Origin of the sequence: Nocardioides alkalitolerans, assembly GCA_038184435.1 — a bacterium.
Lineage (GTDB): Bacteria > Actinomycetota > Actinomycetes > Propionibacteriales > Nocardioidaceae > Nocardioides > Nocardioides alkalitolerans_A.
On record CP116227.1, the window covers coordinates 1371005 to 1428675 of the forward strand.

The window sequence follows — 57671 nt, forward strand, 5'->3', positions numbered from 1 at the left end:
GGGACGGCCGCCACGAGGTCGGCGACGGCGAGCAGGTCGAGAGAGGCCCCGGCGTCCGCCGCCGCGGCGCGCAGCGCCCGCACGGCGAGCTCGACCGGCTCGGCGGGCTCGGCTGCGGGGTCGTCTGCGGGCTCGCGCACGACGACCTGGCCGACGCCGACCAGCACCGGTGTGGTCGGGTCGAGCAGACGGCCGGTGGACTCGTGGCGCACGGGCTCGTCGGGCACCCGCAACCGTGGTGCGCCCGCCCCCTCGAGGAGCGCCGCCAGCTCGACCAGCGAGGCCGTGAGCGCGGTCTCGACGCTGCGCACGGCGGTCAGCCCGACCGGGCCGCGGACCGGGGACCCGTCGAGGGCGCCGTCCAGCCGGACCGCCGTGCCGCCCGGGGCGTCGACGAGCGTGCACCACAGGCCGACGGTGATCCCCATGGGTCCGGTGCCGCGCAGCGCGAACCCGTCGGCGTCGGCGCGGTCGACCTCCCACCGGGCCTGCGCCGGGATGTCCATGAGGCTGATCTGCTGGGCGAAGGCCGCGCCCTCGACCATCTCCGCCGGCCGGTCCCCGCGCCAGGCGACGTGCAGGGTGAGCCACTCGTGGGTCCGGTCGAGGTTGCGGACCAGACGCGCCACCTCGTCCTGCGGCGCCGCCACCAGGCGTCGCGCACTCACCTGGCGCGCATACGCCGCCACCCCCGCGGGTGCCGGGACCTCGATGTCGGCACCGACCGCCGCCGCATCGCGGACAGCGGCCGCGTCATCGCCGGGGGAGCGGCCCCGGGCACGTCGTCGCGCCTCGTCGAGCCCGAGACGGACGGTCTGCGCGACGACGGGAGCCAGCGTGCGGGCGGTGCGGGTGGCGCGGCGCAACGGACGGCGCATCGGCGGGGCCTCGATTCGATGGGGTCGGCGCGCGGGGGATCCCGGGCGGTGGCTCGTGCGGGAGGGCCACTGGACATCTGGTACCAGACCGTACCAGAATGCGGCGATCCCGGACCAGGCCCGTCGTCCACCCGCGCCGGCTGTGCCAGACTGCCGCGGTGGAGACGACGGGGAGGCCGGGGGACCCGCCACACCTGCCTCGGACGGCGCCGTCGGATGCGGAGGCACGGACCTACGCCGGTCGGTCGACGTCGGAGCGCGTGGACCGCCGTCGGCACCAACTGGTCGACGCGGCGATGACGGCCATGGCCGAGAACCGGTGGCGCTCGGCGACCGTGTCGTCGATCTGTGCGACCGCGGGACTGAACAAGCGCTACTTCTACGAGAGCTTCGAGAGCCTCGACACCCTGGCCGACGCGGTCGTCGACCAGGTGGCCGCCGAGGTCACCGGAGCGGCACTGGCCGCACAGGAGCGCACCACGGGACAGTCGGCACGGGAGCAGGCGCGCGCCGCCGTGGCCGCCGTCGTCACCACGCTCGGCTCGGACCGCCGTCGCGCGCTCGTGCTGCTCGCGGGGTCGGCCGGAGCGCCGTCGGCGCACCTGCGTCGCATGGACGCCCTGCGACGGATGACCGCGACCTTCGTCGACCACGCGCTCCTCTGGCACCGCGACCGGGGCATCGAGCCGCTGACGCCGACAGCGATCGCCTTCCTCATCGGCGGCACCGCGCAGGCGATCCTGTCGTGGACCGAGGGCGAGCTGCCCGTCGACGCGGAGCAGCTCGTCGACGAGGTGACCGCGTCGTGGCTCTCGCTCGGCCAGCCGTGCGGGTCCGACGACGCCTGAGCCGTTCGCTCCGGCCTCCCGAGGGGAGCCGGTCCGTACTACGTTCTTTCACCGTAATACGCAGTGGAGCGACGGGTCACGAGCAGGGAAGTGGCCGGGACCTGCCACAGTGTGCGTCGTGACGTTCACCGAGGTGTTGTTCCCGGGCCGCCACCACGCGGTCACCGCGTTCCAGGTCGATTACCTGCACCGGTTGCTCGCCGGCGAGGTCACCGACGCGTCCGACCAGCCGATCGCCGTGGCCGACGACGCCGTGGTGATCTGGCCGGTGACGTCGGCCAACCACGCCTGGACCCGCCGCAACCCGCTGCCGGGCCACCGCCGCGAGGCGCTCGTCGAGCGCGTCTCGGTCACCTCCGGGCTGCCCAGCCTCGTCGTGCCGGTGCCCGACGTGCCGCAGCACCCCCGGTTCGCCGAGCTCGTCGTGACGACCGTCGCCACGGCGCTCGGCCACCGACCGGCGCCGTCGCCCGAGCACACCCTGGTCGCCTGCTCGACGCCGGCGGTCGCCGCGTCCTACCGGGCCCTCGGCTTCGCCGTCGTCGGCGTCGAGGACGCGGTGGAGCGCGCCCCGGAGGACCAGCCCGCGCGACCGTGGGAGGTCGTGCAGCGTCTCGCCGAGGGCGACGACTCGTGGCGGCTGATCGCGCACCCGGAGACGGTGGCGTTCTACGAGCGGTACGACGTGCCGCGTCTCGTCGCCGACCTCTTCGCCGATCCGGTGGTCTCCAGCGAGGGCGACCTGACGACGACGCGCGACTACCGCACCTACGCGGCGTCGTTCGAGACGGCGTCCGACCGCAAGTTCGAGCAGGTCGGGCCGCTGCTCGAGCCCGGTCGCGTCGTCGACGTCGGCTGCGCCACGGGCGGCCTGCTGGAGCGCATCGCCGCGGACCCGCGGTTCGCCGAGTCGGACCTGTTCGGCGTCGACATCGCACGCCCGCTGCTCGACGAGGCCGAGCACAAGAAGGCCACCGGCGTCTTCGCGAACCCCAACATCTGGTTCGTGCGCGCCAACATCCTCTCCGGCCCGGTGATGCCGGCCGCCTCCATCGACTCCACCGTCACGGTGGCGCTCACCCACGAGGTGTTCTCGTACGGCGCGGGTCGCGCCGACGTCGAGGCGTTCGCCCGGCGCGTCCACGAGCACACGCGCGTCGGCGGGGTGTGGGTGAACTCCGACGTGCTCGGCCCGGACGAGCCGGACCGGCTGGTGCGGCTGACGCTGCGCACCGACGACGGCGTCACGCCCGTCGAGCCCCACCGCGAGCTCGACGACCTGGCGCAGGCCGAAGTCGCGGCGTACGTCGACGGCCTGTCGACCGCGGGACGGCTCGTGCAGTTCGCCCACGACTTCCCGCGGTTGTCGGGTACCGCGTTCAGCGCGGAACGCCTGCCGACGGACGACGGCTCCGCGACGTACCAGGTGCGGCTCGGCGACGCGATGGAGTTCCTGACGACGAAGGACTACGCCGACAACTGGCTCAGCGAGTGCCACGAGTCGTTCTGCGGGCTGAGCTTCGCCGACTGGCGGACGGTCCTGACGGAGGCGGGATTCACGCTCGATCCCACCTCCGCGGCCTGGCGCAACGAGTGGCTGGCCGAGCACCGCTTCTCCCCCGTGGCCGAGCTCGCCGACGCCGGCACCGGCGCTCCGCTGCCCTGGCCGGTGACCCACGTGCTGACCGTCGCCCGGCGGCCCCCGGGCTGAGCCCCTCTCCCCTGTCCCCGACCTCCGCGGAGGTCACGGCAGGGGGATGCCTGCCGTGCCCTTCGACCGCTGGTAGGTGGCGGAGAGCGCGTCGTACTCCGCCCGGAGGCGCCCCACCGTCGCTGCCGCCTCGGGATCCCCGGACGCCGTCACCGCCGCGGCGAGGTCCCCCGTCGTGAGGAACCGGCTGCTGCGGTTGTAGAGGTCGCGCCCCGGCGCGGGTGCGTCGCGGTCGGGGTCCGGAACGGCGTAGACGGCCTTCAGGATCGCGATGTCGTGCGGGATCGCGAAGGCGTCGGCGGAGTCGGCGTGGCTGAAGAGGTACGCCGCGTCCGCGAACCCCGACCACGCCAGGGCCGAGAGACAGAGCGAGCACGGCTCGTGGGTCGCGAGGAACAGGCAGTCGCCCGGATCCGGCCGGTCGGCGGCGGGCAGCTCGTGGAAGAGCTTGATGGCGTGCACCTCGCCGTGCCACAGCGGGTTCTCGGTCTCGGCGTTGGTGGCGGCGAGCACCAGCGACCGGTCCTCGCGGCGCAGGATCGCGGCCCCGAACAGCTTGTTGCCCTGCGCCACCCCCGACCGCGTCAGCGGTACGACGTCGTGCTCGACGACCTCCAGCAGGCGAGCGACCAGCGACGGGTCGGTCAGGTCCACGTGTCTCCCCTCCCGGACGCTCAGGCGAGCGCCCGGGAGCAAGAGGACCCGATCGAGGTCACGAGCACGTGACGACGGCGTGTCGTGGAGTCACCCGGAGGCGCGGCCCGACGACACCACCAGACCGTTGCTGCTCGTCAGGCGCCACGACTTCTCGACCGGGCCGGTGAGGGCGACGACCCCGGAGGAGACGACCGTGATCTCGTCACCGGTCGTCAGCTTCTCCTTGAGCGCCGCCACCTGCGGCGGCGTCAGGCGCGCGGTCGACATGCGCCAGCTCGACGTCTCAGCCGCACCGGGCGTCATGTGGTCCGGCGCGCCGGCCTCGTCGAGCACGATCGTCTGCACCTGCTCGCTCGCGAGGTGGACCACCAGGTGCCCCTGGCCCTCGGTGACCCGGGTGACGCGGCCGTGCTCGTGGTGTGTGACGAAGCGGCGCCCCAGGTCGGGCAGGTGCTGTAGCTCCGCCAGACGACGACGGGCCATCAGCGACAACGAGGTGACCGCGGCAGCAGCGCCCGCGAGGGTCAGCAGCGCGACCACGCCCGCGACCTCGGCCATGTGCTCCGGACCGGCCAGGAGGACGCCGACGCCGCCGGCGACGAGGACGGCGACCGCCGCAGCGGCGGGAGCGAGGCCGACCAGGCGGCGACGCGAACGGGAGACGAGTGACACCGACATGGGAACCTCCGGACAGGGACGTGGTGCGGGATGAACACCGCCAGCCTCGTCCTGCTTCCCGTGGGCAAGGTCGACGGACGCTGTGAAGTTGCTGGGGATGGAACGCCCCGCCGCGGGCGTGCAGCCCGCGGGCATGCTTCGCCGCCCGGCCCCGGGGTGGGGACGGGCGGCGGGGTGGTCGACGGCTGGTGTCAGCCGGGGTCTCGGCCGTCGGGCCAGGGGCGGGTGCCGTCGCGGTCGACGAGGTAGCGCAGGCCCATCGGGCTGGTCCAGATGAGGGCGTGGGGTGGTTCGTTCTGGGTGGGGTCGGTGGGCCGGTAGGTCCATCTGTTGCCGGTGGTCATCTCGCGGTGGGTCTTCATGCGGTGGTGGCGTCGGCAGAGCGGGAACAGGTTGCGGGTGGAGGTCTGCCCGGGTGGGCCGCTCTGCTGGTAGGGGTCGCAGTGGTCGAGGTCGGCGGTTCCCGATGAACGCGTGCAGTACGGGAAGACGCACCTCGGCCAGCGGGCACGGACGTGGTCGGCGATCCGATCGGGCGGGCTGTAGCCGTTCACGGCGTCGTCGCGGTTGAGGTCGATGATCGGCTTGACCGTGACGTGGGTGTCGGGCGATCCGCACCAGGCCAGGACCTGCTCGACCGTGACGACCCCGCGGGGCGCGCCGCGGGTGTCAAGGCGGGCCAGGTCGATGCCCGTCATGCCGGTGCAGGCGTCGATGCCCGGCCCGAACCCGTCCAGGTTGTTGGTGATCGCGGCCTGGTCGAGGTGGACGAACAGCACCACCTCGCGCCGGGCCCGCTGCACCGGTCGTGGCTCATCCCCCGGGGTCGCGTTCTCCGAGGCATAGTCCAGCGTGTTGATGCCGTCGCAGCGCCGCGCGATCTCACCGAGGGCCATGGACCGGCGGACGTCGAGATCCGTGCCGCAGCCCAGGTCGCCCAGCTGCCGGGCCACGTGGGCGACGGTCCGTTCGAGGTCGAGCGCATCGGCCAGGTCGAGGGAGCCGTGGACGTTCACGGTGCCCCGAAGGGTCCCGGTGAGCGGGTCCGCAAAGGCGACGTCGCCCAGGTCGATCGACAGGTAGCGGTCGCCGTCGGCCGCGTGCCGTTCGGCCTCGGTGGTCTCGGGGTCGAACCGCGCCGCCGCCTCGGCCACCAGCCGGTCCACCTCGGGACCGGTGGCCTTGCCCGCGACGTACGCGACGTGCCGGTCCACGACCCCGGCCGCCTCGAACGTCAGCGTCCGTGCGGCCTGGGCGATGCGCCGGCCCCGCCACACGTCGACCTCACCCGCAGCAACACGCGCGTGGACGCGCGGGAGGCGGTAGCGCAGCTCCACTGCGTCCCCCACCAGCCGACGTGCAGCGTCGAACGAACATCCCCGGGCGGCGGCGACCTCCCCGATGCAGAACTCCGCCACCACCGGCGCCCCCGGCCCACCCAGCTCGAGGAACTGATCCCCGGCCAACGCCTCGGCGCGCTCAATCTCGTGCCACTCACCCAGCACCGTGATCGGATCACCCACCACAGCGTCCGACGTGTGGAAAGCGGCCCAGTCGCCCACGGCGACGAAGGCAGCCGCCTCCGCCACACGAGCCGCTCGCGTGCGCTCGCGGACCGCGTCGATCAACGCGGTCGCTGTGGTGTGGGTCCCCCGATCCATGCCGCCCTCCCTAGTCGAACAGGCATGCGATCGCCACCTCTCGGTGGTGATCTGTGGATGACCGCCCTCGCGTCGAGTTTGGCGAAACGATCCGACCAAACTCGACGCGCCTGCCGCGCCGTTCGACCAAACTCGACGTGCCTGCCGCGCCGTACTCCCCAACTCGACGCACCTGCCGCGCGCATTCGACCAAACTCGGCGCGCCCGCCGCGCCGTACACCCCAACTCGACGCGCCCGCCGCGCCATACAACCCAACTCGACGCCCCTGCCGCGCCATACACCCCAACTCGACGCACGCGCCGCGCCGTACAACCCAACTCGACGGAGGCCCTACTCCCCCAGCGCCGCGGCGACGGCGGCCTCGACGTGCAGGCGCGTCGTCGGGAAGACCGGCACAGAGGTGTCCTCGGCCCCCACGAGCAGCTCGATCTCGGTGCAGCCGAGCACGATCCCCTCCGCGCCGCGCTCGACGAGCCCGGCCATCACCGCGACGTACGCCTCCCGGGACTCGGGGCGCACCACACCGTGCACGAGCTCGTCGTAGATGACCCGGTGCACGACCTCGCGGCCGGCCTCGTCCGGCACGAGCACGTCGAGGCCGTGCTCGGCGAGCCGGTCGCGGTAGAACGGCTGCTCCATCGTGAACCGCGTGCCGAGCAGGCCGACGCGGCGGACGCTGGCCGCCCGCACCGCGTCGGCGGTCGTGTCGGCCAGGTGGAGGAAGGGCATGTCGATCGCGCCGACGACGGCGTCGGCGACCTTGTGCATCGTGTTGGTGCACAGCACCACCAGGTCCGCGCCGGCCGCCTGGAGACGTCGGGCCTCGGCCGCGAGCAGCTCGCCCGCCACCTCCCACTCCCCCGCGACCTGGAGGCGTTCGACGTCGGCGAAGTCGACCGAGGTCAGCACGATCCGCGCGGAGTGGTAGCCACCCCGGCGCTCGCGCACCAACTCGTTGGCGAGGCGGTAGTACTCCGCCGTCGACTCCCAGCTCATCCCGCCGATCATGCCGATGACTCGCATGCCGGCCAGTAGATCAGCCCATCGTCTTCGCGCCGTCGATCGACTCCCGGATGATGTCGGCGTGGCCGGCGTGCTGCGCCGTCTCGGCGAGCACGTGCAGGAAGGTGCGCCGGGCGCTCCACCACTCCCCCGGCGCGAACCACGGGGCCTCCGGCAGCGGCTGGGTGGCGTCGAGGTCGACGGACGTCACCAGCGCCTCCGTCGCGGCCGCCACGTCGGCGTAGGCGCCCAGCACCCCCTCCAGCGTCTCGCCCGCCACCAGCACGAACTGCTCGTGGTAGGCCTGCACCTCCGCCGGCGGGTCGGACCAGTCGATGTGCTCCCAGTCGATGGCGGCCTGCTCCTCGGGGCCGTGCTCGATGAAGCGGTTCCACTCGCCCACCGTTGCGGTCACGTGCTTCACGAGGCCGCCGAGGTTGAGGGAGCTCACCGTGGGGGTCAGTCGGGCCTGCTCGTCGGAGATGCCGTCGAGGGCACGGAGGAAGAGGGCGCGGTGCGTGCGGAGGGCCTGGAGCAGGTCCGCGCGCTCACCGGTGGCGGTGGTGGGTTCGGTCTCCATGGACGGCACGCTAGGCCGGAGCACCGACACTCCTGGCGTGTCGCGGGAACCTTCGTGCCCGGGCCGACGTTGAACGTCCCGAGCCGACATCCGTCGGCACCAGATCGACACGAGGACAGGACTTGACCGGGCCGACAGACGAACCCTGTAGACCCCACACCCGGCGCGCGGACGCACGCCGCTCTCCCGCTCGAGGGGAGGTGCGCGCCAGGTGACCATCTTGCTCTCGCTCCTGCTCGGAGTGGTCGTCGTGCTGGTGATCACGGCGGCGACCGGCTACTTCGTGGCGCAGGAGTTCGCCTACATGGCGGTCGACCGCTCGACCTTGCGCGCCAAGGCCGAGGCCGGGGACACGACCGCCGCCCGCACCCTCAAGGTGACGGGCCGCACCTCCTTCATGCTCTCCGGAGCGCAGCTCGGCATCACCGTCACCGGCCTGCTGGTCGGCTACGTCGCCGAGCCCCTCATCGGATCCGCCTTCGGCGACCTGCTCGCGCTGGGCGGTGTGCCGACCGCCCTCGGCGTCACGATCGGCACCCTGATCGCGCTCGCCTTCGCGACCGTCGTGCAGATGCTGTTCGGTGAGCTGTTCCCGAAGAACCTCGCGATCGCGCGCCCCGAGCCCGTCGCGCGGTGGCTCTCGCGCTCCACCCTGGGCTACCTCGCGATCACCGGATGGCTCATCTGGTTCTTCGACCAGTCGTCGAACCTGCTGCTGCGGTCCCTCAAGATCGAGCCGGTCCACGACGTGGAGAGCTCGGCGACGGCCCGCGACCTCGAGCACATCGTCGCGGAGTCCCGCGCCTCCGGTGAGCTCACCGCCGAGATGTCGGTGCTGCTCGACCGCGTGCTGGACTTCCCCCAGCACGACGTGGAGCACGCCATGGTCCCCCGCAGCCGCGTCGACTCGGTGGAGCACGACGCGACGCTCGGCGAGGTCCGCGAGCTCATGCGCACCGGCCACTCGCGCTACCCCGTGCTCGGCCAGGACGACGAGATCCTCGGCATCGTCCACCTGGTCGACCTCCTCGACCTCGGTGCGCTCGGCGGGGAGGAGCCGTGGTCGAAGCCGGTCACGACCGCCCTGCGTCCGCCGATCGTGCTGCCCGAGCTGATGGCCATGCCCGACGCGCTGCGCACCATCGCGGAGGCGAAGGAGCAGATGGCCTGCGTCGTCGACGAGTACGGCGGTCTCGCCGGCATCGTGACGATCGAGGACCTCGTCGAGGAGATCGTCGGCGAGATCCGCGACGAGCACGACGAGCCGGCCGAGCCCGAGTTCAGCGTCGACGCCGTCCGCGGTGGTTGGGAGATGCGTGGCGACCTGCCCGTCGACGAGGTCGAGCGCGTGATCGAGCACGACCTGCCGACCGGCGACTTCGAGACCCTCGCCGGGCTCGTCATCGCCGAGCACGGCGCCCTCCCCGAGCCGGGTACGTCCCTGCTCGTCCGCCTGCCCGACGACCCCGGCGACCTGGCCGAGAGCGACGAGCCCGTCGTCCGTCACCTGGCGGTCGAGGTGCTCGAGGTCGAGCAGTACGTCCCGTCGTCCCTGCACGTGCAGGTGGTCGACGCGACCCAGGACGACGACGCCCACGCCGAGCCGGACGGCCCCGCTGTCGCCGGCACGGGCGGCAGCGGCACGGAGGTGGAGGCATGATGGAGAACCCTGTCGTCGTCCTGGTGGCGACGGTCGTGATCATCGCGGCCAGCGCGTTCTTCGTGGCGATCGAGTTCGCCCTGATCGGCGCCAAGAAGCACCGGCTCGAGGACGCCGCGGCCACGAGCCGCGCCGGCCGCGCCGCGCTCCGCAGCGCCTCGGAGCTCTCCGTGCTCCTCGCCGGCTCCCAGCTCGGCATCACGCTGTGCGTGCTGGCGCTGGGCGCCATCACCAAGCCGGCCGTGCACCACTGGCTGACCCCGCTGTTCGAGTCGTGGGGCATCGCGCTCTGGCTCGCCGACGTCGCGGGCTTCGTGCTGGCGCTCATCGTCGTCACCTTCATCCACCTCGTGGTGGGCGAGATGGCGCCGAAGTCGTGGGCCATCGCGCACCCCGAGCGCTCGGCCACGCTCCTCGCCCTGCCGATGCGGGGCTTCATGTGGCTGACGCGCCCGATCATCCACGCGCTCAACAACGGCGCCAACTGGTGCTTGCGGCGGGTCGGCGTGGACCCGGTGGACCAGCTGGCCTCGGGTGCCGATCCCGACACCCTGCGCCAGCTCGTGCAGCACTCGGCGAACGTCGGCGCCCTGGACGCCAGCTACTCCGCCCAGCTCTCCGGCGCGCTCGACCTCGGTCACGTGCAGGTGCGCGAGCTGGTGCGGCCGCGCCGACCCGTCGCCGTGCCGGAGCACGCCACCGTCGGTGACGTGCAGGACGCGAGCCGCACGACGGGCCACCTGCGGATCCTCGTGGGTTCGCCCGACGCCCCCACGGGTCTCGTGCACGTCCGCGACACGCTGACCGAGGACCGCACGGCCCCACTGGCTCCGATGGTCCGCCCGGTGCACGTGCTGGCACCGGAGGTCACGGTGCTCGCGGCGCTCGCCGAGATGCGGCAGGCGAGCGCGCAGCTCGCCGTCGTGCAGGACACGGACGGCCTCGTCGGCGTCGTGTCGTTCGCCGACATGCTCCGCGGCCTGTTCCCGGAGCGCATCCCGGCGTGACGGGCCGACCGCGGCGTACCTCCTCGGGGGGTACGCCGCGGTCCGGCCTCAGGCGTCGCGGACGCCCGAACGGTCGGTGATCGGGGGCAGCGTCGACCAGGGGAAGTTGATCCACCGGTCGGTGTGCTTCCACACGAAGTCGCCCTTCACGACCGAGCGCGGCTTCTCGTAGATCACCGCCGTGCGGGCCTCCGCCACGTGGCCGCGCACGAAGGCGTCGACCATCTCCAGCGTGCGCCCCGAGTCGGCCACGTCGTCGACGATGAGCACGCGCGTGTCGTCGAGCTCGGAGGCGTCGAGGTAGGGCGGCAGCATGGTGGGCACGTCGAGGGTCGTGCCCACGCCGGTGTAGAACTCCACGTTCATCGTGAAGAGGTTCTTGCAGTCCAGGGCGTAGGCGATCGAGCCGGCCGGGATGAGCCCCCCGCGGGCGATGCCGAGGACGACGTCGGGCACGAAGCCCGCATCGGCCACCTGCTGCGCGAGCTCCCGCACCGCGGTGCCGTAGGTCTCCCAGGTCAAGGTCTCGCGGTCGTCCATCCGCCCGATGCTACGGGCCCCGCGACCGCACCGCGTGACGGAATCGACAGGTAAGACGATTGTTCCGGTGGTGTTAACGACTCATAGCGTTCGTGGTCCACGGCGCGGCCGCCCCGATCGAGCGGCCGCGTCCGTCGTCCTGCACCACCGTGCGAAAGGTTCCCCATGTCCGACCAGCTCCTCGAGGCGCCGAAGTCGCGCACCGGTCTCTACGCGGTCATCGCCGCCGTGGTGGCCGTCGCGCTCGTCGTCGGCGGCTACTTCCTCTTCATCCGCGACAGCGGCGACGCCATCCGCATCGGCGTCGTCGACTCGAGCGACCCCTACTGGCGCGACTTCACCCAGGCAGCCGACGAGGCCGGTCTCGACGTCGAGATCGTGAACTTCGCCGACTACAACCAGCCGAACCGCGCGCTGGACGAGGGCGAGCTCGACCTCAACCAGTTCCAGCACCTCGCATTCCTCGCCGAGCACCTCGAGGCCAACCCGGACTCCGACATCGTGCCGATCGGCGCGACCGCGATCTACCCGCTGGCGCTCTACTCGGAGAACTACGGCAGCATCGACGAGATCCCGGACGGCGCCGAGGTGGTCGTGCCCAACGACCCGAGCAACCAGGCGCGTGCCCTCGTCATCCTCCAGGACGCGGGGCTCATCGAGCTCGCCGACGGCGGCACGCTGACCTCCGACCTCTCCCAGGTCGACGAGGCCGGCTCCCGCGTGCAGGTGACCGAGGCCGCGGCCAACTTCACGGCCGCGTCGCTGCAGGACGTCGCCGCCGCCGTCATCAACAACGACTTCATCAAGGACGCCGGTCTCGACCCCGAGGCCGCCCTCGCGCAGGACGACCCCGAGGACGAGCGCGCGCAGCCCTACATCAACATCTTCGCTGCCAACGCCGAGGACGCCGACAACGAGGACTACCTCGAGCTCGTGCGGATCTACCACGACACGCAGAAGGTGCAGGACGGCGTGCTCGAGGCGTCCGAGGGCACCGCGGTGCTCCTCGACACCCCGACCGCGGAGCTCGACGCGGCGCTCGACGAGGCCCGCGAGGCCGTCCGCAACGGCTGACCCCCACCCGGGGCACGTGCCGCAGCTGCGGCGCGTGCCCCGACGTGCGACCCCCCGCGCCGTACGCCGGCGCTCCCCCTCGTTCCCAGGAGGACGACATGGCACTCGTGGAGTTCCGCGACGTGCGCAAGGTGTTCCCCGCCACCCAGCGGGGAGGCAAGGACGTCGTCGCCATCGACGGCGTCGACCTCGACATCGAGCGTGGCGACATCTTCGGCATCGTCGGCTACTCGGGGGCGGGCAAGTCGACCCTCGTGCGCCTCATCAACGCCCTCGAGCCCGCGACGTCGGGCTCGATCACCGTCGACGGCCGCGAGGTGACCGGCATGGGCGAGCGCGAGCTGCGCGCCCTGCGCCGGGACATCGGCATGATCTTCCAGCAGTTCAACCTGTTCACCTCCCGCACGGTGTACGCCAACGTGGCCTACCCGCTGCAGGTCGCGGGTGTCCCGAAGGCCGAGCGCCACGAGCGGATCGCGGAGCTGCTGTCGTTCGTCGGGCTCATCGACAAGGCGGGGCACTACCCCGACCAGCTCTCCGGCGGGCAGAAGCAGCGTGTGGGCATCGCCCGCGCGCTCGCCACCTCCCCCACGCTCCTGCTCGCCGACGAGTCGACCAGCGCGCTCGACCCGGAGACGACGCAGGAGGTGCTGGGCCTCCTCAAGCGCGTCAACGAGGAGCGCGGGATCACGATCGTCCTCATCACGCACGAGATGGACGTCATCCGCACGATCGCCGACAAGGTCGCCGTCATGGAGGCCGGTCGCGTGATCGAGCAGGGCCCCGTCTACGACCTGTTCTCCGACCCGCAGCACCCGGCGACGCGACGCTTCGTCTCCACCCTCGTGGACGACCGTCCCGACGACCGGGCGCTCGCGGTGCTGCGCGAGCGCCACGCCGGCCGCTTCGTGACCCTCGCGGTGCGCGACGCATCGGTGCGGCAGTCCGACCTGTTCGCCGAGCTCATCGCCCGGGACGTGCGGTTCGAGCTCGTCTACGGCGGGATCGAGGAGATCCAGGGCCGCACGTTCGGCAACCTGACCCTGGCGCTGTCCGGCGACGACGCGGCGATCGACGCCGCCCTCGACGCCATCCGCGCCCACGTCGAGATCTCGGAGGTGGCGTGATGGGTGACACCCGGCTCTTCGAGCTCGGCCCCGACCTGTGGGAGGCCTTCGGCCAGACCCTGACGACCGTCGCGATCGCACTGTTCTTCGGCGTCCTCGGGGGCACGGTCATCGGGCTGGCGCTCTACACGACGCGCTCGGGCAACCTGTTCGCGAACCGTCCGGCGTTCGTCGTGCTCAACTTCGCGGTCAACTTCTTCCGCCCCATCCCGTTCATCATCTTCATCGCCGCGGTGCAGCCGCTCGCACGGGTCGTGGTGGGCACCGGCTTCGGCATCAAGGCCGCGATCTTCGCGCTCTCGCTGGCCGCGGCGTTCTTCATCAGCCGCGTCGTGGAGCAGAACCTCTTCGCCGTCGATCCCGGCGTGATCGAGGCGGCGCGGGCGATGGGGGCGAGCCGGCCACGGGTGCTCTTCACCGTCCTCATCCCGGAGGCGCTCGGACCGCTCATCCTCGGCTACACCTTCGCCTTCGTCGCGATCGTCGACGCCTCCGCGGTCGCCGGGTTCGTCGGCGGCGGCGGTCTGGGCTACTTCGCGCAGAGCTACGGGTTCGGGTCGTTCGACACCGTCGTGACCTGGGCGACCGTGCTCATCATCGTGGCGATCGTGCAGCTCGGGCAGCTCCTCGGCAACGTGCTCGCGCGCAAGGTGCTGCGGCGCTGACGGGAGGGTCGTCGGGGGCCCGGGACACGCCGTACCCGGAGCGAATTGCCTTATCTCATATCTGAGATACCTTGGTGCGCATGACTGTCACCCCGACGACCGAACTCGCCGACCCGGCGGACTACAAGCGTCGCATCGGCAAGCTCATCCGTGACGCCCGCATCCACCGCGGGCTCACCCAGGCGCAGCTCGCCGACCTCCTCGCCACCTCGCAGAGCGCGATCAACCGCATCGAGCGGGGCCACCAGAACCTCTCCCTCGAGATGGTGGCGCGCATCGGCGCCGCGCTCGACTCCGAGATCGTCGCGATCGGCTCCGGCCCCACCCACCTGCGGGTGACCGGGCCGACGACCCTCTCGGGCAGCATCGACGTCAAGACCTCGAAGAACGCCGGCGTCGCGCTGCTCTGCGCGAGCCTCCTCAACCGGGGCCGCACGACGCTGCGCAAGGTCGCGCGCATCGAGGAGGTCAACCGCCTGCTCGAGGTGCTGGAGAGCCTCGGCGTGCGCACGCGCTGGCTCAACGCGGACAACGACCTCGAGATCGTGCCGCCGGAGCACCTGGACCTCTCGAACATCGACGCCGCGGCGGCACGCCGCACCCGGTCGATCATCATGTTCCTCGGCCCGCTGCTGCACCGTCTGGAGGAGTTCGAGCTGCCGTACGCCGGCGGCTGCAACCTCGGCGAGCGCACCGTGGAGCCCCACATGACGGCGCTTCACCACTTCGGCCTCGAGGTGAAGGCGACCGACGGCGCCTACCACGCGGCCGTGGGCCGCGGCATCGGTCCGGCCAAGCCGATCGTGCTCACGGAGCGCGGCGACACCGTCACCGAGAACGCCCTGATGGCAGCGGCCCTCCACCCGGGCACGACGGTCATCCGCAACGCGTCGTCCAACTACATGGTCCAGGACCTGTGCTTCTACCTGCAGAAGCTCGGGGTCGACGTCGAGGGCATCGGCACGACGACGCTCACGGTCACCGGCCGGGAGCGCATCGACGTCGACGTCGACTACGCGCCGAGCGAGGACCCCATCGAGGCCATGTCGCTGCTCGCGGCCGCCATCGTCACGGAGTCCGAGATCACCATCCGCCGCGTGCCGATCGAGTTCCTCGAGGTCGAGCTCGCCACGCTCGAGGGCATGGGCCTGCGCTACGACCGCTCGGAGGAGTACGTCGCGCTCAACGGCCACACGCGGCTGGTGGACCTCACGACCCACCCCTCGGAGCTGCAGGCCCCGCGGGACAAGGTCCACCCCATGCCCTTCCCAGGCCTCAACATCGACAACCTGCCCTTCTTCGCCGTGATCGGTGCGGTGGCGAACGGCCAGACGATGCTCCACGACTGGGTCTACGAGAACCGCGCGATCTACCTGACCGAGCTCACCAAGCTCGGCGGCAACGTGAAGCTGCTCGACCCGCACCGCGTGCTGGTCGAGGGCCCGACGCACTTCTCGGGCGCCGAGCTGATCTGCCCGCCGGCGCTGCGCCCGGCGGTCGTGATCCTGCTGGCGATGCTCGCGTCCAAGGGCACCTCGGTGCTGCGCTCGACCTACGTGATCCACCGCGGCTACGAGGACCTCGCCGAGCGGCTCAACCAGCTCGGCGCGAACATCGAGACGTTCCGCGACATCTGATCCCCCACGGATCGGGCGAAGACCGCCGGTGTCCCCCACCGCGCGGTCCGCCCGGTCTAGGGTGACGCCGTGAGCCCCTCAGCGTCGCGGCCGGCCACGGGGTTCGCCTATCTCGACGGACCTCACGACGAGCACCGCACCCGCCCCCTGGCGTTCGCCCACCGCGGCGGCGCCGAGCACCCCGACCTCCACGGTCTGGAGAACACGGTGCGGGCGTTCGAGCACGCGGTGGAGCTCGGCTACGGCTACCTCGAGACCGATGTGCAGGTGACGGCGGACGGCGAGCTCGTGGCGTTCCACGACACGATGCTCGACCGCGTCACCGGCTCGTCGGGGTCGATCGGCGACCTGACCGCCGCCGAGGTGGCCGCGCTCCGGGTCGGCCACGGTGGTCGCGTCCCGCTGCTCACCGAGCTCGTCGAGCGCTTCCCCACGGTGCGGTTCAACATCGACCTCAAGTGCGACCGCTCCCCCGCGGCGCTCGCCGCGTTCGTGGCCGAGCACGACCTGTGGGACCGCGTGCTCGTCGGCTCCTTCGCCCGCCGCCGCATCGCCGAGTTCCGCCGCCTCACGCGCCGCCGGGTGCCGACCGCCGCCCACCGCGGCGAGATCGTGGCCTACCTGTTGCTCCCGGCGCGGCTCGCCGCCCGGGTGACGCCGGGCCGTCCCGCCGCGCTGCAGGTACCGGTACGCCGCGTGCTCCCCATCGTCACCCCGCGTCTGCTGCGTCGGGCCCACGCCGCCGGCCTCCACGTGCACGTGTGGACCGTCGACGAGCCCGCGGAGATGCACCAGCTGCTCGACCTGGGGGTCGACGGCCTGATGACGGACCGCACCGACCTGCTGCGCGCCGTGCTCGAGGAGCGCGGCGCCTGGCCCCACGAGGAGGACCGATGAGCACCGTCGAGGCACCCGCGGCCACCAACCCCTATGCGGGGCGTCGCTGGCCCGTCGCCGCCTGGGGTCTGTGGGACTGGGGGTCGGCAGCGTTCAACGCCGTCATCACGACCTTCGTCTTCACCGTCTACCTGACCGCGGAGGACGACGCGGGCGAGCCCCTGTTCGGCTCCGGCGTCGACACCAAGCTGGGGTGGGCGCTGGCGGCCGCCGGCGTCCTCATCGCGCTGCTGGCTCCCCTCACGGGCCAGCGCGCCGACCGCTCGGGACGGCGCACCTTCTGGCTCGCGGTCCACACGGGCGTCGTCATCGTCGCGTCGGCGCTCATGTTCTTCGTGACGCCCGAGCCCAGCATGCTCCTGCTCGGCCTCTTCCTGCTCGCAGCGGGCAACGTCTTCTTCGAGCTCGCCTCGGTCAACTACAACGCGATGCTCAACGAGATCTCGACGCCGGCGACCGTCGGCCGCATCTCGGGGCTCGGCTGGGGCCTGGGCTACCTCGGCGGCATCGTGCTGCTGCTGTTCGTCTACTTCGGCTTCATCAACCCCGAGGTCGGGCTGTTCGGCGTGACCGGCGAGAACGGCCTCGACGTCCGCGTGACGATGCTGGCCTGCGCCATCTGGACCGCCGTCTTCTCCCTGCCCGTGATCCTGACGATCCGCGACGCCCCGCGGGGCGCCTCCGAGAGAGTCGCGGGTCCGCGGACGGGCATCGTCGCGTCGTACCGGCACCTCTTCGCGACCGTCGCCGACCTGTGGCGCACCGATCGCAACACGGTCTACTTCCTCGGCGCCTCCGCCGTGTTCCGGGACGGCCTCGCCGGCGTCTTCACGTTCGGCGCCGTGCTGGCGGCCGGCAGCTTCGGGTTCTCCGCCGGCGGCGTCATCATCTTCGGTGTCGCCGCCAACGTGGTCGCGGGCATCGCCACCATCCTGTTCGGACTGCTCGACGACCGCATCGGCCCGAAGCGGGTCATCGTCGGGTCCCTCTCCGCGATGTGCGTCGCGGGCCTCGTGCTGTTCGTGCTCCACGACGGCGGCAGCACGGTGTTCTGGATCTTCGGCCTCGTGCTCTGCATCTTCGTCGGCCCTGCCCAGTCGGCGTCCCGGTCGCTCCTCGCCCGTCTCATCCCCGAGGGCCGCGAGGGCCAGGTCTTCGGCCTGTACGCGACCACGGGCCGTGCGGCCAGCTTCCTCGCGCCCACCGCGTGGGCGGTGGCGCTCACGGTCGCGGCCGGGGTCACGGGCCGGTCCTCCGACGACGTCCAGTACGCCGGGATCCTCGGCATCCTGCTCGTGCTGCTCGCCGGGCTCCTCCTGCTGCTGCCGGTCAAGGCGCCTCGGCCGGGGCAGCCCCGCCCGACGGCGTGACCCGTCCGGGGCGAGTTTCGGGAATCGTCGCGCGGCCAGTACCGTTGACAACTTGGCGCAGCAATGCGCCACCCCGAACGACGACCGGAGAGGTGGAGGTGCCGCATGGCTGAGCGCACGCTGCGAGGGGCACGACTGGGGGGTCAGAGCTTCGAGGACGAGCGCGGCATCGAGTTCGCTGCTCGCCAGCAGGTCGGGTACCGCTGCAAGCAGGGCCACGAGTTCGAGATCACGATGTCGGTCGAGGCCGACATCCCCGCCGTGTGGGAGTGCCCACGCTGTGGGTCCGAGGGTCTGAGCACCGCCGGGATCCTGCCCGAGGAGAAGGCCGAGAAGCCGGCCCGCACGCACTGGGACATGCTGCTGGAGCGCCGCTCCGAGGCCGAGCTGGAGGAGATCCTCACCGAGCGTCTCGACCTGCTGCGCGGCGGCGAGATCGGCCCGGCGCACCTGCACCGCACCCGCAAGGGCTGATCCCTCCGGGCGGGTGCCGAGGCTCAGTCCTCGACGACCTCGCCCTGCACGACATCCCCGCCACCGGCCGGCTTCCGGCCGGGTCCGGTGGTGGGCCACGAGCCCGTCGGTACGCCGTACCGACGGGCTCGTCGCATGAGCAGGGCCCGCACCGGTGTGCGCACGAGGCGCCGTCCGAGCACGAGCAGGATCCCGACGAGCCCGTTGACGAGACCCGGCAGGATCATCAGCACGGCGCCGACGAACACGAGGACGCCGTCGAGCAGCTCGTCCGCCGGCGGGCGACCCTCGCGGGTGGCCGCCATGGCGGCCTGCCAGGAGCGGCGCCCCGCGCGTGCGAGCACCACGAAGCCCAGCACCGTCGAGCCGAGCACGAGCAGCACGGCGAGGGGCACCCCGACGAAGTCGGCGACCAGCACGAACGCGCCGACCTCGACCACGACGCCGACCAGGAGCGGCAACGTGAGCCGCAGGGCGCGCAGGCGCGCGCGGCGCACCGCACCCGGGGGCAGGTCGTGACCCACCGTCGGGTCGGGCCCGTGCCGCGGATCGGGGCCGGCCCCCAGGGGCTGGCTCACGACGCGCGGCGGCGGTCGCGGAAGCGGCGCAGCTGGCTGCGACGTTCGCGCAGGCCCCAGCGGGTGATGCGGGACAGCGACTCGGACGCCACGGAACCCGTCATCTTGGAGTCGCCGCGCTCACGCTCGACGAACTCGATGGGCACCTCGACGACCCGCAGGCCGTTCTTCACGGTGCGCCAGGTCAGGTCGGTCTGGAAGACGTAGCCCGTCGACTCCACGGAGGCGAGGTCGATCTTCTCGAGCGTCGTGCGCCGGAAGAGACGGAAGCCGGCGGTCGCGTCGCGCACCTTCATGCCGAGCAGGAGCCGCACGTAGAGGTTGCCACCCCGGGAGAGCAGCATCCGCGACCGCGGCCAGTTCACGACCGAGCCGCCCGGCACCCACCGGGACCCGATGACCAGGTCCGCGCCCTGCAGCGCGTCGAGGAGGCGGCCGAGCTGCTCCGGCTGGTGGGAGCCGTCGGCGTCCATCTCCCCGATCACGTCGTAGCCGCGCTCGAGCGCGACGGCGAAGCCGTGCAGGTACGCCGCGCCCAGACCCTCCTTGGCCGTGCGGTGCACGACGGAGACGGACGGGTCGGCCGCGGCCAGCTCGTCGGCCAGGCGTCCCGTGCCGTCCGGTGAGCCGTCGTCCACGACGAGCACGTCGAGGTCCGGCTGCGCGGCACGCAGCCGACCGACGATCCGCTCGATGTTGAGCGCCTCGTTGTAGGTGGGGACGACGATGACTCCTCGCCCGAGACCGCCGTTGGTCATCCGACTCTCTCCCTCGTGGTCGTCGCGGGACCCTCCCCCGCGGCGTCGTGCGCCTCGGCCCGCTCGTCCGGGGCCGCGCCGGCGGACTCCTGCCCGCCGGAAGGCGTCATGCTACGTCGCGGGAACCGGCCCCGGAGCAGCCCACCCAGGGCGGCGAGGAGCGTGGTGGCACCGAGCACGACCGCGATGCCCGCGCCGTACCGCATCGCCGGCGAGACGGCGTCGTTCAGCACCACCTCGCCGGACACGACGCCCTGGGTGCGGGTGTCGATGGTCCGAGCGACCGAGCCGTCGGGGCGGATGATGCCACTGACGCCGTTGATGGCGGCGACGACGAGGTACTTGCCCGACTCCAGCGCCCGCATCCGCGTCATCTCGAACTGCTGGTCGATCTGGTGGGTCCGGATGAACATGGCGTTGCTGGTCTGCACGGTGAGCATCTCGGCGCCGGCGCCGACCTGCGCGCGGAACCCGTCGTCGTACGCGACGTCGAAGCAGATCGCGTTGCCCACCTGCACGCCGGCGACGTCGAGCGGGGAGGTGCGCTGGCCCGAGAGCATGTCGCGCGGGATGAGGTCGAAGTCCTCCACCACGGAGGTGAACCAGGCGTTGCGGAAGGGGATGTACTCGCCGAAGGGCACGGGGTGCCGCTTGGCGTAGCGGTCCCCCGGTCCGGTCGTCGGGTCCCACACGATGCCCTGGTTGAGCACCTGGTCGTCGTCGACGGCGTCGACCATGCCGCCGACCACCACCGGCACGCCCACCGCGGACACCGCGGCGTCGATCTCGGTGCGGGTGCGACGGTCGAGGAACGGGTCGACGGCGGTGGAGTTCTCGGGCCAGACGACGAACCGCGGCTCCGGCTCCTCCCCGGCCTCGACGGCGGCGCCGAGCTCGATGGTGGTGTCGACGTGGTTCTGCGTCACCTCGCGGTGCACGGGGACGACGTCGTCGCCGGCTCCCGGGACGTCCCCCTGCACGGCGGCGACCTCGACGACCTCGCCGCCCCGGGGCACCTCGTACGGCCGCACCGCAGCGAGCAGCACGACGGCGCCGACGGCGACGTACGGCGCGACCATGCCCCCGAGGACCCGCCGGTCCCGGAGGGCGGCGTTCCCGCCCGTACGGCGCAGCTCCGCCACCCGCACGACGACCCAGGCGGTCACGGTCCCGAGCAGGGCCACCACGAACCCGACCCCGGCGGTGCCGACGTAGGGCAGGAGCGGCGCGAAGCCGGTGTCCATCACGCCGAACGCCAGCCGGCCCCACGGGAAGCCGCCGAACGGCCACCCGGCGCGGAGCTCCTCGTAGGAGACCCACGCGGCGGCCACCCAGAGCGGCCAGCCGGGCAGGCGCTGCACGAGGGCCACGACGGGCCCGAGCAGCAGGAAGTAGGCCGTCTCGATCAGCGACAGGGCGATCCAGGCGTCCGTGCCGACCGCCCGCATCCACCACAGCAGGGAGAAGGAGAACACCCCGCCGAAGATCACCCCGAGCGCCGCGGCGGCCGGCAGGCGGGCGCCGCGGAGGGCGAGCGTGAGGCCGAGGAGGGCGAGGGGCCCGGCCAGCACGAGGCCGACCGGGGCGAACATGCAGGTCGTGACGCCGCCCGCGACTGCGGCGAGAACCGCGCGACGGCGGAAGGTGACGACCACGAGGAGACGGTAGCCCAGGAGCCGGCGTCCAGCAGGGCGGAGGGGGTCGCCACGGCCTTCGGACCGACGTGGTCCCGACCGGATGCCAGGCTCACGAAGTTGTCTACGGACCGCGGACCCCCTCCGCATCCACCACCACGGTGCAGCTCCCTGGTGACCGTGCGGACCGACCGGGAAGTGGTGCGCGACCCGTCGGCCCACCCGCTCGCGCTCCAGGACCCCACGCGCGTGCTGCTCAGGTGAACGCGGGCCAGCCTTCCGGTGACCGGCCGGTGGTGTCAACCTGGGGCTGACCTGCGACGACGGGGTGTCATCGCAGGTCAGCGCCCCCGTCGCGGACCGCAGGTTCCCGCCGCGATTTTGCGACCTCCCGGCGTGTCGTACGACGACACGCCGGGGCGGTGCGCTAATCCGCAGCGGGGCCGGGGACGACGACGGTTCCCCGCGCGCTCGTCGCCACGAGCGGTGGGTCCAGCAGCCGGCTGGCGCCCGGCTGCGCGGCCGTGGGCTCGCCGCGGGCGACCACGGTCAGCACGAGGTCGAGCTCCCGGGACCGGCGACCGACGCGCACCAGCTCGGCCCGCACCTCGACGACGTCACCGGCGCGCACGGGCGCGTGGAAGCGCACGTCGGCGTAGCCCGCGAACAGCCCCTCGTCCCCGTCGGTGCGGATGCACATCTCCGTGGCCACGTCGCCGAACAGGGCGAGGCCGAAGGCGCCGTCGACGAGGCCGCCGGCGTAGTGGGCGTGGCCGTGGTCGACGTAGCGCCGGTGGACGACGACCGTGCCGACCCGGGGGCCTTCCGGGCCCGGGCCGCTCACGCCGCGCTCCGCACGTGGTGGACGAGGTAGCTGGCCACCTCCGCCGGGGTCGTGCCGCGGGCGAAGATGCGGTCGACACCGAGCTCGCCCGCCATGCGCTCGTCGAAGCGGGGGCCGCCGACGACGAGGAGGGGACGCCGCTCGGGCGCGCAGGCCTCGCGGAACGCCGCCGACATCTCGCGGGTGTTGAGCAGGTGGGCGTCGCGCTGGGTGACCACCTGGGAGACCAGCACGGCGTCGGCCTGCTCCGCGAGGGCGACCTCGACGAGACGGGGCACCGCGACCTGGGCGCCGAGGTTTACCACCTTGATCTCGCGGTGGTACTCCAGGCCCTTCTCCCCCGCGAACCCCTTGATGTTGAGGATCGCGTCGATGCCCACGGTGTGGGCGTCGGTGCCGATGCACGCCCCGACGACGACGAGACGGCGACGCAGCCGCTCCCGGATCGCCAGGTCGATCTCCTTCGAGCCGAGCAGGGGGTAGTCGCGCTCGACCACCTCGACCTTCGCCGTGTCGACGAGGTGGCGCACCTTGCCGTAGACGACGAAGAACGTGAAGTCCGGACCCATGGGCTTGGCGTGCACGACCATCGCGGGGTCCATGCCCATCTGGTGGGCCAGCTGCTCGGCGGCGCCCTCCGCGACCTTGTCGTGGGGCAGCGGCAGGGTGAAGGACACCTGCACCATGCCGTCGCCGGTGGTGTCGCCGTAGGGGCGCACGAGGCGCCCCGCGCGTGCGGGCGGCGGGTCGGTCGGCTGCGTCATGCGGGCTCCTCCTCGAGCAGCTCGGTGGCGGGGTTGTGGTAGCCGGCGGCGCGCTCGGCGACGCCGTCGAGACCCCGGCCACCGTCGGCCGGGCGCCGCATCAGGCCGAAGGTGCCGTTGGCGATGGCGTCGAGCAACCCGTGCTCGTGGTCGCAGATGCGCTCCATGAGGTCGATGGACTCGTCCAGCACCTGGTGGGCGCGCTGGACGATCACGCCATCCGGAGCCGGGTGGAAGTCCTCGTGCAACCGCCCCGCGGCGTCGAGCACGTAGCGGACGTTCTGCAGCGCGAGGTCGCGGTCGGAGAGGAACGGGGTCACGACGGCCTCGGTCATCATGCCGACGAGGAGGATCCCCTGGCCGGTGAGCGCACCCGCGAGGTTGAAGAACCCGTCGAGGAGGTAGCCCCGGAACACGTCGCCGGTCATGTGCCGCGTCGGCGGCATCCACTTGAGCGGGGCGTCGGGGAAGAGCTCCCGCGCCAGGAGCGCGTGCGCGAGCTCGAGGCGGAACGAGTCCGGGACGGCGGGATCGATCTCGAACGCGTGCCCCAGGCCGAGCAGGTCGTCGGAGAGGCCTGCCTCGCGGGCGAAGTACTCGTTGAGCAGCTGGCTCGTCGTGACCGTGTGGGCGGCCTCGATCGCGTCGGCCGTCGTCAGGTAGTTGTCCTCGCCGGTGTTGATCACGATGCCGGCGCGGGCGTGGACCTGGCGGCTGAACCGCTGGTCGACGAACGTGCGCACCGGGTTGATGTCGCGGAAGAGGATCCCGTACATCGAGTCGTTGAGCATCATGTCGAGCCGCTCGAGGCCCGCCAGCACGGCGATCTCCGGCATGCACAACCCGCTCGCGTAGTTGGTGAGCCGCACGTACCGGCCCAGCTCGCGGCTGGTCTCGTCGAGCGCCGCCCGCATGAGCCGGAAGTTCTCCTGCGTCGCGTAGGTGCCCGCGAACCCCTCCCGCGTCGCCCCCTCGGGCACGTAGTCGAGGAGGCTCTGCCCGGTGCTCCGGATGACCGCGATGACGTCGGCCCCCTCGCGGGCCGCGGCCTGCGCCTGGGGGATGTCCTCGTGGATGTCGCCCGTGGCGACGATGAGGTAGATCCACGGCTGGCGCGGCGCGTCGCCGATCGTCGCCAACAGGTGGTCGCGCTCCGCCCTCCGGGCGTCGACGCGGGCCAGCCCGTCGCCGACCTGCCGCCGCGCCGCCGTGCGCGCCCGCTCCGCGTCGGGGCCGGCCGGCAGCCGGAAGCGCACGGAGCCCGCGGCCGCCTTCTGCGCCAGCACGCCCAGGTCGTCCGCCTCCCCGCGCACGAGCGCGTCCCAGACGGGCAGCGCGACGCCGTGCGGGAGCGCGTCGTCCCCGAGGTCGGCCTGCACCGCGTCGAGGAGCAGGTTCGCCCACGGCGTCCCGTCGGGGTCCGCGCCGGCCAGTCCGGCCAGCCGGAGGGTCGCCCGCTCGACCGCGACCGTCGTGTGCGCCCTCGCGAGCTCGACCACGGGCGCGCCGACGCGGGCAGCGAGGGCCCGGGCGCGCCGTACGGTCTCCTCGGGGAGGCCCAGCTTGCCGCTCATCGGTGGCCCCCGCGGGCCTCGACCAGGGCGCGCGCCGCCGGCTGGCGGCGCACGAGGTCGAGGGCGTACGCCGCGTGCCCCGGCACGTAGCCGTTGCCGACGAGCATCGTGACGTCCGCCGCCAGCCCCTCCGCCCCCAGCGCGGCGGCGGTGAAGGACGTGGCCATCGAGAAGAAGACGACGGTGCCGCCGTCGGCGGTCGCCAGCACGGCGCCGCCCTCGCAGCCAGGCACGTCGACACAGACGACGGTGACGTCGGCCGGTCCCCCGCCGGCGGCGACCGCGTCGCGGAGGGCGAGGGGGTCGCGCGCGTCGGCCACGACCACCGCGTCGGCGAGCCCGCTGGCCTCCAGGGCCTGCTGCTCCGCGGCGTGGGGCACGACACCGACGGTGCGGGCCGCCCCGGACTCGCGGGCGGCGGCCAGCGAGAGCGAGCCGGACTTGCCGGCCCCGCCCACGACGGCGACGACGGGAGCGCTGCCGCGCTGCGCCCGGTGCTGCTCGACGACCCGCCGGGTGAGGGCCGGAGCCCCGCACACGTCGAGCACCGACAGCGCCAGACCCGCCGGCAGGTCCTCGGGCAGACGGGCGACGACCGAGCGGCCGAAGAGGATCGCGTGACCCTCGGTCGGCACCTGCTCGCCGGCGCCGTCCCAGCGCTCCAGCCCGTCGGTGAGGGCCAGCGGGGTGAGGCTGAGCGAGACCAGCGTGGCGACGCGGTCGCCCACGGCCAGACCGAGCGGGGAGTCGGGACCGACCTCCTCGACCGTGCCGAGGAGCATGCCGCCCGAGCCCGTCACCGGGTTCTGCATCTTCCCGCGCTCCGCCACGATGCCGAGCACCGTGGCGCGGAGCGCGGCGACGTCCAGCTCGTCGCGCGCACCGGCGTGCTGCTCGCGCAGCTGGCGGTACGACGCCGCGTCGAGGTTGAGGCGCTCGACCTGCACGCGCACCTCGTCGGGCCACAGGTCGGCGCGGGCGTCGAGCCGGTGCGCGGCCTGCGGCAGCACCAGCGGACGGTCGAGCACACGGTGGACGCCGACCGGATCGGCGGTCGCGGCGCTCGTCGCTCGCGCGACCGGAGCGTGCACGGCGGGGACGGTCATTCCTTCTCCTCTGGACGGCCTCGAACCGAAGGATTTGCGGTCACGGTGTCGACATGACACAGAAACTCCGCCTACTGTGGCATGGTTCACGCCACGCGGGCAATCGTCCGCGCCGACGCGACGCCGCGAGATCCGCGCTCACGTCGCCCACCACCGAAGGAGTGCCATGAGCGTCGACACCTCGATCACCCTGGCGACCGGGCAGCCGTACCCCTACCGGCGCGCCGAGCTGGTCGAGCCCGACTGGCGGCGGTTCCCCGGCTGGCGGGACGTGACCGAGGCCGAGTGGCGCTCCGCGCAGTGGCAGCGGGTGCACTGCGTCAAGAACGTGAAGCAGCTCCGCGAGCTCGTCGGCGACCTGCTCGACGAGTCGTTCTTCGCCGACCTCGAGCGCGACCAGGCCGAGCGGGCCACGATGTCGATGCTCCTGCCGCCGCAGATGGTGAACACGATCGCGCCGGACCTCGCGCCCGCCGGTCCGGGCTCGCTGACGGAGGCGTGGCTGCGCGACCCGGTCCGGCACTACATGCTGCCCGTGTTCTCCGACCGTCGCGCCGACTGGCCCTCCCACCCGCACGCGAGCCGCGACTCCCTCCACGAGCACGACATGTGGGCGACGGAGGGGCTGACGCACCGTTACCCCACGAAGGTGCTGGCCGAGGTCGTGCCGACCTGCCCGCAGTACTGCGGGCACTGCACCCGCATGGACCTGGTCGGCAACTCCACCCCGACCGTCACCAAGCTGAAGTTCGCGACCAAGCCCGCGGACCGGCTCGAGGACATGCTGGACTACCTGCGCCGTACGCCGTCGGTGCGCGACGTCGTGGTCTCCGGCGGCGACGTGGCGAACCTCCCCTGGCCCCGCCTCGAGGCGTTCCTGTCGGCCCTCCTGGAGATCGAGAACGTGCGGGACATCCGGCTCGCGACGAAGGCGCTCGTCGGCATGCCGCAGCACTGGCTGGGCGACGACGTGCGCGCGGGCGTCGAGCGCGTGGCCCGTACGGCGCGGGACCGGGGCGTCGCGCTGGCGATGCACACCCACGCCAACCACGCGGCCTCCGTGACGCCGCTGGTCGCCGAGGCCACCCGGGCGATGCTGGACGCGGGACTGCGCGACGTGCGCAACCAGGGCGTGCTCCTCGACGGCGTGAACGCCGACCCGCACGCGCTGCTCGACCTCTGCTTCCGGCTGCTCGACGGCGCCGGCATCACGCCCTACTACTTCTACATGTGCGACATGATCCCGTTCGCCGAGCACTGGCGGGTCTCCGTCGCCGACGCGCAGCGGCTCCAGTCGGCGATCATGGGCTACCTGCCGGGCTTCGCCACGCCGCGCATCGTCTGCGACGTGCCCTTCGTGGGCAAGCGCTGGGTGCACCAGGTCGCGTCGTACGACGAGGTGCGGGGCATCAGCGGCTGGACGAAGAACTACCGCACGACGCTCGAGCAGGACGACCCCGAGGCGCTGGAGCGCCACTACTCCTACTACGACCCGATCCACACGCTGCCCGCCGAGGGCCAGGAGTGGTGGCGGGCCCAGGTGGCGGCGTCGGTCTGATCGCCTCGCTCACGACCGCGTCAGGAGACGGTGCGGTTCTCGTAGAACGTCGTCAGCACGATGGTGGTGCGGGTCGAGACGTTCGCCGCGGCGCGCACGCGGGCGAGGAGGTTCTCGAGCTCCGCGGGCGTCGCCGTGCGCACCTTGAGGATGTAGGACTCCTCCCCCGCCACCGACCAGCACGACTCGATCTCGGCGATGCCGCGCAGGCGCTCCGGGGAGTCGTCGGGCTGCGAGGGATCGATCGGACGGATCGAGATGAAGGCCGTCAGGGGCTGGCCGAGCTGGTCGTAGTCGACCGTCGCGCCGTACCCCTTGATCACCCGCCGCTGCTCGAGCCGCTTGACCCGCTGGTGCACCGCGGACGTCGACAGCCCCGTGGCGCGACCGAGGTCGGTGAAGGACATCCGGCCGTCCTGGGCCAGGAGGGCGAGGATCTTCCGGTCCGTCTCTTCCACGGCCGACACGTTAGGGCATCACGGCCCGCGCGGGCCGTTGGACCGTGGCAGGATCGCGGCGTGCCGACCCGAACCCCGCGCCTGCTCCTGCTCGACACCGCCTCGCTGTACTTCCGGGCGTTCTTCGGGGTGCCCGACTCCATGCGCGCCCCGGACGGCACGCCGGTCAACGCGGTGCGGGGACTGATGGACTTCATCTCGCGGCTGACGGACGAGTACCGGCCGACCCACCTCGCCTGCTGCTGGGACGACGACTGGCGCCCGCAGTGGCGCGTCGACCTGCTGCCGAGCTACAAGGCGCACCGCGTGGTCGAGGAGCGGACCGCCGACCCGGACGTCGAGGAGGTGCCCGACCCGCTGCAGCTGCAGGTGCCGATCATCCGCGACGTGCTCGCCGCGTGGGGGCTGCCCGTCGTCGGCGCCCCGGAGCACGAGGCGGACGACGTGATCGGCACCCTGGCCACCGACGCGGGGATGCCCGTCGACGTCGTGACGGGCGACCGCGACCTGTTCCAGCTCGTCGACGACGTGGCCGAGGTGCGGGTGCTCTACACGGCCCGCGGGGTCGGTCGCCACGAGCGGGTCACCGAGGACGTGGTGCTGGAGAAGTACGGCGTGCGCGCCGACCAGTACGCCGACTTCGCGACCCTGCGCGGCGACACCTCCGACGGGCTGCCCGGCGTGAAGGGCGTCGGGGAGAAGACGGCGGCCACCCTGCTCGGCCGGTTCGGCGACATCCCCGGCATCCGCGCCGCCGCCGAGGACCCGGCGGCCGACATGGCGCCCGGGGTGCGGGCGAAGGTGAAGGAGGCCGCGCCGTACCTCGACGTGGCGCCGACCGTCGTCGCCGTCGTGCGGGACCTCCCGGTGCGCGACGTGGACCTGACGCTCCCGTCGGCGCCGGCGGACCCTGACGCCGCCGCGGCGCTCACCGAGCGCTGGGACCTCGGCTCCAGCGCCACCCGCCTCACCGAGGTGCTCGGGGCGCTCGACGCCTGACCCTGGGTTCGCCGAGTTGTCACGTACGCCGCGGTTCTGGCGTCGAGTTGGGTCGTACGCCGCGGCTCAGGCATCGAGATGGGTCGTACGCACGGATCGATCCAGCCGGAAAGCCCAACTCGACGATCCTGCCGCGTCGTTCGTCCCAACTCGACGACCCAACCGCGGCGTACGTGACAACTCGGCGCGGAGTTACAGGGCGTCCGTACGGTGGAGCGCATGGCACGCATCGCAATCGTCGGAGGAAATGGTCAGATCGCGCGGCTCCTGCACCCCCTGCTGGTGCAGGCGGGGCACACGCCGGTGGCACTCGTGCGCACGGCGTCCTACGCCCCCGACCTCGAGGCACTCGGTGCCGAGGTCGGCATCCTGGACATCGAGAACAGCCGCCCCGAGGACTACGCGGCCGCGTTCAAGGGTGCCGACGCCGTCGTCTTCGCCGCGGGCGGCGGGCCCGACGGCAACGCCGAGCGCAAGCGCACCGTCGACCTCGGCGGCTCCCTCGGCTCCATCGCCGGCGCCCGTCAGGCCGGCGTCGAGCGCTTTGTGCAGATCTCCGCGATCGGCGTGGACCAGCCGGTCCCCGACGACACCGAGCCGGTGTGGAAGGAGTACGTCGCGGCCAAGCGCGACGCCGACAAGGCGCTCCGCGCCTCGGGCCTGCACTGGACGATCATCCGGCCGGGCCGTCTGACGGACGACCCGCCGACCGGCACCGTCACCCTCGCGCCCGAGGTCGAGCGCGGCGACGTCACCCGCGGCGACGTCGCGGCCGTCGTCGCCACCGTGCTCGACGAGCCGACGTCCGTCGGCCACCAGTGGGAGCTCGTCGGCGGCACGACGGCGATCGTCGACGCCGTCAGGTCCGCGACCGCCTGAGACCCGTCTCCAGCGACACCCGACCCTCGCCCGGCCGGCCCGCCGGGCGGGGGTCCGTCGCGAGGAGGGCCATGGTGCGCACGTCGAACCGCTCGTCGCCGTACCGCAGCTTCGCCCGCTCGACGCCCTCCGGCACGAAGCCGACCGCCTCCGCAACCGCGCCCGACGCCGGGTTGTTCGTGCGGTGCCCGAGCTCGAGCCGGAACAGGTCGAGGTCGGCGAAGGCCCACTCCACGACCGCCGCCAGCGACCGCCGGACGTGACCCCGGCCCCGCACCGCGCCCGAGCTGAAGTAGGACACCCACGCCGTGCCGTGCCGCCGCGACACCGACGTCAACGCCACGTTCGCGACCGGCACCCCGTCGGCGACCACGGCGAGCGGGTACTGCTCCCCCGCCGCGGGGTCCGGCTGCCACGCCAGCATCCGCTCGAGGCAGGCCGCCGCGTCGGCGAGCGTCCGCACCGGCCACGGGTACTGCGTGTCCAGGTCCGTCGACGCCGTGAAGATCTCCAGCACCGCCGGCGCGTCCTCGCGGCGCCAGGGCCGCAAGAGGAGCTCCTCCACCTCAGATCTCGGCCGCGACCGTCGTGTAGGCCACGATCCCGCGGTTGAGCAGGTCGCCCGCCTCCCGCGCCGTACGACGCAGCGCCGTGCTCGTCGTCGCCGCGGCGATCTGGTCGGTGACGTCGAGGAGCTGCTTGACGACGCGCACGAAGTCGCCGGCCGGCATCCCGGTCGCGCGCAGGATGTCGTCGAGGTCGTCGCCCCGCGCCCACGCGTGGGCCGCCCACGCGAAGCCGGCGTCGGGCTCGCGCAGCTGGTCGAGCTTGTGGTGCTTCTCGAGCGCGGACAGGTCGGCCCACAGCCGCCGGGTCAGGCTGACGGCCTCCGAGACCTTCGCGGACGGCAGCCGCGGTCCCCGGCCGTCCTCCGTGCGGCGTGCCTCGAACACCAGCACCGACAGGGCGGCGGCGAGGTCCGGCGCGTCGAGCCCCTCCCACACGTCGAGGCGCAGCGCCTCGGCGGCGACGAGGTCCAGCTCGGAGTAGATGCGCATGAGCGCCCGCCCGCGGTCGGTGACCGTCTCGCCCTCGAGGTAGTCGAGGGCCTTGAGCACGTCGCTCACCCGGTCGAACTGCCGCGCGATCGTGTTGGTGCGCGCCTCGATGCGGCGGCGCAGCGTCGTGGCCTCCCGGTCGAGCTTGAACCAGCGCTCCGCCCAGCGCGCGTGGGTCTCGCGGTCGGGGCAGGAGTGGCAGGGGTGCGCCTTCATCTCGGCGCGCAGGCGCTCGACCTCGGCGGCCACCCGCTCCGGTCCGCTGCCGTGGCCGTCGGCCCCGGCACGGCCCGACCGGGCCTCGCGCGCCGGCTCGACCGGCGGGGGCGGCGGCAGGTCGCGCACGTGGTTGGTGAGGTACGCCGCCAGGTCGCGCCGCTGCTGGGGGTTGCGGCCGTCGAAGTTCTTGGGCACCCGGATGCGGCTGGCCGCGCGCACCGGCTCCGGGAAGTCGATGAGGCCGAGGCGCCGCGACTGGCGACCGACCGTCACCACCGAGGGCCGGGGCTCGTCACGCCCCAGGCCCGGGTCCGTCACGACGGCCCAGCCGGCGAACTTGCCCCCGGGCACCTTGATGACGTCGCCGACCTTGAGCCGGGTCAGGGAGCTCACGACGTCCTCGCGGCGGTCGGTGCGGCGCGCCCGTGACCCCTCCTTCTCGGCCTCGGACACGCGGCGGCGGAGCGCGGCGTACTCCATGAAGTCCCCACGGTCGCAGGTCGCGGACGCGGCGTAGCCCGCGAGCGCCTCGTCGCTCTTGTGGAGCTGGCGGGCGAGCCCGACGACCGCCTTGTCGGCCTGGAACTGCGCGAACGAGCTCTCCAGCAGCTGCCGGGAGCGGTCGCGACCGAAGCGGTGCACCAGGTTGACCGCCATGTTGTAGGACGGCCGGAACGAGGAGCGCAGCGGGTAGGTGCGGGTCGACGCGAGCCCGGCGACGTCCGTCGGGTTCATGCCCTGCTGCCAGACCACGACCGCGTGGCCCTCGACGTCGAGCCCGCGACGCCCGGCGCGGCCGGTCAGCTGGGTGTACTCCCCCGGCGTGATGTCGGCGTGCGCCTCGCCGTTCCACTTCACCAGCTTCTCGAGCACCACGGTGCGGGCGGGCATGTTGATGCCCAGCGCCAGGGTCTCGGTGGCGAAGACCGCCCGCACGAGGCCCCGGACGAACAGCTCCTCGACGCACTCCTTGAAGGTCGGGAGCATGCCGGCGTGGTGGGCGGCGACGCCGCGGGTCAGGCCCTCGAGGAAGGTCGCGTATCCCAGCACCTGCCGGTCGGCCCGGGGCAGGTCGGCGCACCGCTCCTCGACGTAGGCGCGGATCTCCTTCTGCTCCTCGGTGTCGGTGAGCCAGAGGTCGGCGTCGAGGCACTGCGACACCGCGGCGTCGCAGCCGGCCCGGCTGAAGATGAAGGTGATGGCGGGCAGCAGGCCCTCGCGGTCGAGGCGCTGGACGACCTCGGCGCGGCTCGGGATCCACATGCGCCGCCCGTTGCCCACGTCGCGGCCGCGCCCGGCGCCGCCGCGGCCCTGGCTGCCGCCGTGGCGCTGGCCCTTCGGCGTGCGGCGGTCGCGGATGCGGCTGCTCGCCCAGTCGTCCCGGGCGATCTTGAGCAGGTGGGGGTTGACCTTCGCGCCGTCACCGGCGAACCCGGCGCTGGCCGCCTCGTCGCTGCGGGCGAACAGGTCGTGGAGCTGCCGCCCCACGATGACGTGCTGGAACAGCGGGACGGGACGGCGCTCCTCGACGATCGTCGTCGTGTCGCCGCGCACGGTGGCGAGCCACTCGCCGAACTCCTCGGCGTTGGACACCGTGGCCGACAGCGAGACCACCACCACCGACTCCGGGAGGTGGATGATGACCTCCTCCCAGACGGCACCGCGGTTGCGGTCGGCCAGGTAGTGCACCTCGTCCATCACCACGTAGCCGAGCTCGGACAGCGTCCGGGACCCGGCGTAGATCATGTTGCGCAGCACCTCGGTCGTCATGACGACGATCGACGCCTCGCCGTTGACCGCGTTGTCGCCGGTGAGCAGACCGACGCGGTCCGCGCCGTACCGGTCGACGAGGTCGTTGTACTTCTGGTTCGACAGCGCCTTGATGGGGGTCGTGTAGAAGCACTTGCGGCCCTCGGCCAGGGCCAGGTGAACGGCGAACTCGCCCACGACCGTCTTGCCGGAGCCGGTCGGGGCCGCCACCAGCACCCCGCGACCGTCCTCCAGCTCGCGGCAGGCGCGCAGCTGGAAGTCGTCGAGGCCGAAGGAGAAGCCCGCGGCGAAGTCGTGGAGCAGCGGGTGCGCCTGGGACTTGCGGAACGCGGCGTACCGCTCGGCGGCGCTCGGCTCGGCGGTGTCGGACCGGTCGGTCATGGGCAGCCCCTTCAGGCGATCACCGTGAGCGCCGCGGGAACGGCGGTCACGGTCAGCGGGAGGGAGCCGAGAGGCTCCCCGTCCGCGTAGGCGGTGATGTCGGCGGCGGCGATCGTCGCCGACCGGACCCGGTGGTGCTCGTAGGCCGGGTGGGTGGTGTGCGTGCCGCGGTAGAGCCGGGGGAACGCGCGCACGAGGCCGCGGCGGTCGAGCGACCGCACGACCACGACGTCGAGCAGCCCGTCGTCGAGCTCCGCGCCCTCGGTGATGCGCAGGCCCCCGCCGAACGACGAGGTGTTGCCGACGGCCGCGAGCACGCCCTCCACCGTACGCACGCGACCGTCGAGCTCGAGCGTGTAGCGCCGCGGGGCGAGGCTCCGGAGCTCGACGGCGGTCGCCGCGACGTACCGCAGCGGCCCCCGCGGCCAGGTCATCGCGTCGGCCCGCTCGGCGACGAGGGCGTCGAAGCCGCACGCGACCACGGTCGCGACGTAGCGGTCGCCGACGCGGGCGACGTCGAGCGTACGGCGCGCGCCGGCGATGATCCGATCCGCGGCCGCCAGCGGGGCGGCGGGCAGCCCGAGCTCGCGCGCGAGGTCGTTGCCCGTGCCCGCCGGCACGACGCCGAGCGGAAGGCCTGCCCGCACCACGTGCTGCAGCGCGAGGTGGACCGTCCCGTCGCCGCCGCACGCGACGAGGGCCTCCACCCCGTCGGCGACGGCCGCGCCAGCGAGGTACCGCGCCTCGTCGACGTCGCGGCCGACCAGGTCCACGACGTCGAACCCGGCGTCGCGCAGGCGGGGCAGGACCACGGAGCGCGCGCGGGCGCCCCGGCCGCGACCCGCGCCGGGGTGGGTCAGGAGGGCGATCCGCCGCACCGCCGCCTCAGATCGGCGACGGCTCGTCGGGCGACAGCCCGGAGTACGGCGACCGCGCGGCCTTGCGCTTGTCCAGGACCCGCGCGATGACCTCCGAGACGCCGACGAGGGCACACATGGGGAGCGCGAGGAAGAGCATCGTGAACGGGTCGGTCGACGGCGTGGCGATGGCCGCGAAGACGAAGATGCCGATGATGAACCACGGTCGGTACTGCCCGATGACCCGACCCGGGAGCAGGCCGGTCAGGTTGAGGAGGATGAGGAAGACCGGGATCTCGAAGGAGATGCCGAACACCAGCAGCGTGCGCACCAGGAACGAGAAGTAGTCACCGAACTCCACCAGGTTGGTGAGGTCGGCCTGGGTGAACCCGATGAGGATCTCGAGACCCTTGGGCAGCGTCAGGTAGCCCACCAGCACGCCGATCATGAAGAGCGGCCCGGCGAAGGCCGCGAACACGCGGCTCCACTTGCGCTCGTGGGCGTGCAGGCCCGGGAGGATGAACGACCAGATCTGGTGCAGCCAGTACGGGCTGGTCACCACGAGGGCAGCCATGCCGCAGAGCTTGAGGTAGAGCACGAGCGGACCACCGACGCCCGCGATGGTCGCCTGGGTGTCGGTGCCACCGCCGAGCCGCTCCGCCGCCTGCTTGTAGGGGTCGAAGACGAGCGCGAAGATCTGGTCGAAGAAGAAGAGCGCGACGACCAGTGCCACGACCCACGCAGTGACGGCGCGCATCACGCGGCCGCGCAGCTCCCGCAGGTGGTCGGAGAGCGCCATCCGGCCGTCGTCGCCGACGGAGTGGACCGGGCGGACCGAGTAGAAGCGCAGGAGTCCCTTGATAGCCACGGAGGACGGTGCGGAGGTCAGCCGTTGGTGGTGTCGCGACGCTCCTGGCGCACGGCCTCGGCGTCCTCCACCTGGCGGGCCTCGAGCGGGCGCGTGGCGGGGTCGGCGGCGGCGTTGGGGGCCGGGGCGTCCTTGGCGTCCTTGTCGTCGTCGTCGATCAGACCCTTGGTCTCCGACTTGAAGATGCGGAGAGCCTGGCCGGTGCCGCGGGCGAGCTCGGGGAGCTTCTTGGCGCCGAACAGCAGCACGATCACCAGGACGATCAGGACGAGCTCCCACCCACCGGGCGGGGCGAGAAGTGGCTGGACCACGGTGTTCCTCACAGACTGTCGGAGACGGCTCGTCCACTGTACGCGACGTCAGGCGTACAGGCTGAGGGTCTCCTGTGCACGCGCGGTGAACGATGCGGCGAGCTCCGCCGGCGCCAGGACGGTGACGTGCGGTGCGTGCCGCGAGACGAGGCGCACGAGCCACCGCGGGTCGACGACGTGGAGGTCGACCTCCGACCGGCCGTCAGCGCGGTCACGCTGCGCGACGACGGGGAGGTAGTCCGGCAGCCACCGCACCTCGGCGTCGAGGAGCAGCGTCGCGAGCGGGCTGTCCGCGGGCGGCACGAACGGCTCGAACGTCGCCTGCGCCGCCTCGGACTCGGTCGCCTCCGCCGGGGAGGCGTCGGCGCGGACGACCACGGGCGTGTCCAGGGTGCGGGCCTCCACGATGCGGTCGACGCGGAAGGTGCGGGGCGCGTCGGCGGCGTGGCACCAGGCGTCGAGGTAGGCCACGTTCCCGTGCTCGGTGACGAGGTGCGGGTCGACCGTGCGCTCGACCACCTCGTCCCGCGAGGGCACGTGGTAGCGCAGCAGCACCTGCCGCTCCGCGGCCACCGCCTCCTCCAGCTGCGCCCGCACGTCGGCGGCCGGGTCCACGCCCGAGCCGTCCTCCCCCGCGTCGATGGCCGCCTCGTCACCGAGGGCGGCCTCCAGCTTGTGCAGCACCCGGTCCACGACGTCCCGGGCGTCCGCCTCCGCCGACCCGCGTACGACGCGGAGCGCCACCACGAGGGCAGAGGCCTCGGTGGGCGAGAGCCGCAGCGGGCGGTCGAGGTAGTCGGCGTTCGACATGCGGATCAGGCGGTCGCCGTCCGGCTGCACCAGCGCCGAGATGTCGACGTCGATGAGGTCGTCGGGATAGCCGCCGGGCAGCCCGCACATGAAGAGCACGTGCAGGTCCTTCACGATCTGCTGCGGCGTCAGCCCCAGGTCCCGCGCGGCCTCCTCGACGTGCACGGTGCCCCGCGCGTTGAGGTAGGGCACGAGGGCGAGCATCCGCCCGACCTGCTCGCGGGCGCCGGTGCCGGCCGTGCTCATGCGGGCTCCTCCTCGGGACGGGTCGTCGGCTCGAGCGCCGAGCGCAGGGCGGCGACGACGTCGCTCCGGAGCGCGGGGGGCGCCTCGACGACGACGTCGGGGCCGTGCTCGAGCACGAGGCGCAGCGCCACCGGTCCCGACCACGGCAGGGTGACGCGGTCCCAGGCGTCGGTGCCGTCCGGTCCCCGCACCTCGGGCTCCGTGCTCGTGGCGTCGCGCCGCAGCGCGAAGCCGGCCCCGCGACGTACCAGGAGGACCGCGGGATCGCCCGTCGGCGGCGCGGGCCGCAGGCGGCGGGCCACCTCGGAGACGTCCACGTCGGGCGGCGGCACGAAGGCGTCGCGGCGTCCCACGGCCCGTGCGGTGCCGACGATGCGCGACAACCGGAACACGCGCTCGGCGTCCCGGTCGGTGTCGAGCCCGACGGCGTACCAGCGGCTGCCGTAGCGGACGAGGCCCCACGGCTGGAGGTGCCGACGGGCAGGCGCCGCGTCGCGGCGCCCCCGGTAGTCGAACTCCACCGCCGTGCGGGAGTGCACGGCCTCGACCATCACCTCGAACGAGGGCTCCTCCGCGCCGACCCGCGGCACGGCGACGCCGAGGTCGGCGGCGTCGATCGTCTCGGCCGCCTCGCTCTCCGGGTCGCCGTCCGTCCCGCGACGGGCCGCGGTGAGCTTGCGCAGGCCGGTGCGCGCGGCGTCGGAGAGGCGAGCGCTCTGCCAGACCTGCGTCGCGACACCCAGCACCGCCGCCTCGTCCGGCTCCAGCGCGATCTCCGGCAGCGCGAACTCCGCCGCCGGTACGCGGTAGCCCAGCTCGTCCTCGAAGAGCGGGTCGAACGACCCGACCTCGACCGGTACGCCGAGCCCGCGGAGCTCGTCCTTGTCGCGCTCGAAGGCGCGGTCGAACGCGGCGTCGCCGAGGTCGGCGTAGAGCTCCGCCCGGATCCGCGCCTTGGAGACGAAGCCCCGCTGCACGAGCAGCATGATGAGCAGCTTCATGAGCCGCTCGCTGCGCCGTCCGCTCATGGTCGGGTCATCGGATCGCGGGTCGGGTCACTCGGTGGCCGGCGCGGTCGGGTCCGCAGGCGCCTCGGTCGACCCGGTCGCCGCCGGGTCGGTCGCGGGGTCGGTCGCCGCCGGGTCCGTCGGGTCCGTCGCGGCCGGGTCCGTGGCCCCGGCGTCGGGCGACTCGGTCTCCGCGGGCTGCTCGGGGAGCACGACCGAGGCGAGCACGTCGACGACGAAGTAGAGCGTGTCGGTCGGGCCGATGCCGGCCTGCTCGTTGCCCGTCTCGCCGTAGCCCAGCGCCGGCGGGATGCCCAGCACGACCCGCGTGCCGGCCTTGAGGCCGACGAGCGCCTCGTTCCAACCCTCGATCACGCCGGCGTTCGGACCGCCGACCACGAAGGCGCGGGGCAGCCCGCCCGAGTAGGACTCGTCGAACGGCGCCTCGCCGCCGTAGGTCTGGCCGAGGTAGTTGGCGACCAGCAGGGCACCCTCCTCGACGACCGGGCCGTCGCCCTCGACGAGCGTGGTGACCTGCAGCTCGTCGGTCGGCTCGGCCGCGCCCTCGAAGTCGAAGCCCGTCACCTCGTCGCCGCTCTCCACGAGCGTCGGCAGACCCTCGGGGGCAGCCTCCTCGGTGCCCTCCGGCCCGTCGAGCGCCACGGCGAGCACGTCGATGACGTAGACCACCGGGTCGCGGTTGCCGATGCCGATGTTGGCCTGCCCGTCGCCGCCGAAGGCGTTCTCGTAGTCGGAGACGATGAGGACGCGCGACCCGGCCTTGACGCCCTCGAGGCTGTCGGCGACCGCCGCGGGCATGGCGTTGGTGAGCGGGTCGAGCAGCAGGGAGGCCGCCGTCTGCTGGAGGGCGGCGGCCACCGTGGTGGACGGCGCCTCCGACGAGACCGGCACGATGCCCGGGTCGCCGAACTCGTAGGTGGAGAAGGCCTCCTGGCCGGTGATGCCGTTGCCGATCCACGCCTGGAGGACCACGTCGGAGCCCTCCTCGACGGTCTGCCCGTCGCCCTCGATGACGGTCGTCGAGTCGAAGCCCTCCGGAGACAGCTCCCCGTCGACCTCCACCTCGGGGGCGAGCCCGAGCTCCCCGCTGACGGTGACCTGGTCGAGCCCCGCGTCCTGGTCGTCGGAGTCACCGCACGCGGCGAGCGCGGTCAGCGGCAGGACGGCGGCGAGGAACGCGCCGGACACACGGCGGACGGACCGGGAAGTGCGCACGAGGTCACCCTTCGTCTCGAATCGGCAAGGAACCGCGGTCACCTTACCGACCCGGGTGGCGTCGCTCGGGCGGCGTACCCCCTCCGGTCACATCCCGTCGATGAGGCGCTGCACGCGCTCGTCCCCCGAGCGGAACGGGTCCTTGCACAGCACGGTGCGCTGCGCCTGGTCGTTGAGCTTGAGGTGCACCCAGTCGACCGTGAAGTCGCGGCGGCGCTCCTGGGCCCTCTTGATGAACTCGCCACGCAGGCGGGCCCGCGTCGTCTGCGGCGGCACCGACTTGGCCCGGAGGATCTCGATGTCGCTGGTGACCCGCGCCGCCCTGCCGCGGTTCTGCAGCAGGTAGAACAGCCCGCGGTCACGCCGGATGTCGTGGTAGGCCAGGTCGAGCTGGGCGATGCGGGGGTGGCTCATCGGCAGCCCGTGCTTCGCGCGGTAGGCCTCGATGAGCTTCCACTTGATGACCCAGTCGATCTCCGTGTCGACGAGCCCGAGGTCGTCGGACTCGACGGCCTTCAGGCCCCGCTCCCAGAGGTCGAGCACCCGCTCGATGAGCGGCGTGGAGATGCCGCGGCGGTCGACGAAGTCGCGCGCCTTCGACAGGTACTCCGACTGGATCTCCAGCGCGCTGGCCTCCCGACCGTTCGCGAGGCGCACGCGACGCTGCCCGGACAGGTCGTGGGAGATCTCCCGGATCGCACGGATCGGGTTCTCCAGGGTGAGGTCACGCATGACGACCCCCTCCTCGATCATCCGGAGCACGAGGTCGCAGCTGGCCACCTTCAGCATCGTGGTGGTCTCGCTCATGTTCGAGTCGCCGACGATGACGTGCAGCCGGCGGTACCGCTCCGCGTCCGCGTGCGGCTCGTCCCTCGTGTTGATGATGGGCCGGCTGCGCGTCGTGGCGCTGCTGACCCCCTCCCAGATGTGCTCGGCACGCTGGCTCACCGTGTACGTCGCGCCCCGGGGGGTGTGCGTGATCTTGCCGGCTCCGACGACGATCTGCCGGGTGACGAGGAACGGGATGAGGACGTCCGCCAGGCGGCTGAACTCCCCCGCCCTGCTCACCAGGTAGTTCTCGTGGCAGCCGTAGGAGTTGCCCGCCGAGTCGGTGTTGTTCTTGAACAGGTAGATGTCACCGGCGATGCCCTCGTCGTGGAGCCGCTGCTCGGCGTCGACGAGCAGGCCCTCGAGCACGCGCTCCCCGGCCTTGTCGTGCGCCACGAGCTCGCCGATGTCGTCGCACTCGGGCGTCGCGTACTCCGGGTGGCTGCCGACGTCGAGGTAGAGCCGGGCCCCGTTGCGCAGGAAGACGTTGCTGCTCCGGCCCCACGAGACCACCCGGCGGAAGAGGTAGCGCGCCACCTCGTCGGGGCTGAGCCGTCGCTGCCCGCGGAACGTGCAGGTGACCCCGTACTCGTTCTCGATGCCGAAGATGCGACGGTCCATGACCGAACGATACGGCGCCCGTGGTGACGACGGGGGCGACACGACGAGTTCCGTCGTGCCGCCCCCCGTGTCGCCACCCGGTGTCGCCCCGGATGCTGGGGAGACGGGCTGGAAGCCCAGGTCAGGCGTCCTGCGGCGAGTCCGGCGGGCCGAGGAGCGTCTGGAGCTGCGCGGCCCGCAGGCGCCGGAACTTGCGCGGCTGCACCCGGGTGCGGTCGAGGACGGCCACCTCCAGCTGCTCCACGCCGATGACCCGGTCGGCCTCCTCGCCCCGCTCGTTGCGGGAGTGGCCGAGGGCCGCCACGGCGACGCCCAGCGCGCCCGCGAGGTCCGCCCCCTCCTGGTAGTGCTGCTCCAGGTAGGACCCCACGACGTCCGCCGCGCCGCCCATGACGGCGTAGCGGTGCTCGTCGAACACCTGGCCGTCGTAGGTCAGCCGGTAGATCTGGTCGGCGGCCGCCGTCTCGCCGATCTCCCCGACGAAGATCTCCACCTCGTACGGCTTCTCGCCGCCCGAGGAGAAGATCGCGCCCAGGGTCTGCGCGTAGGCGTTGGCCAGGCTGCGCCCGGTCACGTCGCGACGGTCGTAGGAGAAGCCCCGCATGTCGGCGAGCCGCACGCCCGCGATGCGGAGGGACTCGAACTCGTTGTAGCGCCCCACCGCGGCGAACGCGATGCGGTCGTAGATCTCCGACACCTTGTGCAGCGCCTGGGACGGGTTCTCCGAGGCGAAGAGGATGCCGTCGGCGTACTGCACCGCGACGACCGAGCGACCGCGCGCGATCCCCTTGCGCGCGAAGTCCGCCCGGTCCTTCATCTGCTGCTCGGGCGAGACGTAGAACGGCATGCTCATCGGGCGTCCTCCTGTGCCGTGCCGGGGGTGCCGGGCTGCTCGACCCGGGCGAGCGGGCCGTTCGGCTGCCGCAGCCGGCCGGCCACGACCTCCTCGGCCAGCGCGTTGACCTCGGCCTCGGGGAGCCGGGACCCACCGTCGGCCGTGATCACGTGCACGATCGGGAAGATGCGCCGGGTGAGGTCGGGACCCCCGGTCGCCGAGTCGTCGTCCGCCGCGTCGTACAGGGCCTGGAGGGCGACCAGCGCCGCGGTGCGCGCGTCGAGGTCGGTGCGGTAGAGCTTCTTCAGCGAGCCGCGCGCGAACAGCGAGCCGGAGCCGACCGCGTGGAACCCGTTCTCCTCGCCCCGGCCGCCGACGACGTCGTAGCTGAAGATGCGTCCCTCGCCGCTGTCCAGGTCGAAGCCCGCGAACAGGGGGACCACGGCCAGACCCTGCATGGCCAGGCCGAGGTTGCCGCGGATGAGCGCCGAGAGCCGGTTGGCCTTGCCCTGCATCGAGAGCGTCGTGCCCTCGATCTTCTCGTAGTGCTCCAGCTCCAGCTGGAAGAGCCGCACCATCTCGACGGCGAGACCGGCCGTGCCGGCGATGCCGACGCAGCTCAGCTCGTCCGCCGGGAACACCTTCTCGATGTCGCGGCTGGAGATGATGTTGCCCATCGTCGCCCGGCGGTCGCCCGCCATCAGCACGCCGCCGGGGAAGGTGAGCGCGACGATCGTCGTGCCGTGCGGCGCGAGGTCGGCGGCCGATCCCGCGGGCAGGGCCCGACGACCCGGGAGGAGGTCGGGCGCCTGTGCGGCGACGAAGTCGGAGAAGGACGAGGAACCGGGCGTCAGGTACGCCGCGGGGAGCCGGGCACCGAGTCCCTGGGCCGGCCCGTGGTGGGACTCAGTCACGCGTCACTGCCCGCCCTTCTGGATGAACGACTTCACGAAGTCCTCCGCGTTCTGCTCGAGGACCTCGTCGATCTCGTCGAGGATCGAGTCCACGTCGTCGTCGAGCGCCTCCTTGCGCTCCGCGACGTCGCTGCTCGCCTCGGCAGTGACCTCGTCGGTCTCCTCGCTCGAGGACCGGGGCTGCTTCTGCTCCTGTGCCACGACCGCACCTCCTCATCACCAGGCTCTCGGGCGTCGGGACTCCCCGACGTCGAGCCGTGGTGACGACCCTACCGACTCGACGGCGGCGGAGGGCGCTGGTCCGGGCGTCAGCCGGTCAGCGCCGCGAACAGCTCCTCGGCCGACGAGCAGTCGTCGAGCAGGCGCCCCACGTGGGCGCGCGTTCCCCGCAGCGGGTCCGTCGTGGGGATCCGCTGCAGCGACTCCCGGCCCGGCAGGTCGAGGATGACCGAGTCCCACGAGGCGGCCGCGACGCTGTCCGCGAACTTCTCGATGCACCGACCACGGAAGTAGGCCCGCGTGTCCTCCGGCGGCTCGTGGACCGCCGCGGCGACCTGCTCGTCGGTGAGCAGCCGCTCGATGCGGCCCGCGGCCACCAGCCGGTGGTAGAGCCCCTTCTCGGGTCGGATGTCGGAGTACTGCAGGTCGATCAGGTGGAGCTTGGCGTCGTCCCAGTCGAGACCGTCGCGCTCCTGGTACTGACGGAGCAGGGCGTACTTGGCCACCCAGTCCAGCTCCCCCGCGCACTCGAACGGGTCGCGCTCGAGACGGTCGAGCACCGAGCCCCAGCGCACCAGGACGTCCTTCGTCGCAGCGTCCACGTCGCCGCCGAGCCGCTCGTCGACGTACGCGTGCGCGAGCTCCAGGTAGACCCGCTGCAGCTGGACGGCCGTGAGCCGCCGCCCGTCCTTGAGCGTCACGAGGTGGGTGAGCGTGGGGTCGTGGGAGACGGCGCGCAGCGCCGCGACCGGACCGTCCACCGACAGGTCGGCGTCGATGAAGCCGTCCTCGATCATCGCGAGCACGAGCGCGGTCGTGCCGACCTTGAGGTACGTCGAGACCTCCGCGAGGTTGGCGTCGCCGATGATCACGTGGAGCCGACGGTGCACGTCGGGGTCGGCGTGGGGCTCGTCGCGGGTGTTGATGATCGGGCGCTTCAGCGTCGTCTCGAGCCCCACCTCGACCTCGAAGAAGTCGGCGCGCTGGCTGACCTGGAACCCGTGGGTGCGGCCGTCCTGGCCGATGCCCACCCGGCCCGCGCCGCAGACGACCTGCCGCGAGACGAAGAACGGGGTCAGGTGGCGCACGATGTCGGCGAACGGCGTGGAGCGCCGCATCAGGTAGTTCTCGTGGGCGCCGTAGGACGCGCCCTTGTTGTCGGTGTTGTTCTTGTAGAGCACGATCGCTTGGCCCTGGGGCAGCTGGGCGGCGAGGCGCGTGGCCTCGAGCATCACCCGCTCGCCGGCCTTGTCCCAGCGCACGAGGTCGAGGGGCGTGACCACCTCCGGGCTCGAGTACTCCGGGTGGGCGTGGTCGACGTAGAGCCGCGCGCCGTTGGTGAGGATGCTGTTGGCGAGCCCCAGGTCCTCGTCGGTGAGCAGCGAGGGGTCGGCCTGCCCCCGGCTGAGGTCGAACCCGCGGGCGTCCCGCAGGGGGTTCTCCTCCTCGAAGTCCCACCGCGCACGACGGGCGCGCAGCGCGGACGACGCGTAGGCGTTCACGACCTGCGACGAGGCGACCATCGGGTTGGCGGTCGGCTGCCCGACCACGCTGATGCCGTATTCCACCTCGGAGCCCATGACCCGGCGCACGCTCATGCGGCGAGCGTACGCCGGGCCGGGGACGGTCCTGCGTGGAGAGGTGGGTCAGCGGTGGATCAGAGGTACTGGCCCGTGTTGCTGACCGTGTCGATCGAGCGGCCGGGCTCGGTGCCCTGCTTGCCCGTGATGAGCGTGCGGATGAACACGATCCGCTCGCCCTTCTTGCCGGAGATCCGCGCCCAGTCGTCGGGGTTGGTCGTGTTGGGCAGGTCCTCGTTCTCCTTGAACTCGTCGACGCAGGCCTGCAGCAGGTGCTGCACGCGCAGCCCCTTCTGCTGGAGCTCGAGGAAGTCCTTGATGGCCATCTTCTTCGCCCGGTCGACGATGTTCTGGATCATCGCGCCCGAGTTGAAGTCCTTGAAGTACATGACCTCCTTGTCACCGTTCGCGTAGGTCACCTCGAGGAAGCGGTTCTCCTCGCTCTCGGTGTACATGCGCTCCACGGTGGCGCGGATCATCCCGTCGACGCAGGCCTGGCGGTCGCCGCCGAACTCGGCGAGGTCGTCGAGGTGCAGCGGCAGGTTGGTCGTCAGGTACTTGCTGAAGATGTCACGGGCCGACTCGGCGTCGGGGCGCTCGATCTTGATCTTCACGTCGAGCCGGCCCGGCCGCAGGATGGCCGGGTCGATCATGTCCTCACGGTTCGAGGCACCGATGACGAGCACGTTCTCCAGCGTCTCGACGCCGTCGATCTCGCTGAGCAGCTGCGGCACGATGGTGTTCTCGACGTCGGAGGAGACGCCCGAGCCGCGCGTGCGGAACAGCGAGTCCATCTCGTCGAAGAACACGATGACGGGCGTGCCCTGGCTGGCCTTCTCCCGCGCCCGCTGGAACACGAGGCGGATGTGGCGCTCGGTCTCGCCGACGTACTTGTTGAGGAGCTCGGGGCCCTTGATGTTGAGGAAGAACGCCCGCGCGTCGGAGTCCTCCCCCGTCTTCGCCGCGACCTTCTTGGCGAGCGAGTTGGCGACCGCCTTCGCGATGAGCGTCTTGCCGCAGCCAGGCGGACCGTAGAGCAGGATGCCCTTCGGCGGCTTCAGCTCGTGCTCGAGGAACAGGTCGGGGTGCAGGTAGGGCAACTCGACCGCGTCCTGGATCGCCTCGATCTGCGCGCCGAGGCCGCCGATCGACTCGTAGGCGATGTCGGGCACCTCCTCGAGCACCAGCTCCTCGACCTCGGACTTCGGCACCACCTCGTAGGCGTAGCCCGCCCGCGAGTCGAGGAGGAGCGAGTCACCGGCCCGCAGCGGGTGCCCGATGAGCGGCTCCGCGAGCCGCACGACGCGCTCCTCGTCGGCGTTGGCGATGACCAGCACGCGCTCGCCGTCGGCGAGCAGCTCCTTGTACATCACCACCTCGCCGACCTGCTCGAACTCGAACGCGGCGACGACGTTGAGCGCCTCGTTGAGCAGGACCTCCTGGCCCTTGCGCAGCGTCTCCACGTCGACGGCCGGGCTGACCGACACCCGCAGCTTCCGCCCGCCGGTGAAGATGTCGATCGTGTCGTCGTCGTTGCGCTGGAGGAAGACACCGAAGCCGGCCGGCGGCTGCGCCAGACGGTCGATCTCCTCCTTCATGCTGGTGATCTGGTCGCGGGCATCGCGCAGCGTGCTCGCGAGGCGCTCGTTCTGGCTCGTGACAGCAGCGAGCGAGCGCTGGGTGTCGGCGAGCCGGAGCTCGAGGCCGCGGTCGTCGGATGTCGACATGGTCGTCACCACCTCCTGAGGGTGATCCCGACCCTACTCGCGCGACGCGCCGATGGAAGGGAACCGGCCATCTGGTGATCCACCGGTGATCCACGAGTGATCGACGTCCCACCCGGCGGGCGCCCGCGCCCTCAGAGGTCGGGGCTCTCCAGCTCGATCCCCGGGGGCAGGTCGCCCGGCCGCGGACCGCTGTAGTCGGGACCGTAGGCGCCCGGCGCCGGGCGCCGCTTCTTGACCGGCGGCCGCTGGCCGGGGGCCATCCGCCGCGACGTCACCAGGAACGCCGTGTGCCCGATCATCTTGTGGCCCGGCCGAACCGCGAGGCCCTCGACGTGCCAGTCGCGCACGAGCGACTCCCACGCCTGCGGCTCGGTGAAGCCGCCGTGGGCACGGAGCGTCTCGACCACCCGGCTCAGCTGGGTCGTGGTCGCGACGTACGCGCAGACGATGCCGCCGGGGCTGAGCACGTCGGCCACCGCGTCGACGCACTCCCAGGGCGCGAGCATGTCGAGGATCACACGGTCGGCCCGCTCCCCGCGGCGCGGCAACTCCTCGGCGAGGTCGCCGAGGCGCAGCGTCCACGACGGGTGCGAGCCGCCCTCGGGAGCCCCGAAGAACTGGTGCACGTTGCGCCGCGCGACGTCGGCGAACTCCTCGCGCCGCTCGTAGCTCGTCACCGTGCCGTAGGGCCCGACCGCGCGCAGGAGGGAGCAGGTCAGGGCACCGGAGCCGACCCCGGCCTCGATGACGCGCGCGCCGGGGTAGATGTCGGCGAGGGCGACGATCTGGGCCGAGTCCTTCGGGTAGACGACCGCGGCGCCGCGCGGCATCGAGACCACGAACTCGGACAGCAGGGGACGGAAGACCAGGTACTCCCCGCCCGCCGACGAGGGGATCGTGAAGCCCTCCTCACGACCGATCAGGTCGTCGTGGTCGAGGTGCCCGCGGTTGCTGAAGAACCGCTTGCCGGCCTCGAGGCAGAAGTTGTGCCGGCGACCCTTCTGGTCGGTCAGGCGCACCCACTCCCCCTCGCGCAGCGGACCGCGGTGGACGCCCGACCAGGCCTCCGGGGGCACGTCGGGGGCGTCGGTCGCCGGGGCCGCGGCGGGGGCGTCGGTCTCGGGGGCTGCGTCGGACATGCGGCGCAGGTTATCGGTCGGCGGCCCGCAGGGCCCGATCGAGGTCACCGGCCGTCAGGACCCCGTACGGCGCGCCGTCGGCCCCGACGAGGAGGTACTCCGCCGCGGGGCGGCGCCGCAGCGCGTCGATGAGCTCCTCGCCGGCCACGTCGACCGGCAGCCGCAGGCCGGCCTCGAGCGTGCGGGCCACCGTCGAGACGGCCGCCCAGGGCCGGCGGTCGACGGGCATGCGGGCGAGCGCCGCCTCGCTGACGATCCCGACCGGCGACCCGTCGGGGGCGACGGTGACGATCCCCCCGGCCTCCTGCTCCTGCGCGCGGCGCACCGCCTCGGCGACCGACACGTCCGCCGGCACGAGGGCCACGCGCCGGGCGAGCGGCCGGGCGGCGAGCCGGGGCAGCCGCTGGCGCAGCCGCGCGTTGGCGATGACCGCGCTCGCCCCGGTCCAGAGGAAGGCCGCGACCACGCCCGCGAGCACGAAGTCGAGCAGACGGGGCTGGGTGTCGAGCACCGCGGCCAGCAGCAGGGGCCAGCCGAGCGAGAGCACGGCGACGACCCGACCGCTCCAGCCCGCGGCGATCGCGCCCCGGAGGGGATCGCCGGTGAGGCGCCAGACCCCGGCCTTCATCACCCGTCCGCCGTCGAGGGGCAGGCCCGGCACGAGGTTGAGGACGCCCACGAGGATGTTGGCCCCGGCGAGCGCCTCGACGGCCATGCGGAGCAGGCCTTCGGGCGTCACGAACCACAGCCCGACGGCGCCCAGACCGACCGCGATCGAGGTGAGCGGGCCGACGACGGCGATCACCAGCTCGTCGCGGGGCCGCCGCGCCTCCGTCTCCACGGCGGTCATCCCGCCGAGGAAGTGGAGGGTGATCGAGGTGACGCGGTAGCCGTAGTGGCGCGCGGCGACGGCGTGCGACGCCTCGTGGAGCAGCACCGAGAGGTAGAGCAGCACGGCGAACGCGACACCGGCGACGTACTTGCCCGCGCCGAGCCCCGGCTGCACCTGCTCGATGCGGGGCGCCAGGACGACGGCGATGAGCCCGGCCACGAGGAACCAGGAGCCCGAGACCAGCACGTCGCTGTCGGCGATGCGGCCGATGCGGACCGTGCCGCGGGGACGGGGAGCGCGGGGCGGCTCGTCGGTCGCGTCGCGGTCGGCTCGGTCCACGCGCCGAGGCTATCCGCCGGGCCCACGCGTGCACGTCGACGGTCGGGCCCCGTCCCGCCAGAGTCCTGCCAGAGTCCTGCCAGAGTCCTGCCAGAGTCCTGCCAGAGTCCTGCCGGAGGCCTGTCGGTGGCCTGTCCTAGGGTGACCCGCATGTCCTCCCCCGCCGACGCCGTCACGACGCTCGCCGCGTCGGAGGAGGTGCTCGGCACCCTGTCGCCCAGCCGGGCGGGCGACTTCCTGACCTGCCCGCTGCTCTACCGGTTCCGGCACGTGGACCGGCTGCCCGAGCGCCCCTCGCTCGACGCCGTGCGCGGCACGGTCGTCCACCGGGTGCTGGAGCTGCTCTTCGACCTCCCCGCGGTCGAGCGCACCCCGGAGCGGGCGGCGGGGATGGTCCCCGACGCGTGGGCCGAGGTGCGGGAGCGCGAGCCGGCCGTGGTGGCCGAGTTCGAGGCGACCGGCACCACCGAGGAGGCATGGCTCGGCACGTGCGGCACGGTGCTGGCGCGGTACTTCGCGCTGGAGGACCCGACGCGGCTGGAGCCGGCCGAGCGCGAGCTCTACGTGGAGACGCTCACCGACACCCGTCTGCTGCTGCGCGGCTTCGTCGACCGGCTCGACGTCGCGCCCGACGGCCAGCTGCGGGTGGTGGACTACAAGACGGGCCGCGCCCCCGGTGTGGGCTACGAGGGCCGGGCCCTGTTCCAGATGAAGTTCTACGCGCTCGTGCTGCAGCGCACGCGCGGCGTGCTCCCCGCGATGCTCCAGCTGATCTACCTCGGCAGCGGCGAGATCATCCGCTACGTCCCCGACGAGTCCGACCTGCGCGCGACCGAGCGCAAGGTCGAGGCGGTCTGGGAGGCGATCAGCACCGCGCGGGAGTCCGGCCGCTGGGAGCCGCGCCCCAGCAAGCTCTGCGGGTGGTGCTCCCACCAGGCGCTCTGCCCGGCGTACGGCGGGACTCCCCCGCCGCTGCCCGCTCCCCAGCCCGACCCCGAGCCCGCCTGACGCCAGAGCGTCAGGGGGCGCCCACCACGTGCGGGTCCGCCGCGACGATCTCGCCCGTCGCGATGCGTTCGGCGTGGTGGCAGGCGACCACGTGGTCGGCCGGCACGTCGGGCAGGTCGACGGCCCGGGGCAGGGGGCGTTCGTCGCGGCACCGGTCGGCCTGCACGAACGGGCACCGCGTGTGGAACCGGCACCCGCTGGGCGGGTCGGCCGGGGACGGCAGGTCGCCGCGGAGCAGGATGCGCTCGCGGCGGTCCTCCACCTCGGGGTCGGGCACCGGCACGGCCGACATCAGTCCTCGCGTATAGGGGTGCAGCGGACGGTCGTAGAGCTCGTCGGCGGCGGCCCGCTCGACGATGCCCCCGAGATACATCACCGCCACCTCGTCCGAGACGTGCCGGACGACGGCGAGGTCGTGGGCGATCACCAGGTAGGTGAGCCCCAGCTCGGCCTGCAGGTCGGCCAGCAGGTTGAGCACCTGGGCCTGGATCGACACGTCGAGCGCCGAGACCGGTTCGTCGGCGATGACCAGCCGCGGTCGCAGTGCCAGCGCCCGCGCGATGCCGATCCGCTGACGCTGGCCGCCGGAGAACTCGTGGGGGTAGCGGCGCCCCGCCGCCCGCGGCAGCCCGACCTGGTCAAGCAGCTCGGCCACCCGGTCACCGCCCGCCGGCAGCCCGTGGGCGCGCAGGGGCTCGGTCAGGATCGTCTCGACCGACTGCCGCGGGTTGAGGCTCGCCAACGGGTCCTGGAACACCATCTGGAGGTCGCGGCGGCGGCGCCGCAGCGCCTCCCCCTTCAGCGTGGCGAGGTCGGTGCCGTCGACCCGCACCTCGCCGCGCGTGACGGGCGCCAGCCGCAGGATCGCGCGGCCCAGGGTCGACTTGCCGCAGCCCGACTCGCCGACGAGACCCACGGTGCGCCCCGCCGGTACGGCGAGGTCGACGCCGTCGACGGCCCGGACCGTGCCCCGGCGCCCCCGCAGCGGGTAGTGCACGGCGAGGTCGCGCACGTCGAGCAGCACCTCGGTCGTCATCACAGCTCCTTCTCGCGGGGTGCCGGCGCCTCCACCGGGTGGAAGCACCGCCGACGGCGGTCCTCGTCGCCTGCCCCGACGGGGGGCTCCGGGCCGGGCTCCACGGCGGTCTCCAGCGTGGGGGACGACGTCCGGCACGCGTCGTCCGCACGGCCGCACCGCGGGCTGAAGGCGCACGCGTCGGTCCAGGGCACGGTCTGCGTGGGCGATCCGGGGATGGGCACGAGCGGCGTCCCGCGCGGGGTGTCGAGCCGCGGGATGCTGCCCAGCAGCCCCACCGTGTAGGGGTGCGCCGGTGCTGCGAAGAGCGGGCGGCGCGGGGCGGACTCGACGATCCGTCCGGCGTACATGACGTTGACCTCGTCGCACACCCCGGCGACCACGCCCAGGTCGTGGGTGATGAGGAGGAGCGCGGCGTCGCTGTCGGCGACGAGCGCGGCGAGGACGTCGAGCACCTGGGCCTGGATCGTGACGTCGAGGGCCGTGGTCGGCTCGTCGGCGATGAGCAGCCGCGGCTCGCAGGCCAGGGCGATCGCGATGAGGACGCGCTGGCGCATGCCACCGGAGAGCTGGTGGGGATACTCGTTGAGGCGCCGCACCGGATCGGGGATGCCGACCCGGGCGAGCAGGTCCGCGCAGCGCTCACGGCGCTCGCGGCGCGAGAGGTCGAAGTGGCGACGGAGCACCTCGTCGAGCTGGACCCCGATCGTCACGACCGGGTTGAGCGAGGTCATCGGGTCCTGGAACACCATGGCGATCTCGGGTCCGCGCAGGGCCTCGCGCTGCCGCTCCCCCAGGGTCAGCAGGTCCTGGCCCCGGTAGCGCACCTCGCCGGTCACCTCGACCCCGCGGCGGGGCAGCAGGCCCATGATCGCCAGCGACGTCACCGACTTCCCGCTGCCCGACTCGCCGACCAGGGCCACGTTGCGGCCCGCCGGCACGTCGAGGGAGACCTCGTCGACGGCCACGACGTCGTGGTCGCGGCTGTGGAAGCGCACCCGCAGGTCACGCACGGACAGGAGCGGCTCCTCGCCGGGTACGACGCGGGAGGCGTCCCCCGCGGGGGTCGGGGTCGGGTGGGTGGTCGGGCTCATGGGGGTCACCTCCGGGACCGGGGGTCGAGGGCCTCGCGGAGCGCCTCGCCGAGGAGGGTGAACCCCAGGGCGGTGACGGCGATCGCGATGCCGGGCAGGAGCGCGAGACGGGGCGCCTCGTCGAAGCGCTCCTGGGCGGCGACGAGCATGCGGCCCCACTCGGCGCTGGCCACCTCCGGCGTGCCGAGCCCCAGGTAGGACAGGGCGGCCACCTCGATGATCGCGGTGGCGAGGTTGAGCGTCGCCTGCACGATGGTGGGCCCGACGGAGTTGGGCAGCAGGTGGCTCATCACGATGCGGGAGCGGCGCAGCCCGAGCGCATTCGCCGCCAGCACGTAGTCGGCGCCCGCCTGGGCGAGCATCGAGCTGCGCAGCAGCCGCGCGAAGACCGGCACCTGGGCGGCGCCGATCGCGACGACGATCGCCGTGCCGCTCTTGCCGAGCACCGCGGCGATGCTGACGGCGAGGAGCAGGCTCGGCACCGCGAGCATGACGTCGACCAGCCGCATGATCGTGGCGTCGACCCACGCGCCGACGCGTCCGCCGACGGCTCCGGCGCCGCCCGCCAGGGCGCCCAGCGCGGCGCCGGCCAGGAGTCCGATGAGGGTGGAGACGACGCCGTACAGCAGGGAGGTGCGCGCGCCGTACAGGAGCTGGGTGGCCATGTCGGCGCCGTACCGGTCGAGCCCGAGCCAGTGCTCGGCCGACGGTCCGGGCACGTTCGTCGTGCTGACCTCGGAGGCCCACCGGGTGCTGGCGGGCTCGTAGGGGGTCAGCAGCGGCGCGGCGATCGCGACGAGCACGAAGAGGCCGATGATGGTCGCGCCGACCCAGGCGGTCGGGGTGCGGCGCAGGCGGCGCCACGTCGCGCGGCCGAGGCTGACCCCGGCCTCCTCGGGGGCGACGGGACCGACGGCGACCGGGTCGGCGCCGGTCGCGGACGGGACGGGCAGGCTCACGAAACCCTCACTCGGGGGTCGACGACGCCGTGGAGCACGTCGACCAGCAGGTTGATGAGGCAGTAGACGAGCGCGATGAACAGGATGAAGCCCTGCAGCACCGGGTAGTCGCGGTCGGTGATGGCGCTGAAGAGGTAGGACCCGATGCCGTTGAAGGAGAAGACCGTCTCCGTGAGGACGGCTCCCGAGAGCAGGAGGCCGGCCTGGAGGCCGATCGTCGTCATCACCGGCAGCAGGGCGTTGCGCAGCACGTGCCGCCGCGAGATGGTCCCGGCGGCCAGGCCCTTCGCCCGGGCCGTGCGCACGTGGTCCTCGTCGAGCACCTCCGCCACCGAGGCCCGCGTGATGCGCACGATGATGGCGAGCGGGATGGTGCCCAGGGCGATGCCGGGCAGCACCAGGTGCACCATCGCGTCCCACGCCGCGTCCCACTCCCCCGTGAGGACGCCGTCGAGCACGTAGAAGTTGGTCACGTGGGTGGCGTCCAGCCGCGGATCCTGCCGGAGCCCCGACGGCAGCCAGCCCAGCCAGCTCGCGAAGACCAGCTTGAGCAGGATGGCGAGGAAGAAGACCGGGGTGACGACCCCGAGGAGCGACCCCGAGACGACGGCGCTGTCGATGAGGCCACCGCGGTGCCGGGCTGCGAGGTAGCCCAGCGGGATCCCGAGCACCACGGCGAAGAGCAGCGCCGCCAGGGCGAGCTCGAGGGTCGCCGGGAAGTACTCCAGGAACGAGGTCGTCACGGGCCGCCCGGTCTGGATGGACGTCCCCAGGTCGCCGCGGAGCAGGGCGGCGACGTACACGCCGTACTGCTCGAGGACCGGCCGGTCGAAGCCGTAGATCTCGTTGACGCGGGCGACGCCGGCGTCCGTGGCGCGCTCCCCGAGGAGGGCCCGGGCGGGATCCCCGGGGAGCGCACGCACCCACGCGAACAGCAGCACGGACAACCCGACCAGCACGGGCACCATGAGGAGCAGTCGCCGGGCGATGAAGCGGAGCATGGTCGCGGGCGGTCAGTCGGTGATCTCGACCATGTTCCAGACCTCGTCCTGCACCGGGCTCGCCTCGTAGCCCTCCACGTTGTCGGCGAACGCCAGGGACGGCACCGGGCTCGCGAGCGGGACGCCGGGCAGGAACTCCATGACGTCGCGGTTGACCTGCTCGTAGAGGGGTCGCTGCTCGTCCGTGGTGGTGAGGGCGCGGGGCGCCGCCACCTCCGCGAAGAGCTCCGGGTTGTCGAAGCCCCACTCGAGGCTCTGCTGGCCGAAGAAGACGCCGAGGAAGTTGTCCGGGTCGTCGTAGTCGCCGGTCCAGCCGAGCAGGTGGATCCCGTGGTCGGGGGTGTTCTGCACCTGCTCCAGGTAGTCCGTCCACTCCGCGGCGACGGGCTCGACCGTCAGGCCCACCGCCTCCAGCTGGCTGCGCACGATGTTGAACGTGTCGTCCGGCTGCGGCATGTAGGGCCGGCTGATGTTCGTGGGGTAGTTGAACGTGATCGTCGTGCCGGCGACACCGGCCTCCTCCAGCAGCTGCCGCGCCAGCTCCGGGTCGTACTCGTAGGTGGGCACGTCCGCGGCGTACCCGTCGACGAGCTCCGGGACGAACTGGTCGGCCGGCTGCGTGCCGTCCGGCATCGAGGCCGAGATGACGGCCTCCTTGTCGATCGCGTGCGCGATGGCCTGGCGCACCCGGACGTCGTCGAACGGGGCCTGCGCCTGGTTGAAGGCGAGGTAGAGGATGTTGAACGCCGGCCGGTTCTCGATGGTGAAGCCCTCGTCGGCCAGCGACTCCACGTCGGCCGGCCCGACCAGGTCGAAGCCGTCGATCTCGCCGTTGCGGAGCGCCTCGGCGCGGCCGCGGGCGGTGTCGATCTCGACGATGACGACCTCGTCGACCTGGGCGGCCTCGCCCCAGTAGTCGTCGTAGGGCGTCAGGCGCACCTCGCCGCTGCCCTGGTTCCACGACGCGAACTCGAACGGGCCCGTGCCGGTCGGGTGCTCCGTGCCGTAGGCCGAGGTCAGCACCGACGGGGACTCGTCGTCCTGGTGCTCCTCCAGCGCCGTCGGGCTCTGCATCGCGAAGGCGGGCAGCGACATGGCGGCGATGAAGCCGGCGAACGGCGCGTCGAGCGTGATCGTGGCCGTCAGCTCGTCGTCGGCGGAGCACCCGGCGTAGATCGCGCTGTCGGCCGTCGCCCCGGTGGCGAAGCCGCGGAACAGCTTGCCGTAGTAGTACGCCTTGTCGTCCGTCTGGTTGACCTCCGGGGTGGCGGACCACCGGTCGAAGTTCGCGCACACGGCCTCGGCGTCGAACGGGGTGCCGTCGTGGAACGTGACCCCGTCCTTCAGGTCGAACGTGTAGGAGAGCCCGTCCTCGGACTGGGTCCACGACTCGGCGAGCAGCGGCGCCGGCTCGACCGTGCCCGGCTCCGTGCCGACCAGGCCCTCGTAGATCTGCCTGGTGACCCGGAAGGTCTCGCCGTCGGAGGCGTAGAAGGGATCCAGGGTCTTCGGTGCGGCGGAGGCGGCGAACACGAAGGTGTTCTCCTTGCCGTCCCGCTCGCTCTCCACACAACCGGCCAGGACCGAGCCGACGAGCAGCACCGCTGCCACGCCCGCGCCGGTCCGACGAATGCTCGTCGAACGCACGTCTCACCTCACGACATCACCTCTGCCGACCCGATTCGGCAGAGCGTCCGCGCAAGTTAGCCCCCCGGACGGGCCCGCGTCACCAGCAGGAGGTGTCCGGGGAGGTCGCGAAACGGCAACGATCGTGCGTCACGGACGGACGAGGGCCCACAGCCCGGCCGCGTCGAGGCCCGCCAGGCTCGTCGCCTGCACGTGGCCCGGCCCCTCCGGCACGGGCACGTGGTGGGGCACCGCCAGCGTCCGGCAGCCGGCCGCGACCGCCGAGGCGACGCCCGTCGAGGAGTCCTCGATCGCGACGCAGTCGCCCGGCTCCACCCCGAGCAGCCACGCGGCCCGCAGGTACGGCGCGGGGTGCGGCTTGCCGTGCTCGACCTCGTCCCCGGTGACGACCGCCTCGAAGCTGCCCTCCTCGAGGGCCGCCACGACGGGCTCGGCGAAGCGCCGGTACGACATCGTGACGAGCGCGCACGGGATCCCGGAGCGCCGCAGGTCGGCGAGGAGCTCCCGCGCGCCGGGCCGCCACGGGATCTCCTCGGTGATGCGGGCGACCACGCCGTCGAGCAGCTCCTCCACGACCTCCGCCGCGGTCTGCTCGAGCCCCATCCGGGTGCGGATGTACTCGCCGGAGACCAGGAGGTCGTTCCCGACGAGCTGCAGCGCGTCGTCGGTGGTCCAGGTCGCGCCGTACCGCTCCGCCATGGCGAACTCGGTCTCGATCCAGTAGGGCTCGGTGTCGACGAGCGTGCCGTCCATGTCCCACAGGACCGCGGCAGGACGTTCTCCCGCGCTCATCCTCAGTCCTCCGGGTCGTAGCCGAGGTTGGCCGACAGCCAGCGCTCGGCCTCGGGGATGCTCCAGCCCTTGCGCGCGGCGTAGTCCTCGACCTGGTCGCGGCCGACGCGGCCGACGACGAAGTACTGCGACTCGGGGTGCGCGAAGTACCACCCCGACACCGCGGCGCCGGGCCACATGGCCATCGACTCGGTGAGCGTGATCCCGGTCGTGGCCTCGACGTCGAGGAGCTCCCAGAGCGTCAGCTTCTCGGTGTGCTCGGGGCACGCCGGGTAGCCGGGCGCCGGGCGGATGCCCGAGTAGCGCTCCGCGATGAGGTCCTCGTTGGTGAGCTGCTCGTCGTCGACGTGGCCCCAGTACTCGGTGCGCACCCGCTGGTGGAGCCGCTCGGCGAAGGCCTCCGCGAGCCGGTCGGCCAACGCCTCGATGAGGATCGCGTTGTAGTCGTCGAGGTCGTCCTTGTAGGCCTTGACGCGCTCCTCGAGCCCGATGCCGGCCGTGACGGCGAACGCACCGACGTGGTCGGGCAGCCCCGTCCCCTCGGGCGCGACGAAGTCGGCCAGCGACCGGTTGGGCACGCCCTCGCGGTGCTCGCCCTGCTGGCGCAGGTGGTGCAGCACCGCGAGCTCGGTCGTGCGGGTCTCGTCGGTGAACAGCACCGTGTCGTCGCCGCGTCCGGCCGCCGGGAAGAAGCCCAGCACGCCGCGGGCGGTCAGCCACTTCTCCTCGATGATCCGCCCGAGCATCGCCTGGGCGTCGTCCCAGAGCCGGCGCGCGGCCTCGCTGCTCGCCGGGTTGTTGAGGATGTCGGGGAAGCGCCCCTTCATCTCCCAGGCGTTGAAGAACGGCTGCCAGTCGATGAACTCGACCAGCTCGGCGATCGGGTAGTCCTCGAGCACGTGGACGCCCGGCCGCGCCGGGGCGACGGGGGTGAACGACGACCAGTCCAGCGGCGTACGGCGGGCGCGTGCGTCCTCCAGCGGCAGCAGCTTGCGCTCCTGCTTGCCGGCGTGACGGGTGCGCAGCGCGTCGTAGTCGGTCTTGACCTCGCCGAGCAGCTTGTCCCGACCGGTCGGGTGCAGCAGTGCGGCCGCGACCGGCACGGACCGGGAGGCGTCCTTGACCCAGACGACGGGACCGTCGTAGCGCGGGTCGACCTTGACGGCGGTGTGGGCGCGCGAGGTCGTCGCGCCGCCGATGAGCAGCGGGATGTCGAGGCCCTGGCGCTGCATCTCGGCCGCGAAGCCGACCATCTCGTCGAGGCTCGGCGTGATGAGCCCCGACAGGCCGATGATGTCGGCCTGGTGCTCCTTCGCCGCGTCGAGGATCTTCTGGGCCGGCACCATGACGCCGAGGTCGATGACCTCGTAGTTGTTGCAGGCCAGCACCACGCCGACGATGTTCTTGCCGATGTCGTGGACGTCGCCCTTGACGGTGGCCATCACGATCGTGCCGTTGGTGTCCTTGGTCGCCGCCAGGGCGGGGTCGTTGGCCTTCTCCTCCTCGATGAAGGGGATGAGGTAGGCCACCGCCTTCTTCATGACGCGGGCGCTCTTCACCACCTGCGGGAGGAACATCTTGCCCGCGCCGAAGAGGTCGCCGACGACGTTCATGCCGTCCATCAGCGGGCCCTCGATGACCTCGATCGGGCGGCCGCCACGATCGGCGATGAGCTGGCGCAGCTCCTCGGTGTCGGCCTCGACGTGGGCGTCGATGCCCTTCACCAGGGCGTGCGTGATCCGCTCCCCGACCGGGAGCGAGCGCCACTCGTCGACGGCCGCCTCGGCGACCTCGCCGGAGCCGCGGTACTCCTCGGCGATCTCCAGCAGGCGCTCGGTGGCGTCCGGCCGCCGGTTGAGCACGACGTCCTCGATGCGCTCGCGGAGCCGCTCGTCGACCTGGTCGTAGACCACCAGCGCGCCGGCGTTGACGATGCCCATGTCGAGGCCGGCGCGGATCGCGTGGAACAGGAAGACCGCGTGGATGGCCTCGCGCACGGGGTTGTTGCCTCGGAACGAGAAGGAGACGTTGGAGATGCCACCGGAGACGTGGGCGCCGGGCAGGTTCTCGCGGATCCAGCGGACGGCCTCGATGAAGTCGACGCCGTAGGTCGCGTGCTCCTCGATGCCCGTGGCGACGGCGAAGACGTTGGGGTCGAAGATGATGTCGTCGGGGTCGAAGCCGACCTCGTCGACGAGGATCCGGTAGGCCCGCGAGCAGATCTCCTTGCGCCGCTCGAGGGTGTCGGCCTGGCCGTCCTCGTCGAAGGCCATGACGACGGCGGCCGCACCGTAGCGACGGACCAGGCGCGCGTGGTGGCGGAACGCCTCCTCGCCCTCCTTCATGGAGATCGAGTTGACGATCGCGCGGCCCTGCACGCACTTGAGCCCCGCCTCGATGACCTCCCACTTCGACGAGTCGACCATGAGGGGCACCCGGCTGATGTCGGGCTCGGAGGCGACGAGCTTGAGGAAGCGGTCCATCGCCGCGACGCCGTCGAGCATGCCCTCGTCCATGTTCACGTCGACGACCTGGGCGCCGCTCTCGACCTGCTGGGCGGCCACGGACAGCGCGGTGTCGTAGTCGCCGTCCTTGATGAGCTTCTTGAACCGCGCCGAGCCCGTGACGTTGGTGCGCTCGCCCACGTTGACGAAGAGGCTGTCCTCGTCGACCACGAGGGGCTCGAGGCCGGAGAGCCGCAGCGCGGGGCGCGGCGTC

Annotated in this window: 53 protein-coding genes (2 of these 53 running past the window's edge); 15 read left to right on the top strand and 38 right to left on the bottom strand. The window is 72.6% G+C overall.

The window, feature by feature from the left end; translation table 11 throughout:
* Positions 1–878, bottom strand: partial view of a crotonase/enoyl-CoA hydratase family protein gene (locus tag PIR53_06610; protein WZH53659.1) — the 5' end (the start) only. The gene continues 2098 nt to the left of window position 1, outside the view; 878 of the gene's 2976 nt are visible here — the first part of the coding sequence; its start codon is at positions 876–878; its stop codon lies beyond the left edge, outside the window.
* 260 nt (positions 879–1138) lie between these two features.
* Between PIR53_06610 and PIR53_06615 the strand changes: the two genes are divergently transcribed.
* Together PIR53_06615 and PIR53_06620 are read left to right on the top strand one after the other, a co-directional pair.
* Positions 1139–1726, top strand: coding sequence for a TetR/AcrR family transcriptional regulator (locus PIR53_06615; GenBank protein ID WZH53660.1), 588 nt, complete (start codon positions 1139–1141; stop codon positions 1724–1726).
* A gap of 118 nt (positions 1727–1844) precedes the next feature.
* Positions 1845–3437, top strand: coding sequence for a methyltransferase domain-containing protein (locus PIR53_06620; protein ID WZH53661.1), 1593 nt, complete (start codon positions 1845–1847; stop codon positions 3435–3437).
* 33 nt (positions 3438–3470) lie between these two features.
* Here the strand turns inward: PIR53_06620 and PIR53_06625 are convergent, their stop codons facing one another.
* From PIR53_06625 to PIR53_06645, 5 genes are all read right to left on the bottom strand, one after another.
* A complete protein-coding gene (locus PIR53_06625) occupies positions 3471–4091 on the bottom strand; it encodes a nucleoside deaminase (GenBank protein ID WZH53662.1) in 621 nt (206 codons plus the stop codon).
* 90 nt (positions 4092–4181) lie between these two features.
* On the bottom strand, positions 4182–4772 hold the full coding sequence (locus tag PIR53_06630; GenBank protein WZH53663.1) for a hypothetical protein: 591 nt from the start codon (positions 4770–4772) through the stop codon (positions 4182–4184).
* A 191-nt stretch (positions 4773–4963) separates the two neighbouring features.
* On the bottom strand, positions 4964–6433 hold the full coding sequence (locus tag PIR53_06635) for a DUF222 domain-containing protein (GenBank protein WZH53664.1): 1470 nt from the start codon (positions 6431–6433) through the stop codon (positions 4964–4966).
* Positions 6434–6764: 331 nt separating this feature from the next.
* Positions 6765–7457 carry an aspartate/glutamate racemase family protein gene (locus PIR53_06640; GenBank protein WZH53665.1) on the bottom strand — a complete coding sequence of 231 codons (693 nt, stop codon included), beginning with the start codon at positions 7455–7457 and terminating at the stop codon, positions 6765–6767.
* 13 nt (positions 7458–7470) lie between these two features.
* Positions 7471–8016: a DinB family protein gene (locus tag PIR53_06645; GenBank protein ID WZH53666.1), complete on the bottom strand. Its 546-nt coding sequence runs from the start codon at positions 8014–8016 to the stop codon at positions 7471–7473.
* Between the two features lie 211 nt (positions 8017–8227).
* On the opposite strand from PIR53_06645, the gene PIR53_06650 reads away from it, so the two are divergent.
* Both PIR53_06650 and PIR53_06655 read left to right on the top strand, forming a co-directional pair.
* Positions 8228–9676: a hemolysin family protein gene (locus tag PIR53_06650; GenBank protein WZH53667.1), complete on the top strand. Its 1449-nt coding sequence runs from the start codon at positions 8228–8230 to the stop codon at positions 9674–9676.
* The gene (locus tag PIR53_06655; GenBank protein WZH53668.1) at positions 9673–10683 is read left to right on the top strand and encodes a hemolysin family protein; all 1011 of its coding nucleotides are present in this window, start codon (positions 9673–9675) and stop codon (positions 10681–10683) included. The genes PIR53_06650 and PIR53_06655 overlap by 4 nt, the downstream gene beginning before the upstream one ends.
* A gap of 48 nt (positions 10684–10731) precedes the next feature.
* On the opposite strand, the gene PIR53_06660 is transcribed toward PIR53_06655, so the two are convergent.
* Positions 10732–11223 (bottom strand): phosphoribosyltransferase, encoded by a 492-nt coding sequence (locus PIR53_06660; GenBank protein ID WZH53669.1) that lies wholly within the window; start codon positions 11221–11223, stop codon positions 10732–10734.
* Between the two features lie 165 nt (positions 11224–11388).
* On the opposite strand from PIR53_06660, the gene PIR53_06665 reads away from it, so the two are divergent.
* From PIR53_06665 to PIR53_06695, 7 genes are all read left to right on the top strand, one after another.
* Positions 11389–12297 (top strand): MetQ/NlpA family ABC transporter substrate-binding protein, encoded by a 909-nt coding sequence (locus PIR53_06665; protein ID WZH53670.1) that lies wholly within the window; start codon positions 11389–11391, stop codon positions 12295–12297.
* A 98-nt stretch (positions 12298–12395) separates the two neighbouring features.
* The gene (locus PIR53_06670) at positions 12396–13424 is read left to right on the top strand and encodes a methionine ABC transporter ATP-binding protein (protein ID WZH53671.1); all 1029 of its coding nucleotides are present in this window, start codon (positions 12396–12398) and stop codon (positions 13422–13424) included.
* Positions 13424–14089, top strand: coding sequence for an ABC transporter permease (locus PIR53_06675; GenBank protein ID WZH53672.1), 666 nt, complete (start codon positions 13424–13426; stop codon positions 14087–14089). The genes PIR53_06670 and PIR53_06675 overlap by 1 nt, the downstream gene beginning before the upstream one ends.
* A gap of 80 nt (positions 14090–14169) precedes the next feature.
* Positions 14170–15726: a UDP-N-acetylglucosamine 1-carboxyvinyltransferase gene (locus PIR53_06680; protein WZH53673.1), complete on the top strand. Its 1557-nt coding sequence runs from the start codon at positions 14170–14172 to the stop codon at positions 15724–15726.
* 69 nt (positions 15727–15795) lie between these two features.
* A complete protein-coding gene (locus PIR53_06685) occupies positions 15796–16623 on the top strand; it encodes a glycerophosphodiester phosphodiesterase (protein ID WZH53674.1) in 828 nt (275 codons plus the stop codon).
* On the top strand, positions 16620–17993 hold the full coding sequence (locus tag PIR53_06690; protein WZH53675.1) for an MFS transporter: 1374 nt from the start codon (positions 16620–16622) through the stop codon (positions 17991–17993). The genes PIR53_06685 and PIR53_06690 overlap by 4 nt, the downstream gene beginning before the upstream one ends.
* A gap of 105 nt (positions 17994–18098) precedes the next feature.
* Complete coding sequence (locus PIR53_06695; protein ID WZH53676.1) at positions 18099–18467, top strand: RNA polymerase-binding protein RbpA; 369 nt, start codon at positions 18099–18101, stop codon at positions 18465–18467.
* Positions 18468–18490: 23 nt separating this feature from the next.
* Here PIR53_06695 and PIR53_06700 read toward each other — a convergent pair whose 3' ends face one another.
* The 7 genes from PIR53_06700 to PIR53_06730 form a co-directional block, all read right to left on the bottom strand.
* A complete protein-coding gene (locus PIR53_06700) occupies positions 18491–19045 on the bottom strand; it encodes an FxsA family protein (GenBank protein WZH53677.1) in 555 nt (184 codons plus the stop codon).
* On the bottom strand, positions 19042–19803 hold the full coding sequence (locus tag PIR53_06705) for a polyprenol monophosphomannose synthase (protein WZH53678.1): 762 nt from the start codon (positions 19801–19803) through the stop codon (positions 19042–19044). The genes PIR53_06700 and PIR53_06705 overlap by 4 nt, the downstream gene beginning before the upstream one ends.
* On the bottom strand, positions 19800–21458 hold the full coding sequence (gene lnt / locus PIR53_06710; GenBank protein WZH53679.1) for an apolipoprotein N-acyltransferase: 1659 nt from the start codon (positions 21456–21458) through the stop codon (positions 19800–19802). Before lnt ends, PIR53_06705 begins: the two co-directional genes overlap by 4 nt.
* A gap of 406 nt (positions 21459–21864) precedes the next feature.
* Positions 21865–22281 (bottom strand): hotdog fold domain-containing protein, encoded by a 417-nt coding sequence (locus tag PIR53_06715; protein ID WZH53680.1) that lies wholly within the window; start codon positions 22279–22281, stop codon positions 21865–21867.
* Complete coding sequence (locus PIR53_06720) at positions 22278–23045, bottom strand: OAM dimerization domain-containing protein (protein ID WZH53681.1); 768 nt, start codon at positions 23043–23045, stop codon at positions 22278–22280. The genes PIR53_06715 and PIR53_06720 overlap by 4 nt, the downstream gene beginning before the upstream one ends.
* Complete coding sequence (locus PIR53_06725; GenBank protein WZH53682.1) at positions 23042–24619, bottom strand: lysine 5,6-aminomutase subunit alpha; 1578 nt, start codon at positions 24617–24619, stop codon at positions 23042–23044. Before PIR53_06725 ends, PIR53_06720 begins: the two co-directional genes overlap by 4 nt.
* Complete coding sequence (locus PIR53_06730) at positions 24616–25725, bottom strand: L-erythro-3,5-diaminohexanoate dehydrogenase (GenBank protein WZH53683.1); 1110 nt, start codon at positions 25723–25725, stop codon at positions 24616–24618. The genes PIR53_06725 and PIR53_06730 overlap by 4 nt, the downstream gene beginning before the upstream one ends.
* Before the next feature lie 166 nt (positions 25726–25891).
* Between PIR53_06730 and PIR53_06735 the strand changes: the two genes are divergently transcribed.
* Positions 25892–27283 carry a lysine 2,3-aminomutase gene (locus PIR53_06735; GenBank protein ID WZH53684.1) on the top strand — a complete coding sequence of 464 codons (1392 nt, stop codon included), beginning with the start codon at positions 25892–25894 and terminating at the stop codon, positions 27281–27283.
* 20 nt (positions 27284–27303) lie between these two features.
* On the opposite strand, the gene PIR53_06740 is transcribed toward PIR53_06735, so the two are convergent.
* A complete protein-coding gene (locus PIR53_06740) occupies positions 27304–27741 on the bottom strand; it encodes an Lrp/AsnC family transcriptional regulator (GenBank protein ID WZH53685.1) in 438 nt (145 codons plus the stop codon).
* A gap of 60 nt (positions 27742–27801) precedes the next feature.
* Between PIR53_06740 and PIR53_06745 the strand changes: the two genes are divergently transcribed.
* Together PIR53_06745 and PIR53_06750 are read left to right on the top strand one after the other, a co-directional pair.
* Positions 27802–28740 carry a 5'-3' exonuclease H3TH domain-containing protein gene (locus tag PIR53_06745; protein ID WZH53686.1) on the top strand — a complete coding sequence of 313 codons (939 nt, stop codon included), beginning with the start codon at positions 27802–27804 and terminating at the stop codon, positions 28738–28740.
* A 219-nt stretch (positions 28741–28959) separates the two neighbouring features.
* Positions 28960–29619: an SDR family oxidoreductase gene (locus PIR53_06750; GenBank protein ID WZH53687.1), complete on the top strand. Its 660-nt coding sequence runs from the start codon at positions 28960–28962 to the stop codon at positions 29617–29619.
* Here PIR53_06750 and PIR53_06755 read toward each other — a convergent pair.
* The 16 genes from PIR53_06755 to PIR53_06830 form a co-directional block, all read right to left on the bottom strand.
* Positions 29600–30169 carry a GNAT family protein gene (locus PIR53_06755; GenBank protein WZH53688.1) on the bottom strand — a complete coding sequence of 190 codons (570 nt, stop codon included), beginning with the start codon at positions 30167–30169 and terminating at the stop codon, positions 29600–29602. The two genes, PIR53_06750 and PIR53_06755, sit on opposite strands and share 20 nt — an antisense overlap.
* Positions 30170–30185: 16 nt before the next feature.
* The gene (locus tag PIR53_06760; protein WZH53689.1) at positions 30186–33047 is read right to left on the bottom strand and encodes a DEAD/DEAH box helicase; all 2862 of its coding nucleotides are present in this window, start codon (positions 33045–33047) and stop codon (positions 30186–30188) included.
* Positions 33048–33058: 11 nt separating this feature from the next.
* Complete coding sequence (locus tag PIR53_06765; protein ID WZH53690.1) at positions 33059–33925, bottom strand: YegS/Rv2252/BmrU family lipid kinase; 867 nt, start codon at positions 33923–33925, stop codon at positions 33059–33061.
* Between the two features lie 7 nt (positions 33926–33932).
* On the bottom strand, positions 33933–34772 hold the full coding sequence (gene tatC / locus PIR53_06770) for a twin-arginine translocase subunit TatC (GenBank protein ID WZH53691.1): 840 nt from the start codon (positions 34770–34772) through the stop codon (positions 33933–33935).
* Between the two features lie 17 nt (positions 34773–34789).
* A complete protein-coding gene (tatA, locus tag PIR53_06775; protein WZH53692.1) occupies positions 34790–35083 on the bottom strand; it encodes a Sec-independent protein translocase subunit TatA in 294 nt (97 codons plus the stop codon).
* A 48-nt stretch (positions 35084–35131) separates the two neighbouring features.
* Entirely contained in the window at positions 35132–36139 is a 1008-nt protein-coding gene (locus tag PIR53_06780) for a WYL domain-containing protein (GenBank protein WZH53693.1), read from the bottom strand.
* The gene (locus PIR53_06785; protein ID WZH53694.1) at positions 36136–37167 is read right to left on the bottom strand and encodes a WYL domain-containing protein; all 1032 of its coding nucleotides are present in this window, start codon (positions 37165–37167) and stop codon (positions 36136–36138) included. Before PIR53_06785 ends, PIR53_06780 begins: the two co-directional genes overlap by 4 nt.
* A 27-nt stretch (positions 37168–37194) precedes the next feature.
* Positions 37195–38382: an FKBP-type peptidyl-prolyl cis-trans isomerase gene (locus tag PIR53_06790; GenBank protein WZH53695.1), complete on the bottom strand. Its 1188-nt coding sequence runs from the start codon at positions 38380–38382 to the stop codon at positions 37195–37197.
* Between the two features lie 87 nt (positions 38383–38469).
* Positions 38470–39831 carry a Pup--protein ligase gene (pafA, locus tag PIR53_06795; protein ID WZH53696.1) on the bottom strand — a complete coding sequence of 454 codons (1362 nt, stop codon included), beginning with the start codon at positions 39829–39831 and terminating at the stop codon, positions 38470–38472.
* Between the two features lie 121 nt (positions 39832–39952).
* Entirely contained in the window at positions 39953–40684 is a 732-nt protein-coding gene (gene prcA, locus PIR53_06800; protein ID WZH53697.1) for a proteasome subunit alpha, read from the bottom strand.
* On the bottom strand, positions 40681–41580 hold the full coding sequence (gene prcB, locus PIR53_06805) for a proteasome subunit beta (protein WZH53698.1): 900 nt from the start codon (positions 41578–41580) through the stop codon (positions 40681–40683). Before prcB ends, prcA begins: the two co-directional genes overlap by 4 nt.
* 3 nt (positions 41581–41583) lie before the next feature.
* The gene (locus tag PIR53_06810) at positions 41584–41781 is read right to left on the bottom strand and encodes a ubiquitin-like protein Pup (protein WZH53699.1); all 198 of its coding nucleotides are present in this window, start codon (positions 41779–41781) and stop codon (positions 41584–41586) included.
* Between the two features lie 107 nt (positions 41782–41888).
* Positions 41889–43397 (bottom strand): depupylase/deamidase Dop, encoded by a 1509-nt coding sequence (gene dop, locus PIR53_06815; GenBank protein ID WZH53700.1) that lies wholly within the window; start codon positions 43395–43397, stop codon positions 41889–41891.
* 59 nt (positions 43398–43456) lie between these two features.
* The gene (gene arc, locus PIR53_06820; GenBank protein WZH53701.1) at positions 43457–45106 is read right to left on the bottom strand and encodes a proteasome ATPase; all 1650 of its coding nucleotides are present in this window, start codon (positions 45104–45106) and stop codon (positions 43457–43459) included.
* A 131-nt stretch (positions 45107–45237) separates the two neighbouring features.
* The gene (locus tag PIR53_06825) at positions 45238–46245 is read right to left on the bottom strand and encodes a tRNA (adenine-N1)-methyltransferase (GenBank protein ID WZH53702.1); all 1008 of its coding nucleotides are present in this window, start codon (positions 46243–46245) and stop codon (positions 45238–45240) included.
* A gap of 10 nt (positions 46246–46255) precedes the next feature.
* On the bottom strand, positions 46256–47416 hold the full coding sequence (locus PIR53_06830; protein ID WZH53703.1) for a M50 family metallopeptidase: 1161 nt from the start codon (positions 47414–47416) through the stop codon (positions 46256–46258).
* A 150-nt stretch (positions 47417–47566) separates the two neighbouring features.
* Here PIR53_06830 and PIR53_06835 point away from each other — a divergent pair, with 150 nt between their 5' ends.
* The gene (locus PIR53_06835; protein ID WZH53704.1) at positions 47567–48424 is read left to right on the top strand and encodes a PD-(D/E)XK nuclease family protein; all 858 of its coding nucleotides are present in this window, start codon (positions 47567–47569) and stop codon (positions 48422–48424) included.
* 10 nt (positions 48425–48434) lie between these two features.
* On the opposite strand, the gene PIR53_06840 is transcribed toward PIR53_06835, so the two are convergent.
* The 7 genes from PIR53_06840 to metH form a co-directional block, all read right to left on the bottom strand.
* Positions 48435–49460, bottom strand: a complete 1026-nt coding sequence (locus tag PIR53_06840; protein ID WZH53705.1) for an ATP-binding cassette domain-containing protein — start codon at positions 49458–49460, stop codon at positions 48435–48437.
* On the bottom strand, positions 49460–50554 hold the full coding sequence (locus tag PIR53_06845) for an ABC transporter ATP-binding protein (protein ID WZH53706.1): 1095 nt from the start codon (positions 50552–50554) through the stop codon (positions 49460–49462). The genes PIR53_06840 and PIR53_06845 overlap by 1 nt, the downstream gene beginning before the upstream one ends.
* A 5-nt stretch (positions 50555–50559) precedes the next feature.
* Positions 50560–51513: an ABC transporter permease gene (locus tag PIR53_06850; GenBank protein ID WZH53707.1), complete on the bottom strand. Its 954-nt coding sequence runs from the start codon at positions 51511–51513 to the stop codon at positions 50560–50562.
* Positions 51510–52514 carry an ABC transporter permease gene (locus PIR53_06855; GenBank protein WZH53708.1) on the bottom strand — a complete coding sequence of 335 codons (1005 nt, stop codon included), beginning with the start codon at positions 52512–52514 and terminating at the stop codon, positions 51510–51512. The genes PIR53_06850 and PIR53_06855 overlap by 4 nt, the downstream gene beginning before the upstream one ends.
* 12 nt (positions 52515–52526) lie before the next feature.
* Positions 52527–54161 carry an ABC transporter substrate-binding protein gene (locus PIR53_06860; protein WZH53709.1) on the bottom strand — a complete coding sequence of 545 codons (1635 nt, stop codon included), beginning with the start codon at positions 54159–54161 and terminating at the stop codon, positions 52527–52529.
* A gap of 129 nt (positions 54162–54290) precedes the next feature.
* The gene (locus PIR53_06865) at positions 54291–54953 is read right to left on the bottom strand and encodes an HAD family phosphatase (GenBank protein ID WZH53710.1); all 663 of its coding nucleotides are present in this window, start codon (positions 54951–54953) and stop codon (positions 54291–54293) included.
* 2 nt (positions 54954–54955) lie between these two features.
* Positions 54956–57671, bottom strand: partial view of a methionine synthase gene (gene metH / locus PIR53_06870; protein WZH53711.1) — the 3' portion only. Its footprint extends 1022 nt past the window's final position; the window shows 2716 of its 3738 coding nt (coding positions 1023–3738); the start codon falls outside the window, past its right edge; the stop codon is at positions 54956–54958.

Coding starts and splice junctions, on each gene's coding strand:
- PIR53_06705 (WZH53678.1), bottom strand. CDS start 19,803: ATGACCAACGGCGGTCTCGGGCGAGGAGTCATCGTCGTCCCCACCTAC.
- PIR53_06695 (WZH53676.1), top strand. CDS start 18,099: ATGGCTGAGCGCACGCTGCGAGGGGCACGACTGGGGGGTCAGAGCTTC.
- PIR53_06640 (WZH53665.1), bottom strand. CDS start 7,457: ATGCGAGTCATCGGCATGATCGGCGGGATGAGCTGGGAGTCGACGGCG.
- PIR53_06835 (WZH53704.1), top strand. CDS start 47,567: ATGTCCTCCCCCGCCGACGCCGTCACGACGCTCGCCGCGTCGGAGGAG.
- PIR53_06855 (WZH53708.1), bottom strand. CDS start 52,514: ATGCTCCGCTTCATCGCCCGGCGACTGCTCCTCATGGTGCCCGTGCTG.
- PIR53_06680 (WZH53673.1), top strand. CDS start 14,170: ATGACTGTCACCCCGACGACCGAACTCGCCGACCCGGCGGACTACAAG.
- PIR53_06665 (WZH53670.1), top strand. CDS start 11,389: ATGTCCGACCAGCTCCTCGAGGCGCCGAAGTCGCGCACCGGTCTCTAC.
- PIR53_06725 (WZH53682.1), bottom strand. CDS start 24,619: ATGAGCGGCAAGCTGGGCCTCCCCGAGGAGACCGTACGGCGCGCCCGG.
- PIR53_06785 (WZH53694.1), bottom strand. CDS start 37,167: ATGAGCGGACGGCGCAGCGAGCGGCTCATGAAGCTGCTCATCATGCTG.
- arc (WZH53701.1), bottom strand. CDS start 45,106: ATGTCGACATCCGACGACCGCGGCCTCGAGCTCCGGCTCGCCGACACC.
- PIR53_06760 (WZH53689.1), bottom strand. CDS start 33,047: ATGACCGACCGGTCCGACACCGCCGAGCCGAGCGCCGCCGAGCGGTAC.
- PIR53_06780 (WZH53693.1), bottom strand. CDS start 36,139: ATGAGCACGGCCGGCACCGGCGCCCGCGAGCAGGTCGGGCGGATGCTC.
- PIR53_06865 (WZH53710.1), bottom strand. CDS start 54,953: ATGAGCGCGGGAGAACGTCCTGCCGCGGTCCTGTGGGACATGGACGGC.
- PIR53_06645 (WZH53666.1), bottom strand. CDS start 8,016: ATGGAGACCGAACCCACCACCGCCACCGGTGAGCGCGCGGACCTGCTC.
- PIR53_06735 (WZH53684.1), top strand. CDS start 25,892: ATGAGCGTCGACACCTCGATCACCCTGGCGACCGGGCAGCCGTACCCC.
- PIR53_06750 (WZH53687.1), top strand. CDS start 28,960: ATGGCACGCATCGCAATCGTCGGAGGAAATGGTCAGATCGCGCGGCTC.
- PIR53_06655 (WZH53668.1), top strand. CDS start 9,673: ATGATGGAGAACCCTGTCGTCGTCCTGGTGGCGACGGTCGTGATCATC.
- dop (WZH53700.1), bottom strand. CDS start 43,397: ATGAGCGTGCGCCGGGTCATGGGCTCCGAGGTGGAATACGGCATCAGC.
- PIR53_06690 (WZH53675.1), top strand. CDS start 16,620: ATGAGCACCGTCGAGGCACCCGCGGCCACCAACCCCTATGCGGGGCGT.
- PIR53_06635 (WZH53664.1), bottom strand. CDS start 6,433: ATGGATCGGGGGACCCACACCACAGCGACCGCGTTGATCGACGCGGTC.
- PIR53_06675 (WZH53672.1), top strand. CDS start 13,424: ATGGGTGACACCCGGCTCTTCGAGCTCGGCCCCGACCTGTGGGAGGCC.
- PIR53_06660 (WZH53669.1), bottom strand. CDS start 11,223: ATGGACGACCGCGAGACCTTGACCTGGGAGACCTACGGCACCGCGGTG.
- PIR53_06825 (WZH53702.1), bottom strand. CDS start 46,245: ATGTCCGACGCAGCCCCCGAGACCGACGCCCCCGCCGCGGCCCCGGCG.
- PIR53_06720 (WZH53681.1), bottom strand. CDS start 23,045: ATGACGCAGCCGACCGACCCGCCGCCCGCACGCGCGGGGCGCCTCGTG.
- PIR53_06845 (WZH53706.1), bottom strand. CDS start 50,554: ATGAGCCCGACCACCCACCCGACCCCGACCCCCGCGGGGGACGCCTCC.
- PIR53_06630 (WZH53663.1), bottom strand. CDS start 4,772: ATGTCGGTGTCACTCGTCTCCCGTTCGCGTCGCCGCCTGGTCGGCCTC.
- PIR53_06730 (WZH53683.1), bottom strand. CDS start 25,725: ATGACCGTCCCCGCCGTGCACGCTCCGGTCGCGCGAGCGACGAGCGCC.
- prcA (WZH53697.1), bottom strand. CDS start 40,684: ATGAGCATGCCGTTCTACGTCTCGCCCGAGCAGCAGATGAAGGACCGG.
- PIR53_06670 (WZH53671.1), top strand. CDS start 12,396: ATGGCACTCGTGGAGTTCCGCGACGTGCGCAAGGTGTTCCCCGCCACC.
- PIR53_06840 (WZH53705.1), bottom strand. CDS start 49,460: ATGACGACCGAGGTGCTGCTCGACGTGCGCGACCTCGCCGTGCACTAC.
- pafA (WZH53696.1), bottom strand. CDS start 39,831: ATGGACCGTCGCATCTTCGGCATCGAGAACGAGTACGGGGTCACCTGC.